Source organism: Streptomyces sp. AC550_RSS872 (assembly GCF_019049285.1).
Lineage (GTDB): Bacteria > Actinomycetota > Actinomycetes > Streptomycetales > Streptomycetaceae > Streptomyces.
In genome coordinates, this window is the sequence record NZ_JAGMUL010000120.1 from 1 (window position 1) to 46,972 (window position 46,972).

The following is a 46,972-nucleotide window of genomic DNA, read 5'->3' on the forward strand; positions in this document are numbered from 1 at the left end:
AGCTCCAGTACCGTCCCGACGTCCTCGACGGCTGCCTCACCGGCACCGGCCTCCGACGCCAGCCACCATGACGACATCACGCATTCAAGGTCAGTAAGTCCGTTTCTGGTAGAGAGCCCCGTCCGGCCCGCATCGCCGCTTCGTCGATGCGGGCCGCAGTGCCGATCAGGTTGGTCTGAGCAGCACCTGGCAGCGCGGGAGCCTGCGCTCGTCCTCAGGCCGCCACCAGTTCCGCCGTAAGGAACCCTTCCACAGCCTTCCGGGTGCGGCGGTCGAACTCGGCATACTGCGCCTCGCGCTCGGCTCCCGCAACTGCGTCGCCGACCAGCAGATTGCCCTCGGCATCGATGCGCTGCGGGCGCTCCTCGGCGTCGGGGAGCAGGGCGACGGAGGAGTAGGAGAATCCGCAGTAATAGGCGATGCCCTCGCTCAGGTTGGTCTCCAGCACGGCCTGCATTCCCTCTGTGATGGGGTCGTCGGAGGTGGCGCCGGCCAGGCCCAGCCACAGTATGCGCTTGCCCGCCAGGCGGGGCTTGCTGCGGCCGTAGGCGAATCCGTAGTTCCACACGCGATCGATCCAGCCCTTGAGGAGGGCGGGCACGCTTTGCCAGTACACGGGGAACACAGCGACGACGACATCGGCGTCGAGAACACGCTGCATATGGGCCTGGACTTCGTCCGAGTACGGCTTCTCCCGGTTGCCCCAGTCCGGCTGGTCCGCCACGTTCATCCGCGGGTCGAACCCTTCGGCGTGCAAGTCGAGCAGGTCGACGCTGTATCCGGCGGTCTCGAGTCGCGCGGCGGTACGGCGGGCGGTGTGCGCGGTGAGGGAATCGGCCCGATGGTGTGCGATGACCACAAGGGCGGTCCTGGCAGCGCTGCTGCGGTGCGACACGGTTTCTCCTGGCTGGTCTCGGTCAGTTCGACCAGTCCAGTACACCCGTGATCAATTAGATGATCCATGGGAGAAACGCTCCGCTGCATAGGAGTTCGTCTACGATGGCATCCGTGGATCCTTTGAGTACGCTGCTCAGTGGCATCCGGGCCGAGGGCTCGGTCGTCAGCCACGCCGTGCTGGAAGCGCCCTGGACCATCCGCTTCGCCGACGGCGCCCCGCTCACGATGGTCAGCGTGTTGCGGGGCGGTGGCACCCTGCTGCTGCCCGACGGCGCCGAACAAGCGGTCGGCGTCGGCGACACGGCCATCGTGCGCAGCCCCGACACATTTCACCTCGTGGACCAGCCGGCCACCCTCGACCGCCCCCACATCGAGTACGAAATCGCGTGCTTCGCAGCGGATGCCGAATGCACTGCCCAAGACCTCGGCGGCATCCGCTGGGGCAACGAACCGGACGGGGCAACCGCACTGATCGTGGGCGCCTACCGCGCCTCGGGCCATCGCCATGAACGACTGCTCCGCGCGTTGCCGCCCGTACTCGTGATCAACGAGGGCACAGAGGTCTGCGCCTGGCTGGAGACGGCCGCCGCCGACGCCGCCCTGCGCTCTGCCGGCTCCCAGGCTCTGATGGACCGACTGCTGGACTGGGCCCTGGTGTGTACGCTGCGTACCTGGTTCGACCGGGCGGGCTCGGAAGCCCCAGAGTGGTACCGCGGCTTGGCCGACCCAGTCCTCGCCCCCGCCCTCGAAGCCTTCCACGCCCGGCCCTCCAAGGGATGGACGGTAGAGGCGCTCGCCACCAAATCCGGTGTCTCCCGAGCGCTGTTCGCCAAACGCTTCACCGAGGTGATGGGTCGCCCGCCGCTGACCTACCTCACCGAATGCCGTATGGACGAGGCCGAGGCACTCCTGTCCGACACCGACTCCTCCATCGCTCTGATCGCCAAGTCTGTCGGCTACGCCGATGCCTTCGGCTTCAGCGCCGCCTTCAAACGCCATCGGGGCGTGAGCCCCAGCGCCTTCCGCGCCGCAACAGCCCCTGAAAGGGCGTTGCGTCCCTTCCCACTCGGTTCATGATCGCTCGGTCTTGGTACTGCTGTTGTTCGGCCCAACTGATCGGCATATTCAGCTGAGATGCGAGGCATGGAGCGAAGCCCCTACCCAAGCGACTTATCTGACGAGCAGTGGGCGTTCATCGAACCAATGATCACGGCCTGGAAGCAGGACCGGGTGAGGCGGTCGGCGACCGGAGACCCCGGGGACCTGCGATCTCCGGGAGGTTCGTGAACGCGATCTTCTACCAGAACGCGGCACAGGAGTACTAGGCGAGCCGGATCACGTTCCATGACAGCGGTTCGAGGACGGCGCTGAGAGTGCCGTCGCTCAGGGTGGTCCCGGAGACCTGGTGCGGGGTCACGCGTTGTGGACCGGTGAGGGTGTTGCGTGCGTCGGGGTCGGCGTCCGCGAGGGCGCTGTGCTCGACGACCGACGTCAACGCGAGGCCGTTCAGGGTGACTTGCAGTGGCAGGGATTGCGTGCGGCTGCGGTTGACGGCGAAGACGGTGACCGAGCCGTCCTCGGCGCGCACGGCGGTGGCGTGCAGCAGGTCGGCCTCGCCGTACTTCTCCGTCTCGTACGTCGGCGAGTCCACCCGCACGTCGAGGACCTGGCCGCGGCCGTACTTCGATGCCTGCGCGAAGGGGAAGAACGTCGTCTGCCGCCAGGCCGGGCCGCCCGGCTCGGTCATGATCGGGGCGATCACGTTGACGAGCTGGGCGAGACAGGCGACGGCCACCCGGTCCGCGTGGCGCAGCAGCGCGATCAGCAGCGAACCGACGACGACGGCGTCCAGGACGCTGTAGCTGTTCTCCAGCAGACGGGGTGCCTGCGCCCAGTCCCGCGAGTCGGAGTCCTCTGCCCCGTTCAACTCCAAGCCGTAGCAGACGTTCCACTCGTCGAAGGACAGATTGATCTTCTTCTTCGACTTCAGCCTCGCACCCACGTGGTCGCAGGTCGCGACGACGTTCTCGATGAAGGACTCCATGTCGACGGCGGAGGCCAGGAAGGAGTCGATGTCGCCGTCCCGGGGCTCGTAGTAGGCGTGCAGGGAGATGTAGTCCACCAGGTCGTACGTCTCCTGCAGCACCGTCGCCTCCCACTCGGCGAAGGTGGTCAGCCACTGGGCGGAGGAGCCGCAGGCGACCAGTTCCACGGACGGGTCGATCTGGCGCATGGCGCGCGCCGTCTCGGCGGCGATGCGACCGTATTCCGCGGCGGTCTTGTGGCCGGTCTGCCAGTGGCCGTCCATCTCGTTGCCCAGGCACCACAGCCGGATACCGAAGGGATCCTTGTCGCCGTGCGCTCTGCGCAGGTCCGACAGGGCCGTGCCCTGCGGATGGTTGGCGTACTCCTGGAGTTCCAGGGCCTCGGCGACGCCGCGCGTGCCGAGGTTGATCGCCATCATGGGCTCGGCCTGGGGGCCGATCTTCTTCAGGAAGGCGATGTACTCGGACAGGCCGAAGCGGTTGGTCTCGGTCGACCGCCAGGCGAGGTCGAGGCGGCGCGGGCGGTCCTCGACCGGGCCGACCGAGTCCTCCCACTTGTAGCCGGAGACGAAGTTGCCGCCGGGATAGCGGATCGTGGTGACGCCGAGCTCGCGGATCAGCTCCAGTACGTCCGTGCGGATGCCCGCCTCATCGGCCGAGGGATGGTCCGGCTCGAAGATTCCGGTGTAGACGCAGCGGCCGAGGTGTTCGACGAAGGAACCGAAGAGGCGGGGGTCGACCTCGCCGACAGTGAAGGAGGGGTCGAGGGTGAACCGGGCCGGGCGGGTGGGAACAGCAGCGGCGGTGCGGGGGCTCATGGGGTCCTTTCCACAGGTCTGCTTGAGCGCGTGGGCCAACCGTTGCGCATCGGTGTGCCCGTCACGGACGTGGACCTGCCGACTCTGAATTTTGCAGGTCGAGTTCACGCAGCGCAGGGATGTCGTAGGAGGCGAACAGGCAGGGGTAGAGGCTTGCTTGACCACGTACGCGCCCTCGGCGTACCAGGCCTTCCGGTGGAGGAACGCGAGTTGGCTGGTACCTGAGGTGGGGCTGCCGGTGATGAAGCCGCGCGGCGGTACGCGCCGCGCCCGGTGCGGAAGCCGGCCCCCGGCCCACCGCTGCGGCAACGCCGGCGGCCGCCGTCACCGCCCGCGCCTACGCCCTCAACCACCAGAGCAAGCAGGCCCGCGCCGCGCTTGAGGCCGCCGACGCCCTCATGAACCGGCTCCCCGTATCCGAGCGGTCGGACACGTGGCTGACGTACGGCGAGCAGAAACACCACGTCCACCTCAGTCACGCCTACACCACGAGGGGACACCCGACGCGCCCGGGAGCGCCGGCAGCGCGCCTTGGAGCTGTCCGCGCCGACCGGCACCATGACGCGCACTCCGCTGCACATCGACGCCTGCGGCACCACCAAGCCCGGATGAGATCCTCGGTGCACGGCCGGCACGAGACCTCGAACCAGCCCAGGGAGAACGACGGCCGGCGAATGTGCGTCCTGCGGTCGTCTTCATCGGCGCACGCATCAGTACACCTGCGTTCCGGTGAGAGCGGACCCCGAACGGACGAAAACGGGTATGCGTTCCAGGGGCGCAGCGACGGTCAGCGTCCTGCCGCCCTCGTGTTCCGTCCCGGTCGCGGTGTCGATCCAACGGGCCCCGTGCGGCAGGTGGACGGCACGCTCGCGTGCGCCCGCCTCGACAACCGGTGCGACGAGCAGGTCGGGGCCGAGCATGTACTGGTCGTCGACGTCCCAGGCGGTCGCGTCGTCGGGGAAGTCGAAGAACAGCGGGCGCATGGGCGGGGCGCCGGTGCGGTGCGCGGTCTCGGCGAGTCCGTGAAGGTAGGGGCGCAGGCGTTCACGCAGGAGGAGATGGTGGCGCAGGATCGGATAGGCCTGCTCGCCGTAGGACCAGACCTCGTTGGGGCCGCCGCTCATCCGCGCGCTGAAGGGCTGGTTCGGCTCGCGGTCACCGTGCAGTCGCATGACGGGGCTGAAGGTGCCGTACTGGAACCAGCGGATGAGCAGTTCCCGGTAGGCCGGGTCGTCCGGGTTGCCGCCCAGGAAGCCGCCGATGTCGGTGTGCCACCAGGGGATGCCGCTCAGGGCGACGTTCAGGCCCGCGCGGACCTGGGCGGCCAGAGAGTCGAAGGTGGGGAGGATGTCCCCGGACCACAGCGCGATTCCGTGGCGCTGGCTGCCGGCCCAGGCCGAGCGGATCAGGCTCAGCGGCCGGTCGTCGCCGGTTGCGCGGAGTCCTTCGGCGACGGCGCGGGCGTGTTCGTCAGCGTATGCGTTGCCGACCTGTGGGCCCGGGCCGGCGTGGTAGACGGCTCGCGGCGCGAGGCTCGGCGGGAGATCGGGTTCGCAGGCGTCGAGCCAGAAGGCGGTGACGCCTGACCGCAGGTAGTTGGCGCGGAGTTGCTCCCACAGTAGTTGCCGGGCACGGGGGTGCGTCGCGTCGTAGTACGCCATCGGCAGGTAGCGCTGGTCCCCGCCGCGCGCCGGCCAGTGGTGGCGCAGCAGGCCGCCGTGGCTGTCCCGGACCAGGCCGCCGCAGGCGCGCAGGGCATCGTGGTGGGCGCTGTCGTCCTCCAAGGTGGGCCAGACGGACACCACGAGCCGTACGCCGAGGGAGTCCAGCTCCTTGGTCATGGCGGCGGGGTCGGGCCAGTCCTCCGGGTCGAACGACCAGTCACCCATGCGGGTCCAGTGGAAGAAGTCGCAGACGATGACCGACAGCGGCAGGCCGCGGCGGTGGTGCTCACGGGCGACGGCGAGGAGTTCGTCCTGGGTACGGTAGCGCAGCTTGGACTGCCAGAAGCCGCTCGCCCAGTCGGGCAGCAGGGGCGGGTGGCCGGTGGCGTCGGCATAGGCGGACATGATCTCGGCGGGGGTGTCGCCCGCGACGATCCAGTAGTCGATCTGGCGGGTCTGATCGGCGACCCAGCGGGTGGCGTCCGCGGCGAGTTCGACGCGGCCCGTGGCGGGGTTGTTCCACAGCAGTCCGTAGCCGCGGGAGGAGTGCAGGAAGGGGATCGTGACGACGGTGTTGCGCTGGACGAGGTCGATGACGCGGCCCTTGTGGTCCAGGCCGCCGTGCGGCTGCTGGCCCAGACCGTGGATGCGCTCGCCGTCGTAGCCCTCGAAGGACTGCTCGGCGGTGTAGGTGCCGTCGCCGCGCGGGGTGTGGACGCGGGGGCCTGGGTAGCCGTGGTGAGGCCGCTTCTCTGCCAGCAGCTCGCGGGCCTCGTGCGCCTCCCCGGTACGCAGGAAGCGCAGTCGCCCGTCCGCGTCGGCCTCCACGGTGATGCGTCCGTTGACGAGGCGGGCCGTACCGTCCTCGCGGACGTGCACGTCGGCCTCGCCCGCGTCCCACACCGGCAGGTCGAGCGCCCAGCTGCGTTCGTCGTCGATGGTGTCGGCCGCCGCGCGTACCCGGACCGCGTGCGGGCCCCAGGGCTCGACGCGCAGCACCTCCCCCTGGGTGCGGCGCTCGATCCCTGCCTCGACGTGCTGGTACATGGGCATACCGTTCCTTCCGATGCGGGTGGCGATGGCGAGGTGGTGGGGTCTGTGTGCGGCCGATGCCGCGGGAGAGGTCGGGGTTCACCGTCGAGTTCGACGGTGAGAACCGTGGCGTGCCAGTTGAGTGCGGACGCGGGCGCTGCGATGGTCCACGGACTGAACCACGGCTGGAGGGGCAGGACGTCAGTCCTCGAAGGGGAAGTCGGATACTCGTCGTCGCCCCGATACCAGGTCTGCGGCAGCCCGCCCGTGGGGTCGGCCTCGCCGAGCAGTACGGCGGCCGGCGACCAGCCTGTCTCCTGCCCGCCGTAGGACGTCCACACCACGGCGGGCAGGTGCTCGTCGGCCCAGTCGTGGGCGTAGGGGGTGTTGCGAAAGTCCCGTGCGGTGCCCGCGGTGTCCGGTGCGTGCCCTCGGCGTGCCGGACGAAGGCCCTCGTACTGGATGCACTTGGGCCTTTGGCGGGTGCGGCGAGGGTGCGTGCCGGGCGGCGTGGGTGCTGTGCGGGACTTTCGCAACACCCCCCAGGGGTAGCTCCAGGTTGGACGGCGCCTCGGCGTCGCTGACGGCGAACCAGTCATGTCCGGTCGGCGGGGACCAGCTGCGCAGTTCGGTCTCGATGAGTGGGCTGACGTGACAGGGGCGGCCGTTGACCAGGTGGTACGCGGCCATCGCGCCGGTCGCCGCGCCCGAGGCGACGACGGGCCGGAAGGCGGCCAGGTCGTACTCCCGCAGGACGCGCGGGCGCAGGCCGGAGGAGGTGACGCAGCGGTCGTCCTCGTTGTTGTAGGCGAGGAAGTGTTTGAGCACCGCGGCCGCGCGCAGGCAGGTGGGGTGGCCGCCGGCCAGGCCCGCGCAGTAGGCGGTGCCCAGCCGTGCCGTGTGTACCGGGTCCTCGGAGCAGCCCTCCGCGTTGCGGCACCCGCGCGGGTCGCGCAGCGGGTTCACCACGGGGCCCACGCCTGGAGGGTGTTGCTGCCGATGCCGTTCGCCGTCGGACGGTGGCAGTTCAAGGCGCGCAGCTCGACGGAGACGGCCTCGGCGACCTGGTGGACCAGGTCCTCGTCCCAGGTCGCGCCGAGTCCTACGGCCTGGGGGAAGACCCTCGCCTCGCCGAGCCGGGAAACGCCGTGCAGCGCCTCCGTGCCGGTGCGGAACGAGGCAATGGCGAGGCGCTCGACGGCCGGTGCGTACTGGTGCAGCAGCGCGATCCGCTCGTCGAGCGTGAGCCGCCCGAGCAGGTCGTCGACGTGCTTGTCGATCGGCAGTACCGGGTCGAGGAACGGAAGCCGGGCGGCGGGCAGGGACGAAGAACCCACGAGGAAAACCCCTAAGCAGGCTGGTTGCGAGCTGTCGAAGCGCTTCGACGCTCGCACTGCTGCGACAGGCTGTCAACGATCTGAGCCAATGAGATTTTCTTGACGCCTGCCCTCTTGTCTCGCAAGAGACGTGTCATTAACGTTCCCGGCCAGGTGAAGCGCTTCGACGATCGGGAGGGAAGGGCCGCCGCCTTGAGCAACGAGCTGAACCGCGGAAGCTTCGTCGGCACAGCAGGGTCGACTCCGGCCTCGGCTCCGGGCACGCACAGACGGCCCCGCTGCCCCTGCAAAGGGCGGTGGTCGTTCTGACGCTCGTACCGCTGCTGATCATCTGCCCGTGCGGGCAGAAGCACTTTCCCACCGGCGTGCTCTCGGGCGCGCTCAGGGGGTGAACCGGCCGCCCGTATGCGCCCCCGCCCTGTGACCGGGAGCGGCTCCACCCGCCCATTCCCCGCTGCTGGAGCGGAGCCGCTCCCTCACCACTGTCGGCAGGGCCGGAGCAGTCGCCCAGCAGTTGCCGAGTCCCTTCTTCCCGAGGACCAGTCATGACCATCCGCAGCCTGACCGACCGCCTGGGCGGCCTCGCCTACGGCGGTGACTACAACCCCGAGCAGTGGGACGAACCGGTGTGGAAGGAGGACGACGCGCTGATGCGCCGGGCCAGGGTCAACCTGGCCACCGTAGGTGTCTTCTCCTGGGCCCTGCTGGAACCGGACGAGGGCCGCTACGACTTCGCCTGGCTCGACGCCCACATCGACCGCCTCCACGCGAACGGCGTGGCCGTCGACCTCGCCACCCCGACTGCCTCCCCGCCGCCCTGGTTCACCCTGGCCCACCCCGACGCGCTGCCGGTCACCCCGGACGGCACCCGCCTCACCCACGGCAGCCGCGACACTTACTGCCTCACCGCGCCCGCCTACCGCACCGCGGCCCGCCGGATCGCCTCCGCCCTGGCCGAACGCTACGGAGAGCACCCCGCCCTCGCCCTGTGGCACGTGCACAACGAGTACGGCACGCTCTGCTACTGCGACCACACGGCCGCGGCCTTCAGGGTGTGGCTGCGCGCACGCCACGGCTCGTTGGACGCCCTCAACGAGGCCTGGGGAACGGCTTTCTGGAGCCAGCGCTATACCTCCTGGGAGCAGGTGCTGCCGCCGCGCGTAACGCAGTGGCACAAGAACCCCGGCCGGGCACTGGACTTCCACCGCTTCTGGTCGGACGAGATCGTTGCCGCCTACTGCGAGCAGCGCGACGCGATCCGTGCCCACAGCGACCGGCCGGTGACGACCAACCTGATGCTCCCCGCCTACCAGAACGTCGACCTGTGGGCCCTGGCCCGCGAACTCGACGTCGTCACGTCCGACCAGTACCCCGGCTCACCCGGTCTGGACGCCGCCGCCGACGCCGCCTTCCACGCCGACCGCACCCGCTCCCTGGCCGGCGGCCACCCCTGGCTGCTGATGGAACAGGGCACCAGTACCGTCTACGACCGCGACCGGGTCCTGGCCAAGGAGCCCGGGGACATCCTGCGCCACACCCTCGGCCACATCGCCCGCGGTTCGGAGGGCGCCCTCTTCTTCCAGTGGCGCCAGTCCCGCGCCGGCGCCGAGACGTGGCACTCGGCGATGGTCCCGCACGCGGGCCCCGACAGCCGCATCTTCCGTGAGGTCGCGCAGGTCGGCGAGGCGGTCGCCCGGCTCGGCGAGCTGGCGGGATCGACGGTCACCGCTTCGGTGGCGGTCCTGCACGAAGCGGACGCCTGGTGGGCGCTCGGCGTGGACGGCCTGCCCTCGGCGGACCTCGACTACCACGCGGCACTCGGCCGGGCGCACCGGGCACTGTGGGACGCCGGCGTCACCGTCGACTTCGCGCACCCCGAGCACGACTTGAGCCGCTTCCCGCTCGTCATCGCACCGGCCCTGTTCCTCCTGTCCGACGGGGCGGCCGAGAACCTGCGCCGTTACGTCGCCGACGGCGGAACCCTCCTCGTCCAGCACGCGAGCGGATACGTCGACGACCGCATGCACGCCCGCCTCGGCGGCTACCCCGCCGAGCCGCTGCGCGAGGCGCTGGGCATCCGCGTCGAGGAGTACCGGCCGCTGCGGCGGGACGAGCGGATCGCCCTGTCGGACGGATCGCACGGCACCGTCTGGAGCGAGTCGCTTCGCGCCGAAGGTGCGGACACGCTCGCCGCCTACGCCGAGGGCATGCTCGCCGGCAGCCCGGCGCTGACCCGTCACCGCTTCGGCACCGGACAGGGCTGGTACCTCTCGACCCGCCTGGACGACGCCGGCTACGCCGCCCTGGTCGCCCGGCTGCTCGACGAGGCGGGGGTGGGTCCCGAGGTGCCGGGCCTGCCCGCTCAGGTCGAGGCCGTCATCCGACGCGCCCCGGACGGCCGTCGCTGGCGCGTCCTGATCAGCCACCGACCCGAGCCCGTGCCCCTGCCCGAGCCCGCCCACGACCTGCTCACGGGCAGCACATTGTCCGAACTGCCGCCCGGCGGCTGCGCGGTGCTCCGTACCGCCTGACTGCCCCCCGCGTCCCTCCCTTACCGTCAGGGCCCGCCCCCGCGCGTCCTGCCCCCTACCAGAAAGACCATCATGACCGGCGCACCGCAGACTCTCCGCTGGGGCCACGCGGCCCTGGAGGTCGAGATCGACGTCGGCGAGGACTGCACCGCCCGCCTCACCCGCATCGGCCTCCCCGGCGGGACACCCCCCGAGCGGCGTAACTGGCCTCCGCTGCCCCTGCTGGAGGTGACGGCCACGGGGCACGGCCGCGCCTGGTCGAGCGGGCGTCTCATCGACTCGCAGCACAACGGCGGCGGCTGGCACTGGGAGTGCGGTGAACGCGACCAGCTCGCCTACCTGGCCCTGTTCGGCCCCACCGACACCCACCACGGATGGCGCCATCCCCTGGGGCCCGGCGGCGAGTTCCACACCGTACCCGTCGCCCTCGCCTTCAGCGCCGACGGCGGCCCGGACGACGCGTTCGCCGCGCTGACCCGTTACCGCCGCACGGCCCGCCGCCCGCACTCCGACCACCGGCGCCTCCCCGTCATCTTCAACGACTACATGAAACTGCCTGATGGGCGACCCCACAACGGAGAAACTGCTGCCGCTGATCGACGCGGCGGCCGAGGCGGGCGCGGAGTACTTCGTCATCGACGCCGGCTGGTACGACGACGAGAACGGCGGCTGGTTGGGACAGCGTCGGCGCCTGGGAGCCGGCCGCCTCCCGATTCCCCGGGGACCGCGGGATCCACGAGGTGCTGGACCGCATCCGGGTGCGCGGCATGGTGCCCGGCCTGTGGTTGGAGCCGGAGGTGATCGGCGTACGCAGCCCCATGGCGAAGGCCCTGCCGGACGAGGCCTTCTTCCGCCGCGACGGCGTTCGCGTCACCGAAACCGGCCGCCACCACCTGGACCTGCGTCATCCAGCCGCCCGCGCCCACCTCGACCAGGTCGTGGACCGTCTGGTCGGCGAGTGGGGCGTCGGCTACCTCAAGCTCGACCACAACATCGACCCCGGCTCCGGCACCAGCGCCCACCCCGGCGAGACCCCGGGCGCCGGTCTGCTCGGCCACAACCGGGCGCAGCTGGACTGGCTCGACGGCATCCTGGACCGCTACCCGCACCTGGTGGTGGAGAACTGCGCCTCCGGCGGCATGCGCTGGGACCACGCCCTTCTGTCGCGGCTGCAACTGCAACCAGCAGAACCTCCAGCTGTACGCACCGATCGCCGCCTCCGCGCCCACCGCCGTCACCCCCGAGCAGGGCGCCGTCTGGGCCTACCCGCTGCCGGAGGACTCCCTCGACGAGGTCGCCTTCACCATGGCGAGCGCACTCCTCGGCCGCATCCACCTGTCCGGCCTGCTCTCGGATCTGCGGCCCGAGGCCCGGGCCCTGGTTCACGAGGCCGTCACCGTGTACAAGGCCATCCGTGCCGACCTGCCTCAGGCCGTCCCCGCATGGCCGTTCGGCCTGCCGGCCCGGGACGACCCGTGGCTCGCCCTGGCCCTGCGCACCCCGGCCACCACCTACCTCACCGTGTGGCGCCGCCCCGGCGCAGAGTCCACCATGAGCCTTCTCCTGCCTCACCTCCGCGGCTCCGCCGCTCGCGTCGACGGCCTCTACCCCACCGCGAGCCAGGCCGTCGCCGCCTGGAACCCCGATGCCGCCGACCTCACGCTGACGCTGCCCACAGCTCCGTCCGCCGTGCTGCTCCGCCTCACCCACACGGTGCCGGACGCACCCTGAACCGCCGGTGTCACCTGACAACGACCCGCTGAAGGAAAGGGACTTGGCCCAATGTCAGAAATACAGCGGGCGGACGCCACCATGACCAACCCCGTGATCCCCGGCTTCCACCCGGACCCCAGCGTCTGCCGCGTGGGCGACGACTACTATCTCGTCTGCTCCAGCTTCGAGTACTTCCCCGGCATCCCCGTCTTCCACAGCCGGGACCTGGTGCACTGGACGCAGATCGGCAACGCCCTGGACCGGCCGGCCCAACTGCGCCTGCCGGCCTCCATGCCATCCTCCGGCGGGATCTACGCTCCCACCCTGCGCCACCACGACGGACGTTTCTGGCTGATCGTCACCAACGTGGCCAAGGGCGAGGGCAACATGCTGTTCACCGCCACCGACCCGGCCGGGCCCTGGTCCGACCCGGTCCGACTGCCAGAGGTGAAGGGCATCGACCCGGATCTCGCCTGGGACGAGGACGGCACCTGCTGGTGCACGGTCGCCGGAGGCGCGCAGGTCCGTATCGACCCGTACACCGGCGAGACGTTCGGATCTGCGCACCAGGTGTGGGCCGGTACCCCTGGCGCCCAGGCGCCGGAGGCGCCGCATCTGTACCACATCGGCGCGTACTGGTACCTGCTCATCGCCGAGGGCGGCACCGAGCGCGGCCACGCCGTCTCGATCGCCCGCGGGCGTACGCCCACCGGCCCGTTCGAGCCGTGCCCGGCCAATCCGGTCCTCACCCACCGCGGCACTCACCGCCCGATCCAGAACACCGGGCACGCCGACCTGGTCCAAGGACCCGACGGCTCCTGGTGGTTGGTGCTGCTGGGGGTCCGCCCGCGCGGTGGCACCCCCGGCTGGCACGTGCTGGGACGCGAGACGTTCCTCGCACCGGTGACGTGGGTGGGGGACTGGCCCGTCGTCGGCGAGGTGCCGTCCGTTCTGCCCGCGCCGGCATGGCCGCTCGTGCCCGGCCCGGCCGAGGAGGTCCGGGACGACTTCGACCTCAGCGAGCTGCGGCCGCAGTGGATCTCCGTGCGCGACCGTCCCGCCAAGCACTGCACCACCAAGGAACGGTCCGGCTGGCTGACCCTGCGGGCCGGCGGCGCCTCGCTGGACGAGCCGGACGTCGTCTTCGCCGGCCGCCGTCAGCAGCACCTGTCCTGCCGGGTACGCACCCGGATCGACCCCGCCGAAGGGCGCGGTGGCCTCGCCGTCCGCCTGGACGAGGAGCACCACTACGAGATCGAGGCGGCCGAGGGGCAAGTACGCGTCCTGAGCCGCGTCGGACCGTTCCGCACCGTCGTGGCATCCCGTCCCGTGCCCGCCGGGCCCGTGGTTCTGCGCCTCGACGTCTCCGACGCCCCTCCGAACGGCCCCCGCACCGGTCCCGACGTCCTCACGTTCGGCGTCGAGGAGCCGGACGGCACCTTCATCCCACTCGGCGCACTCGACGGCCGCTACCTGTCGACCGAGGTGGCAGGCGGCTTCACCGGACGGGTCATCGGCCTGTACGCCGCGGCCGGCACAGTCCACTTCGACTGGTTCGACTACGAGCCGCTCGGCCTCTGAACCGGCGCGGCGAGCCGAGACACCACGTCGGCTTCCGAAGACGCCCCGCCCCCCTTGCTGCCTGCCGCTCCATCCCCAAACGGGCGGAACCCGCTCGGCCAACAGAGAGAGGTCAGAGATGAAGGGAACGCACCACCCCACCGACCGACGCAGAGGCGGCCCACGCCGGGTGCTCGGTCTGCTGCTGGCGCTGGTCGCCGCGATCGGGCTGACCAGCACCACCGCGTTCGCCGAACCGTCCCACAAGGACGCGTCCGCGGCGACGAAGAACATCGCGCTCAGCCCGATGGGCACGGTGGCCGCGATGCAGCCCAGCTGGAACCTCGGCAACACCCTGGACGCCATCCCCGACGAGACGTCCTGGGGCAACCCGCTGGTCACCAAGTCCCTGTTCGACACCATCAAGGCCCAGGGCTTCCGCAGTGTCCGTATCCCCGTGACGTGGACCGACCACCAGTCCTCCACCGCCCCCTACACGATCGACGCGACGTGGATGAACCGCGTCAAGCAGGTCGTCGACTGGGCTCTGGCCAATGACCTCTACGTCGTGATCAACATCCACCACGACTCGTGGCAGTGGATCGCGAAGATGCACACCGACCACGACAACGTCCTGGCCCGTTTCAAGGCCTCCTGGACCCAGATCGCCGCCACGTTCAAGGACTACCCGCAGAGCCTGCTCTTCGAGAGCAACAACGAGCCGCAGTTCGACAACACCACCGACGCCCAGGGCATCCAGTACAACGACGAACTGAACACCGCGTTCCACACGGTGGTGCGCCAGTCCGGCGGCAACAACGCGACCCGGCTGCTCGTCCTGCCGACCCTGCACACGAATTCCGGCCAGGTCTTCCTGGACGCGCTGGTCAGCAACATGAAGTCGCTGAACGACCCCAACCTCGTGGCCACCACGCACTACTACAGCTGGTACCCGTTCAGCGTGAACGTCGCCGGCGGCACGCACTTCGACGCCACCGCGCAGAAGGACCTGACCGACAACTTCGCCCGGCTCCGCGACACCCTCGTCTCCAAGGGAATCCCCGTCTACCTGGGCGAGTACGGCCTGTTGAGTTACCCCGACCACTTCCAACGCGCGCCGCGTGTCGAACGTGGCGAGGCACTGAAGTACTTCGAGATGTTCGGATACGAGGCCCGCATCTCCGGGGTGACCACGGCCCTGTGGGACGCCTACAACTTCCTGAACCGCTCCACGATGGAGTGGCGAGAGCCCGAGCTGGTCAACCAGATCAAGTCGGGCTGGACCACCCGCTCCGGCACCGCCTCCTCGGACCGTGTCTTCCTGGCGAAGTCGAGTGCGATCACCGCAAGAACGCTCACCCTGAACCCGAACGGCACCACCTTCCGGGGCGTGTGGCAGGGCAGCACAAAGCTCGTCCGGGGCAAGGACTACACCGTCTCCGGCAACCAGCTCACGCTCACCGCCGCCGCGCTGACCCGGCTCGCCGGGGACCGCGCCTACGGGATCAACGCGACGATCGAGGCCCGTTTCTCCCGGGGTCTGCCCTGGAAGATCCACGTGACCACGTATGACAGGCCCGTGCTCTCCGACGCGACCGGCGACGCCGGCGGTCTCACCATCCCCACCCAATACCGCGGTGACCAGCTGGCCACCATGGAGGCCACGTACGCCGACGGCACCAACGCCGGCCCGACCGACTGGACTCCCTACCAGGAATTCAACGAGGCCTTCTCTCCCGACTACCCGGGCAACGGTCTTCTCCTCACCTCCAAGTTCGTCAACTCACTGCGTGACAACACCCAGGCGACGCTCGTCTTCCACTTCTGGAGCGGAGCCACCGTGACGTACAAGGTGACGAAGAGCTCAGGCTCGGTGACCGGAACCGTCGCCTGACCCTTCCCCGCCCCGGGTGTCCCCTGGCGCCCGGGGCTCTCTTCCTGCCCGGTCACGGCCCAGTTCACCATCCCCGTCCAGTTGGCCTCACCCTGCACTGGCTGGGCGTGGCCGCCCCCGAGACCCCGGCCCGGGGGCCCCGCCCAAGCGGCCCTGGACCTGGCGCTGGGCTGCCTCGCCGTCGCCCAGGGCAGCTGGCCCGCCGTCGTCCTCCTCGGCGCGGACGCCCGTATCACCCTGGACCCCGGCGTTTACGCCACACCGTCTAGAGGTTGTCCCGCAAGCCTCCTGCGCGGCGTCAGGCTTCGGTGCGGTCCTGTGCGGCGGCCGATTCACGCAGCTGTGTGCCGGAAGCCTCACGCCACTCGTTCGCGACGTCGCGGGTTTCATCCAGGGCTGGATCGCGACGACCCCCAGGTGCATAGGCCGGGGATCGATCTGCACGTAGCGGCACGTGGGCGCAGTACCACGCCCGCTTGGCGCCTGCTCGCTCCGCTTCCGTGGCTCGACGAGCACGGCGGTGGCCAGTCGGTTCACGGAGTGATTAATCCACGGTTCAGTCAGTGCGATCTTGTCGCGGACCCGGCTGGGTACGGGTACGGCCATCGCGTGATCATCGGGGGTTGTGTGGACTCCTGAAGATCGTGCGGTGACCGCAGGCCAAAGCGTAGACACTGTCCGCTGGTGGGCGATGTTCGAGCAGGTCATGGCCCGGCATCGTCGCCCAGGAAGCCCAGTTGCAAGCTTCCGACGATAACGGATGCGATCGCCACCGCGAAGAAGCCGACCGGCATCGGGGAGGCGATGGGGTGGAGGTTGATGCGGGTCATCGCCCGCAGGTCCGGTTCGAAATGCCTGCCTATCGGCTCGGCCCGCTGCCCAGACGATTCGGGACTGCTCCTCATGGTGAACTCTCCTGTAAGTCGCGTTTGTGGTTGCAAGGGAGGGGGGGTGACCCTTGCGACAGTCGGCATGTGTCGCTCGGGGCATCGCCAGTGCCTGCCCCACCGAGGGCACTCCGTTCCGGTAGGTAGTTGAGCCCGCTCCGTGTGAAGTGGCGATTGCTGATCGTCCGTGCACGGCACCTGCACTACACGCGCACCTCGCGAGATGTGCTTCGCTCAGCAGCCCCGCACCTGGTGCGGGGCGCGGGCGCGGGAGGCCGGTGTCCGGTTCCCGCCCCAGAGCCCGCGCCAGGCCGACCACGATGCACGCCGCGTAACGGCACGACGTGGCGATGCTCGCACCGAGCCACGGCCGTGAGCACTGGCGGTTGAGGCCCGTTCAGGCACCGACAAGGGGTGTGTCGACCAAATGCTCGGCCAGGAACCATGCCTGGAGTTCGCCGGTCCGGATCACCTGTGAGACCAGAAGGTCGCTGGTGCCGTCATCGCCCAACTCCGCGATACGGGCCGCCGCGTCGTGGGCCTGGGTCAGGATGGTCTCGTGTGCCTCCAGCAACCGCGACAGCATGGCCGGCACCTCCTCCACACCGTCCGGAGGACGCGGGATCGAGGTGATCGCGGCGACGTGCCGGGGATCCCCCACCGCGACACCGCCCAGGGTCTGGACCCGTTCGGCGAGGGCGTCGATGAGTTCGAGCTGTTCTCCCGCGTGCTTGTCCAGTACCAGATGCAGCTGGTAGAAGGTCGCCCCGCGCATCAGCCAGTGATGCTTCTTGTAAAGGCCGTAGAGGATCGGAGTGTCGGCCAGGACTTTATTGAGCCGCTGGCAGGAGTACACACGGGTTTCGTAGGACAGGCCGAGGGGGAACAGCTTGACGGTCGCGAACTCCTGGATGATCTGGCCCTTCTGATGCAGCCGCGGCTGGCTGCTCACGTGCTGCGAGCTGATGGTAGCGATCTGCGCGTACGTCCGGAGCGTGAACCCTGGGTCCGAGTGACCGAGCCACCGGGCCAGGGAGGCGACCGACTCGCCGACCTCCAGCTGCTCGGCGGCATAGAAGTGGCGGCTGGCCTTGCGATTAGGCCCGGTCACGAGGAGTGGTACGTCCTCGGCCGGCGGTGCTTGGCCTCCACCGGCGTCTCGGCCGGGCGCGGGTCGTCCCACGCCATGGTGACCGGCACAGGAGCGAAGAGCTCCATGTGCTGCCGCACAGCCTTGGCCACATCGAGGGCACAGGCACGTCACGGACATTGCGGCCATTGGGCCATGCGAAGCACAGCTTCGTCCGCACCATCTTGAACTGACGCCGGACGTGGACGACTTCTTCGTCCAAGTCAAAGTCCTCCACAGCCAGGCCGAACGCCTCTCCCTGCCGAAAGCCGAGACCCGCGCCCGACGAACCCGCTGCGCGATGCGCTCAAGGGGGACGGGACACCGCTCCGGGTGGGCCACCAATGGGTTGCGCTGTAGTCCTTGAGGGATGGCTCCGTCGCGTGGATCGGCGAACTCGCCTCGGCGCGCGTCGGTCCCGGTAGCGGGTGCGCGTGCCGTACAGCGTGGTGCGTTCGCACTTGCCGGTCTTCGGTCGCCGACACGCGGCTGGTCGTCACCACCGGCCGACTTGTGCGAGGCAACCGCAACAACTGCAAGGCGTAAGCATGTCCGGCGCCAAGGATGCCGTCGGCGACCAAGACGAACTCCCGGCCCGGGAGGGGGAACACAACGCCTCCATCGCAAGGTTCGCGCCTGCGTGGAGCACACCTTCGCCCGGATGAAGGTCTCAAAGATACTCCGCAACTGCCGCCTGAAAGACGACGGTTACTTCGGCCGGGTCGTGACGTTGTCTGATCACCAGGAAGTGACCACGTTCGCCCCCCGATGAGAGCTCTCCATGAACACGCCTCTCGAACTCGCCCATGCCTACGAGACCGACAACAACCCGCTCTTCGCCGTGCTGCACGGTCTTGGCTGGGGAAGCCTCCTCAACCTCGGCTACTTCACTCCGCTGACACTGCTCCGCCTCACCGGCGGCCTGTCGTCCTTCCAGGAGGACCTCGTCAGCCGTTCCCTCGCCCTGCTGCGGATCCAGCCGGGCGAACAGGTTCTCGACGTCGCCTGCGGCACCGGCCACACCACCCGCCGTATCGCCGAGCAAGGCGCCTTCGCCACCGGCATCGACCTCTATCCGCCCCACGTGGCGCAGGCCGTCCAGCGGCACGGTGACCGTCCCCGTATCCGTTTCCTCCAAGCCGACGCCACCGACCTGCGCTCGGCTCCCGCCTCTTTCGGCAACGCCGCGTTCGACAAGGTGCACTGTCTGGAGGCCGCGTTCCACTTCGGCCCCGATGGCCGCCGCGCATTCCTGGAGGAGACCTACCGTCTCCTCAAGCCCGGCGGCCGGCTCGTCCTCGTCGACTTCGCCTGGGCCACCGGTGACCCCGCCGAGATCAACGCGGCGGACCCCGGCCGTGTCGTTCGCGACACGTGGGCGTTCGAGGAGTTCGAACCGCTCGTCCGCTATATCCGTCATGCGATCGACGTCGGATACCGTCCATGCCGTGTCCATGACTGGACCCGCCCCGTCACCCGACGCTTCATGGCCCTCGGCGCTCTCGGCGCCAGGCTGGCCCTCACGCCCGCCGGGCGCCTGCTCCTGAGCCGACTGCTGCCCCCTCTGAAGGATCTGACCCATGCTCAGTGGCTCTCCTTCTCCGGCATCGTTCTGGCCCACGTCCCCGTTCAGCGCGCCAGCCGTTACGTCGCGCTCGTTCTGGACAAGCCGATCCATGGGACATGACAGGCGCACGCGTCACAGGGCGGCCGGTCGGTGGTCGACGAGCCTGGCGATTACCCGAAAGGAGGACTAACCCGGGACGACGGTGCGCCGTTGAACGGGCCAGGCACCGAAACCCGGGAGGAACACCTTGGAGCTGACCGGCGCACGTGACGACGTTGCCCCCGGGCATCGGGGGGTCGCTGGGCGGGGGCGGACGAGTTGGCGGCGGTTCGCTCTGGCGGCGGCCGGCTCGTTCGCGCTGGCCGTCGGCACGATCGCGACCACGACGGCGGCGGCCGTCCCCGTCTCGTTCGCCATGGCGGACAGCCCCTTCTCAGTCACCGCCCAGCGACTTCAGGCGCAGGGCGCGGTGCAGTTCGCCACGTTCCGCCAGGACGCTTCGGGCAGGCAGCGCCCCGTCGCGGCCGTCGGCCTGCGCGAGGCCACACTGTACGGCTTGTGTCAGTCGGCGGTGGCCCGTACACCGCTCGGCACCGCGACGCTGCTGATCCGTGCCGATGAGCACAAGCCGGTACGGGCCTCGTCGATGGCCCTTGATCTTGCCTTGCTGCAAGGGGACATGGCGTTCGGGCAGGTGGAGATGGGCCGGGACGCCGCGACGCTCACAGGTGGCGGTGTCACCGGGCCGTCGGGGACGTACGGCCAGCAGGCGGCCACGTTGACGATCAAGCGCATGCGCCTGGAAGCCTGGTCCGTCACAGCCGGGATGTTCTCGCTGGACGGCGCCACCATGCAGGTCCGTGCCGGGGAGCACCCATGCCGGTGAGGCGGGGCCGCCGTCCTGTCGCGGCGTCGGTGTGCACCGCCGCTTCCGGCGCGGAACTCGGCTACTTACCGCTGGCCGACCCGGGGATGCTGCCCGTGCTGGGCACCAGTGGGGCGACCGCGGTGATGCTTGCGTTCACGCTGGCCGGCTGCGCGGTCCACATGTGGACCCGCCCCACGCGGGCGGCATACAGCGGTGGCGCCGCTGTCGCACTCGGGCTTCTGTCCTACCCCCTGGCCAACCTCGGCGGTTTCCTCCTCGGTATGGTCCTCGCCCTGCTGGGAGGCTCGCTGGCACTGGCCTGGCAGCCACCGCTCGCCCACGCGCCGGCCCACGGGGGTGCGCTGGAAGGGCGGGCACCGCGCACCGCCGACGACGCCAGGAACGACAGATGAGGCGCAGGGTCAGGCTCCAACGGTCGTTGCTCGTCGCACCGTTCGCCCTGATCCTCTGCCTGGCTTCAGCGGGGGCACATGTCACCCCCGCTGCGCGGCCGGGCGGCCGGGTGGCAGGTGCGGTGGCTGTTGGCGCCGATGGGGCCGATGGGGCCGACCAGCCTGATCGGAGCTGCAACCCGAGCGGGTTGCCCTCCGCCGCTCCCGACCGAGGGCAACGCGACCGGGCGGCCCGTGCCATGGCGGCATGCCTGTCCGTGACCGTCGAGCACAGGGGTGTCGCCGGTGACGGGGTCATCCTGCGGGCGGCCACGCTCACTGTCACCGGTCTGTACTGCCCACCCGCCACGGACACCTGCCGGGCGTCCTCGATCGACCTGCGCAGACCTCGTATCCGATACCCAGGTGGCGAAGGTGCATCATGCGTGACCGCCGAGCGGATCACACTGGCGGGCAGCGTCCGGTTCCGCGCCTCCGGCGTGCGCGGAAGGGTCTTCGGGGTGCTGCCTCTGACCCTGTCCAGCCGCACCGTGCCGCCTGTGCCCGTGCCGTATCTGGTGCTCGACGGCGTCGTGGCGCACGGCCTGTGGACGCGGGCCGGCCACGGTGAGGCCACGGCGACGAGCGTCGGCCCCGACAGCGTCTGCGAGAGCGCTGCGCGGCATCACCCTGACGTGGCTTCGACCGGTTCGGCCGCCCGCGCAAGGTAGTTCACGTCGATCGACTTCGGGTCGGGGAGGTCGCCGACCGCGGCCAGCAACCACGTCCGGTCGTAGGTGCGGCGTTGAGCGCTGTAGCCGAGGATGCGGGCCCATGGCGCGATGAGCTCTTCGGCGGGAGTCGGGTCGGGGAGTTCCGGCACCGCTGTCAGCGTCAGGCCGGGAAAATGCCGCTCACAGGCGTCCAGCAGCGTGGCGACCGGGGTGTTCGTCGGGTGGGTGACGTGGAGCGTCCGTACCGGTGCCTCATGAGGGGCTTCTACGGCCCGGAGCATGGCCTGGGCGGCGTAGTCGGCCTGGAGCAGGTTCAGGGCGCCTTCGGGGTTGACGACGACACGCAGACGCAGCGTGTCGCCGCCGCGTCGGGGTCGCCTGAGGATCCCGGCAAGTCCCTTGCTGCGCGCTGCCCATGAGCGCAGCCCGTCGCGCGCGAGCCGAGTCGCGGTGTCCAGCGGCTGGCCGGGCAGCCCCGGGGGCACGGGCCGGTCGGTGACGAGGAGGCTGGGCCGCATGATGGTCGCCGTCCGTCCCCTGCTCCGTGTCCAGGCGTGCACCATGGTCTCGGCGGTGTACTTGCTCTGCTCGTACGGGGTCTGGAAGCCGCTGTCCTCCCGGAGGTCGTCCTCGAGTACATGGCCGGTGAGCCGCCGGCCCGCCACATAGGCGGTGCTGACGTGCACGACTCCGGCTTCCGGCGCTTCGTCGGCGAGGTCGAGGACATGGCGGGTGCCGAGCACGTTGGAGCGGTGCAGGGGCACCGGGTCGCCGTCCAGGGTGAGCAGTGCCGCACTGTGCCAGAGCTGGGTGAGGCCGTCGGTCACCCGTGCCCGGTCGTCCGCCGGCAGTCCCAGGCCGGGTTGGGTGATGTCACCGCTGACGAACCGCAGACGTCGCAGGGCCCCCGTCGGCAGCGGCGGGCCGCCCAGCCAGGTGACGGCGGCTTCGGTGCGAGTGCGGAGGTCGTCCTCGCCTCCGCGTCCGAGGACGGTCACCAGTTCGTCGGAGGGACGAGCCAGCAGTTCGCGCAGGAGGCGGCAGCCGAGGAATCCGGTGGCGCCTGTGAGCAGGATCGACAAGTTGTCTCCACAGCAGGAGTCGCGAGCAGGGCCGATGCGTGACGCTACGGACGTGACGGGCTGTACGGCCCTCGCACGAGCGATTTCGTCACCCGAAAGAGTTGCTGGTCAGGGCAGGTTTCCTCGACCCCGACCGGTTCGGGTGACAGTGCCCCGACCACGTCGGCAGTCCGTCACCGAACCCCTACGGTGCGTGGTGATCATCGAATTGCCAACCCTCTCAGGAAGGTCGCGCCCGTGCACCAGGAACCGGACGGCCACGACGAGCGTGCCATCGCTGTCGTCGGCGTCTCCTGCCGCCTGCCCGGCGGCATCAACGCCATGGACGACCTGTGGAAGGCCCTGAGGGAAGGGCGTGACCTGGTCACCGAGATGCCTGCCCACCGGTTCGCCGTGGACAGGTTCGTGAACACCGAGATGCCGCGCCCGGGCAAGAGCTACACGGCGGCAGGCGGCTTCCTGGACGACATCGCCGGCTTCGACGCCGCCTACTTCGGCATCTCCCCCAAGGAAGCCGCCCACATGGACCCGCAGCACCGGCTGCTGCTGGAGCTCTCGACAGAGGCGCTGGACGACGCCGGCATCGATCCGGACCGGCTGGCCGGCAGCGACACCGCCGTCTACGTCGGTATCTCCGACGCCAGCTACGCCGGTCTCCAGGTCGCAGACCCGCGGAGCATGAACGCCTACACGATGTCGGGCACAGCCTCCTCCATCGCGGCCAACAGGCTGTCGTACGCCTTCGACCTGCACGGTCCGAGCATGGCCGTGGACACCGCCTGCTCGTCCTCCCTCGTGGCCCTGGACCGGGCCTGCCACACCCTGTGGGAGGGCACCAGCCGCACCGCCTTGTGCGGGGGCGCCAACATCCTGCTCAGCCCGTTCCACTACGTCGGCTTCTGCCAGGCGTCGATGCTCTCCGTACGCGGCCGGTCCTCCCCTTTCTCCGCCGACGCCGACGGGTTCGTACGGTCCGAGGGCGGCGGCATGGTGGTGCTCAAGCGGCTGCCCGACGCGCTGGCCGACGGCGACCGGATCCACGGGGTCATCCTGGGCAGTGCCAGCAACTGCGACGGGCGGACGATGGGCCTGGCGCTGCCCAGCGCCGAGGCCCAGGAGGACCTGCTGCGCAGGGTGTACGCGCAGGCCGGCGTGCATCCCGACGAGTTGGTGTACTTCGAGGCCCATGGCACGGGCACCCCGGTGGGCGATCCTCTGGAGGCGCGGGCCATCGGCCAGGCGCTGGGCATGCGCCGGATCACGGGGCCGCTGCCGATCGGTTCGGTGAAGTCGAACGTGGGGCACCTGGAGCCCGCCTCGGGCATGGCGGGACTGTGCAAGGCGCTGCTCGTCCTGCGGCACCGGACGATCCCGGCCTCCCTGAACGCCGAAGAGCCCAACCCGGTCATCGACTTCACCGGACTCGGCATCGACCTCGTCACCGGCAACCGCGCTCTGACCGAAGCACCGCGCCCGGTCGTCGGCGTCAACTCCTTCGGCTTCGGAGGCGCGAACGCGCACGTCGTCCTCACCGGAGCGGCCGTCGAACCGCGGCCCAAGGCATGCCCCATGCCGCGGGAGGGGCTGCCGGTCCTGGTCAGCGCCCGCACGAAGACGGCGTTGGCGGAGTCCTCCGCCCGCATGGCCGAACGCCTGACCGCTGCCGACGCGGACGAGTTCTACGACATCGCCTACACCTCGTGCCTGCGCCGGGGCCGGCACGAGTACCGGGCCTGCGTCCTGGCACCGACGGCAGACGAGGCCGCACAGCGGCTCACCTCACTCGCCGAGTCCGGTGAGGGCGCGGCCGTGGAAGGGGTGCGCGGCGGGCGGGTGGCCCTCGTATTCTCCGGCAACGGATCGCAGTGGGCCGGAATGGGCGCGGACCTGATGGTCGACGACGCCGTCTTCCGGCAAGCGGTCGAGGACGTGGACTCCGAACTGGCCCCGCTGCTGGGCTGGTCGGTCGCCGAGTACCTGACGTCGCCGACCGAGGACTGGCGGCTTACGGCCACCGAGGTGGCTCAACCGCTGTTGTTCGCAGTGCAGTTGGCGCTGACCGAGACACTGCGCGACCAAGGCGTCGAACCGGCCATGGTACTCGGGCACAGCGTCGGGGAAGTGGCCGCGGCCTGCACCGCCGGTGCGTTGACCCTGACTCAGGCGGCCCAGGTGATCGCCGTGCGCAGCCAGGCGCAGGCGGCCACCGCGGGCACCGGGCGGATGGCCGCGATCGGACTGGGCCCCGACCGGGCGGCCGGCGTCCTCCAGGCGTACGAGGGACGCCTGGAGATCGCGGGCGTCAACAGTGCCAAGGACGTCACCGTGGCCGGAGACGCCGACGCGCTCAGCGCCCTCGGCGGGCAACTGGAGCGGGACGGCGTCTTCTTCCGCGAGCTGGACCTCGACTACGCCTTCCACAGCCGCACCATGGACCCGCAGCAGGCGACGGTCACGACCGCTCTGAAGGCCCTGCGGCCGGGCCCGGCCGAGGTCCCGTTCTACTCGACGGTCACCGGTTGCCGGATCGCCGGGACCGACCTGGACGGCGGGTACTGGTGGCGCAACGTGCGCGAACCGGTGGCGTTCGCCTCGGCCGTGGACGAGGCCCTGACCGACGGCGCGGACATCTTCCTGGAGATCGGCCCGCACCCGGTGCTGCGCACCTACCTGCGCCGCATCACTCAGGCACGCCCGCAGACAGCAAGCGCTGTCCTGCCGACACTGCGCCGTGACACGGGCGGCCCCGGCGCCCTGGCCACCGCCCGGGCAGCCGTCCTGGCCGCCGGGGCGCGCACCGACTGGACCCGCTACTTCTCCCACCCGGGCCGGGTGACCGAGCTGCCCGCCTACCCCTGGCAGCGGGACCGGCACTGGGCCGTGCCCGAGGAGCGGGTCGGCGGGCCGGTGGCGGAACACCCGCTGCTGGGCAGCCGGGTGCCCGCCCCCACCCCGCTGTGGTCGGGGCCCGTCGAGCCGGCCCGGGTGCCCTGGCTGGCCGATCACCGGGTCGCCGGCAGCGTCGTCATGCCCGCGACCGGCTACGCGGAGATGGCGCTCGCCGCCGGACACCTGCTGCGGGACGCGCCCGCCGAGGTCGAGCACCTCGACATCAGCAGCGCCCTGGTCGTGCCCTGGGCCGACGCCTCCGCCGTACAGGTGCAGGTGGCGCTGAACCCGGACGACGGCGTCCTGCTGATCTCCAGCACCGACGAGCACGGCGGCGAGCCCCGTCCGCACGCCCGCGCACGGGTACGCACCCTGCTGGCGTCGCGGCCCGGCCCGCTCGACCCGGACCGCTTGCGCGAGCGCTGCCCGCGGCGGATGACCGGCGAGGAGCACTACACGAAGTGCGAGGAGGCCGGACTCGGCTACGGCCCCGCCTTCCGCGTGCTGACGGAACTGCACGTGGGCGACAAGGACGTCCTGGCCCACTACACCCACGAGGCGCCCGGAGCCCCGTACACCGCGCACCCGGCCCTGCTCGACGGCGCCCTCCAGGCGGGCTCCCCGCTCCTCGCAGGCCTGATCGCGCAGGGCCACGCCTACCTGCCCGCGGCCATCGGCGCGGTGCGGGTGTGGGCCACGCCCGCACCGTCCGGCGTCATCGCCGTACGGGAACGCTCCCGCACCGACCACGAGGTCTGCTGGGACATCACTGTCGCCGACCCGGACGGCACCGTCACCGCCCAGCTCGACGGCTGCCGCCTGCGGCGCTTCGCCGGCTCCCGCGCCACCCCGCTGACCGTCCAGCACACGGTCCTGCGCGCCGCCCCGCACGACGACGAACCTTGCTCCGCGCCCTCGCCGGTGCGCCTTCCCGAGCAGGTGATCAACGCCTGCGGGCCGGCGATCACCGAGGCGCGTACCGCTTGGCGGGAGCTGCGCTACGGCAGCTCGGTCGCTCATGCCGTCGACCTGTACGCCGGTGAACTCGCCACGGCACTGGCCTCCCTGCTGCCCGATCCGTCGGCCACCTTCACCTGGGGCGAACTCGTCGAGCACGGCATGCAGAAGCGGCACCTGCGCCTGCTGAAACTGATGCAGCCGGCCATGGCGCGCCGTGGGCGGTTGCGCACCGGACCCGATGGGCGGCACCACCTGACAGTCGAGCCCGCGTGCCCGGAGATCGATCACGCCACATTCGCGGAGAACCATCCGCAGTACGCCGCCGAACTGGCCCTCGCCACCCACCATGCCGCCCACCTCACCGACGTCCTGCGCGGACTGCGCGACCCGATGGAACTGCTGACGGACGAGGCATCGGCGAAGCTGCTCGAACAGTTCTACGACATCGCACCGTTCTCCCACTTCCACAACCGCCTGGCCCAGGCGCTGCTGAGGGAGATCGTCCGCACCTGGCCGGCGGACCGGCCGCTCAGGATCCTCGAAGTCGGCGCCGGCACGGGCGGCCTCACCGCCGCCCTGCTGCCGTTGCTGCCCGCGGACCGGACCCGGTACTGCTTCACCGACGCCTCCCCGTTCTTCTTCTCCCGGGCCCGCAGCCGGTTCGCCGCCCACGACTTCGTCGAGTACCGCGCGTTCAACCTGGACACCGATCCCGCCGAACAGGGCCTGGTCCCCCGGTCGTTCGACCTCGTGGTCGCGGGAAACGCGCTGCACACCGGCAAGGATCTCGCCCTTGCCGTGCGGCACGTCGCGGGCCTGCTGGCACCGGGAGGCGCACTGCTGGCCATCGAGACACACCGGCCGGAGATCCTCGCCCCGTTCTTCGGCACGCTCGACAGCTTCTACAGCAACAACGACACCACCCTTCGCCCCCGCTCCCTGCTCCTGCCCCGCGAGGAATGGCCCGGCCTGCTTCAGGAGTGCGGCTTCGCACACGTCTCCCAGACCGGGGACGACGAGTCTCCGGCGCGCGAGGACGCGTCCGTGCTGCTGGCCACGGTTCCCACCGATCTCACCGATGAAGCGGACGACGACACCACACCGGCCGCTCCCGCCGCCCGCACGGACACCGTCTTCCTCGTGGCCTCGGAGACTCCGGACGAATTGCCGCTCGCAGCCGAGCTGACCGGCACCCTCACCGCGTGGGACGGGAAGGCGGCAGAGGCCACCCTCATGCCCGGTGCGACCGAGGAGTGGGACGCCCTCCTCGCGCGTGCCGACGAGGTCGCCCAGGGTGCCGCACCGGCCGTGGTGATGCTTCTCGGCGAACCGCAGGCGGACGATCCGGATGCGGTGGTGGCACGGGCCGCGGAGCGCGCGGAAGCCCTCCGGACCTGCGCGGCCGCGCTCGAACAGCGGCACGACGGCAGCAGCCGTACCGAGCTGTGGGTGGTGACTCGCCCCAGCGGCGCCGTCGAAACCGGCCTGGACGCCGAGCAGCCCGCCGACGCCGCGGTGTGGGCCATGGCGCGCTGCCTGGCCAACGAACAGCCCGACACACAAGCCCGGCGGCTGTCCCTGCACCGCTCCACCGACGTCGGGCACGACGCCCGTCGCCTGGCCCGGGAGCTGTGCGCACCCGAGGACGAGGACGAGATCGTGCTGGCCGCACAGGGCCGGTTCGTCCCCCGCGAGCAGCATCGTCCCGCAACCCGGCCGGCCACCCGCGGCCTGCCGTACACCGTGCAGGTCCGCAATCCCGGCCTGTCGTACGAACTGGCCTGGCAGGAGATGCCACGGCCCGAGCCCGGCCCCGGCGAGGTGCTCGTCGAGGTCAGGGCGACCGCCCTGAACTACCGCGACATCATGCAGAGTGTCGGCCTGCTGCCTGCGGAAGCCGTGGAGGGCACAGCGTGGGCGCCCGGGATCGAGTGCGCGGGCGTCGTCGTCGCCTGCGGCGACGGTGTGCCGCAGTTCAAGCCGGGCGACCGGGTCGCCGGCATGGCGCCCGCGTCCCTGGGCTCCTACACGGTGACCGTGCCCGAGGGCCTGTTCCCGCTGCCGGACGACATCACCTTCACCGAGGCGGCCACCATGCCCGTGGCCTACTCCACAGTCCTGTACAGCCTGGGCACCCTCGCCCGCCTCCAGCCCGGCGAGACCGTCCTCGTCCACGGCGCGGCGGGCGGGGTCGGCCTCGCCGCTTGGCGGTACGCGAACGCCCGCGGCGCCGAAGTCATCGCCACCGCGGGCAGTGACCTGAAGCGGAACTGCCTCAGGGCCCTGGGCCTGCGGCACGTCCTGGACTCGCGCTCCCTGGACTTCGCCGAACAGGTCCGCGCGATCACCGAGGACAGGGGCGTCGACGTCGTCCTCAACTCGCTGGCCGGCGAGGCCATCACACGCAGCCTGGAACTGCTGCGGCCCGGCGGCCGGTTCCTGGAACTCGGCAAACGGGACTTCTACGAGAACAAGCCGTTGCTGCTGAGGCCGTTCATCAACAACATCGCCTTCTTCGGAGTCGACCTCACCAAGGTCACCGCGGACCGGCACCGGCTCGCCGAACTCGTGGCACAGTTCGACGACCCGGCTCTGCGCGACGCCTGCCGGCCCCTGCCCCACACCGTCTTTCCCGCCGCACGCATCCAGGAGGCGTTCACCCTCCTCCAGCACTCCCGCCACATCGGCAAGGTCGTTGTCACCTTCGACCCGCTGGACGAACCGCCCCTGGTCGAACCCCTCACCCGCTCCCCGCGGCTCGACCCCTCCGGCACCTACCTCGTCACCGGCGGCACCGGCGGGTTCGGCGCGGCGACCGCCGAGTGGCTCGCCGACCTCGGTGCCCGGCGCATCGTCCTGGTCAGCCGGCGCGGCCCCGACGCACCGGAGGCCGACGCGGTCCTCACCGCCCTGCGCGACAGGGACGTCCAGGCCACCGCGTACGCGGCCGACGCCGCCGACCTCGCCGCCATGACCGAGCTCGTCGCCCGGATCGACGCCCAGGGCCATCCGCTGCGCGGGGTCGTGCACGCGGCCATGCACCTCGACGACGACGCGCTGGTGGACCTGGACAGGGACCGCCTGGCCGCCGTACTGCGTCCGAAGATCGGCGGCGCGGCCGTCCTGGACCGGCTCACGAGGGACCGGGACATCGACCTGTTCCTGATGTACTCCTCCGGCACCGCAATGATCGGCAACATCAAGCAGGCGCCCTACGCAGCCGGGAACCTCTACCTGGAGGCGCTGGTCCGCCGCCGTCGCCGAACGGGCCGGCCGGGGCTGGCGATCGCCTGGGGCGCGCTCGCCGACGCCGGATACGTGGCCCGCAACCAGCTGGCCGCCGCCCTGGCGAGCCTCGGCCTGGAGACGGTGGGCGTGCGCGAGGCATTCGACAAGGCCGAGTCGCTCCTTCAGTACGACGCCGAAGTGGCGGGCGTGATGCGCTGCGACTGGGCCCGCATGCGCAGTCTGCTGCCTCTGACTGCCGGCCCGCGCCTGGCCGGGCTGATCCCCGCCGGTGGTGCCACGCAGGACGGCAGGGAGGACCTGTTCCGCCGGCTCCGTCAGCTGCCGCCCGACGAGGCCCTGACCTTGCTCACCGAGAGCATCGCCGCGCTGATCGCCGAGGTACTGGAGATGGCCGTCACGGACATCGACGTGCACCGGCCGGTGGACTCTCTCGGCCTGGACTCGCTCATGGCGGCCGAACTGCTCGTCAAACTCCAGCAGGGCTTCGACATCGAGATCCCGCCCATGGAGTTGATGCGCAGCGCGCGCGGCACCATCGCGGAGCTGGCCCAGGCGGTCCACCTGCGCCTCGGCCTGGCCCACAGCGTGGAGCCCGCGGCGGCCCACCCGGCCCCACGAGCCGAACAGGCCGAGGAGGCCGAGGAAGCCGAAGAGGCAGTCGTGCTGCCCCGTCAGACGAGCCCCTCCTCGGGCAGGCCGACGGTGCCTCCCTCCGAGCTCCGGCTCCCCGTTGCCGCCCAGCGGAGCGACGAGGCCAGTCGGCCCTCTGCGCCCTGACGGACCCCATTGAGGCCGGTGGTATCAGGGGCGCTACAGCGCAGCCCCTGGTACCACGCGCGTGCCAATCTCATACAGGAGGGCAGGTTCGTCGTCGCTGAGATCCTTGCGCGTGTGAGGTCACCACGCACGCAGTCGGCCGCTGTCCGTCGTCGAGGGGCGCGGTAGCCAGTAGTACGACCGGCCTCACCACACCTCGTGCCCGCGCCGAACCGCCTCGGCAGCGAACACCTTCAGAATCAGTAGTGACCGGCGATGGAGCACTGGAGCAATCACCAGCCGCTCCTTCGTCCCTGAGCGCAGCCACGACAGGATGGAGGAAACCACGTGAGCCGAAGCGGGCCTTCTCGATGCGATTGCCCTGTGGTTCCAGGCCGTGTCGCTTCGCGTGGTCGACAACACGCCGCCATGGCGCGATCTCATCGTGCTCGGCGGCACGTTCACTGTAGGGCGTCGGACTACGCGATCAGCTTGTGTATCCTCGCCGCCCAACGCCTGTTGCTGTCGAAGGCCCGGCGGGCAGCGCCCGGGCATCGGCGCCTGTGAACGACGGGGCGTCGGGATGATGACCGTGCCGAAGGTGGAACCGGCCGGCATCGGTGACCTCTGCCTGCCCCGCTCTACCACCGGACCCGGCTGTCAGAAGTCCACGGTCGCGCAGAGCGTAAGCCGACCGCCAGTCACCCGGCGCCCAGGGAGCGGGATCTTCACCGGCGGCGACCTGTTCGAGAAGCGCGCGTTGCCGTTCATTCGGGGCATGCCACGGATGCACGGCCACCGGCCCATACCTCTCCGTCGCACCCGGTGCAGAGCCGAAAGAGTGGCTGCGGGTACCGGGAGTCCCCTGGGACTTTCTTGGGACTTCCGGCTGCATCAACGGACACGAGCGTGAAACAGCCGAAAGTCCATTCGCGCAGGTCAGAGACCCGCAGTCACCCATCCCGGCAGGTCACGGCGCCCACTGGTCTCGTCCGGGACATCTGACCAGCAGGAACCAGCAGCTCGGCACTGAGCGTCGTCTGCCCTCGGCGTCACATCGCTGTCGTGTAGGCGTGGGCGGTGCCGACGGAGATACCGAACCCGGCAGCAAGCCGGGCGAGGGTGTTGTGCTGGCGCAGGTACACCAGGCCGACCAGGGCACGCTGGCGCAGTGGGAGCCTGCAACGGCGCTCACCCTCACGGGTGACGATGAGCATGGTGACCCACTCGACCAGGGCGTGAGGCAGGTCAAGTGCGGCAGAATACGGAACCAACGCGGCTCCTGTGCCTGTGGGTTGAGACTTCGAACACCTCCCTCAACGGCACGGGAGCCTCCTGCGTTGCGCGAGGGCTCACTGACACCAAGTCGCTCCGACAATCAGCCGCCGACGCGGGCATGACGATCACCACACAAGTGGTGAAGACTGGATAGATGCGACCTCACGCCCCCGGCGGACTCCTGTTCGTAGCGCTCGGCCTCATCCTTGTCGCCGCCGGCTACGTCTGGAGGGGACGTGTCCTGCGCCCCCTCTCGGCGAAACGCGCCCAGGCGGCCGTGATCCGGGATCGTTCCAGAAACCTGCTGCGCTCTGCGGACATGGCAATCGCCGGAGCGCGTCGACGGGCCGCACACGGCGAACCGGTCATCGTCACGGTCGGAGACGTGACCAGGGTGGCGCGCCAGCACTACGGGTACCTCTTTGTGGAGCGCGAAGAAGCAGCTGCCGCCCTCCGCCAGCGCTATGAGGCTGCCGACTGCTGGGTGGACAGCATGACCGACGCTTTCAACTGACTGCCTCCCCGGCAAGTGCTTGACGCCAGAGGCGCCGGATCTGTCACCTGATAGGTGGTCACTCTGAAAATGATCACTGAGAGTCCGGTGTTTATACCTTGCTCGCGACCGCCATGTAGTTCTCGGCCTCCAGATCGAATGTGCTCAGTTCCATCTGGAGTCCGACCCGGCGCAACTCGACTTCGAGTTCCTCGTACCGGTAGGGCCAGCAGGACAGCACTTCCGAGCGGACAAGAACCAACCCGGTCGCATCAACTTGCGCGATCGCAATCTCGATGTGGTGCTCCTCCTCCCACTGCGGCGCAATCTCCCAGCGGTAGACCACAACAGCATCGCGACCGTTCCGGCGGACGAGTCGGTCACTGATCTCCAGCCGGGAACCTCTGGCCCTCACGATTTCCCACGTCCGGGAGGTGAGTACCAAGCGCCCGCCGGGGCGCAGAAGCCGTGACATCGACTCCAGAGCAGCACCCCTGCCTGTCGCGCCCGCGGCATGGTGAAGCGAGTTGCCAACACAGAACACCATGTCGAACGTGTTGTCCTGGAAATGGTCGGGCAACTCTTCCCAGTTCGCCCGTAGGGTACGGACGGATGCCCCGAACTCCTCAGACAACTCTGCAGTCCGACGAACCATCGCCTCGCTGGCGTCAGTTGCGACAACCTGCATGCCACGACCGGCGAGGCCAACCGCCAACTGTCCGGTTCCGCACGAACAGTCCAGGACGTGAGCGCTCGACGGCAGGAGATTGAGGACGTCGTCGAACGACGCAGCGAACTCGGCTGGAGGCAACTTTGCATCCGAGATGAGCCATTCGTACACCTCGGCAAGCACGTCATAACCCGTCACAACCACTACCTCCGTCGCGCGGCATACTCACGGCAGGACGTCAGTCCATCAGCGGAGCAAACCGAGCACCAATGATTTTCGCAAGGATGACTCTGACGGTGTTTGTGGATTTTCAGCTGTCCGTCTGAGTGGATGTCACCGGCTGGTTGGCTGGAAAATTGTTCGTGAGAAGTAGTGTCACTCGCGGCGTTGCGGCGGCAAGGGGAATGTGCTCAGTGCAGGAGCACCGCCGATGCCGCCTGGTCAGTCGAAGGTCGAGTTGTACGCCGCGCTACGGCGTGACGCTCGCGAGGGCATGTCGAACCGAGCGCTGGAGCGCAAGTACCGGGTGTTTGCTCACCCGGTTCGCGATGACCTCGTTGGCGTTCACGCTGGTGGAGGTACCGGCGCCGCCGCCCTGGATCACGTCGACCACGAACTGGTCGTGCAGCTTCCCGCCCCGGATCTCCCGGCAGGCCTCGACGACGGCGGCCTTCCTGGGCTCCAGCAGCCCCAGCTCCTCGTTGGCGAGGGCGGCAGCAAGGGGCGAGCGAGCCGACCCGCGAGGGCGGTGGGGACTTCCCACGATCACGTGGCGGAAGTCTGCGCGGTGTCACCGCCGTGGGTATCGGCTCAGAACGACTTCTCCTTCGCCTTGCGGTAGGCGCGGCCGAACGGCAGGAACCTGGCGGGCGGCAGGACCTCGGTCCCGCGGTCCCGATGCCGTCACCGGGGATGAACGAACGGAAGGCCATCGGCGTCGGTGGCTCCGGCGCACCCCTGGCCTCCGGGCCCGTCAAGTGGGTGCTCCCTGACGGGGCGACGCCGTTCATGTCCTGGGGACAGCGAGCCGCGATCCTGAAGCAGGCCAAGAACTCCACTGCTGCCGAGCTAACGTATTGCCTGAGCTGGGGTGTTACGACGCCACTGGACGCCGTCATACGGTCGCGGTACTCAGCCAAGCGCGATGGCGGTCCACGACACCGGTGGCAGTTCGACGGTGAGCACGCCGTCGGCGAGTTTCGCGGTCGTGTTCGCCGCCGGGGTCACGCGGTTCTGCTCCGTGAGTGTGTTCTTCGCGTACACGTCGGGGTCGGCGAGTGTGACCGCCTCGGTGACCTGCGACGAGCCGAGGTCTCGGACGTCGATCGTGATCTGCGCCGTCTCCGCCAGGTCGCGGTTGACGAGGAAGACCGCGGCCCGGTCCTCGTCCACGGTGGCGACGGCGTCGATCACGGATGCCTCGCCGTGGCGCGCCGCCTCGTACACCGGCGCCTCGATCACGGGCCGGATCACCGCACCGGAGGCGAGCCGGCTGGTGATCGAGAACGGGTAGAAGGTCGTCTGCCGCCAGGCCGGGCCGCCGGGCTCGGTCATGATCGGCGCGATCACGTTGACGAGTTGCGCGAGCGAGGCCGAGGTGACGCGGTCGCTGTGCTTGAGCAGCGTCATCAGCAGGTTGCCGACGACGACGGCGTCCGCCACCGAGTAGACGTCTTCCAGCTGCCGGGGGGCGTGCCGCCACTCGTCGTTGACCTCGTCGGACTCGTGGAACTCCTTCTGGTACCAGACGTTCCACTCGTCGAACGAGAGGTTGATCTTCTTCTTGGAGCGTTTCTTGTAGCCCACGTGGTCGGCGGTCGCGACGACGGTGTCGATGAAGTAGTCCATGTCGGTCGCCGAGGCGAGGAAGGAGCCGAGGTCGCCGTCGAGCTCCTGGTAGTAGGCGTGGCAGGAGACGTAGTCGACGTGGTCGTAGGTGTGCTCGAGCACCGTGCGCTCCCAGTCGCCGAAGGTCGGCATCCAGGAGCCGGAGGAGCCGCAGACCACGAGTTCGAGGTCCTTGTCGGCCATCTTCATCGCGCCGGCGGTACGGGCGGCGAGCTTGCCGTAGTCGTCGGCCGACAGGAAGCCGGTCTGCCACGGCCCGTCCATCTCGTTGCCGAGGCACCACATACGCACGTTGTGCGGCTCCGGCGTGCCGTTGGCGATACGCAGATCCGACAGCGCCGTACCGGAGGGATGGTTGGCGTACTCGAGCAGGTCCAGGGCGGGCTGGATGCCCCGCGTGCCGAGGTTCACCGCGAGCATCAGCTCGGAGTCGGTGAGCTTGAGCCAGCCGGCGAACTCGTCCAGGCCGACCTGGTTCGACTCCAGCGAGTGCCAGGCGAGGTCGCGGCGCACCGGGCGCTTGTCCCGCGGGCCGACCGAGTCCTCCCAGCGGAACCCGGAGACGAAGTTGCCACCCGGGTAGCGGATGGTCGTGCTGCCGAGCTCCCTGACGAGCGCGACGACGTCCATACGGAACCCTTCGTCGTTCGCGCTCGGGTGTTCCGGCTCGTAGAGCCCGGTGTACACGCAGCGGCCGAGGTGTTCGACGAACGAGCCGAAGGTGCGGCGTCGGACAGGAGCGATGACGGCCTGCTTGTCGAGAATGATGTTGGCCCGGGGCAATTCAGGGGTCCTTTGCAGTTCAGGGCGGAAGTGGGGCAGCGAACGCGTTACTTGACGGCGCCTGCGGTCAGGCCCTTGCGCCAGTACCGCTGGAGGCTGACGAAGGCGACGAGCAGGGGGATCAGTGACAGGAACGCACCGGTGATCGGCAGCAACGGCGGCACTCCGCTGGCGAACTGCGCGCGCCACTGCACCAGGCCCACCGTGACGGGCTGCAGTGAGGGGGTGTTGAGCATGAGCGAGGGCAGCAGGTAGTTGTTCCAGATGCCGACGAACTGGAACAGGAAGACGGTCACCAGTGCCGGGGACATCAGCGGCAGGGCGATCCGGAAGAAGGTGCGCTGTTCGCCTGCTCCGTCGATCCGTGCGGCCTCAAGGAGTTCGTCCGGGACGGACGCCGCGGCGAAGATCCGGCACAGGTAGACGCCGAACGGGCTGACACAGCTGGGCAGCAGCACCGACCAGTAGGAGTTGGTGATGTCGAGCTTGGCCATGAGCAGGAACAACGGCAGGGCGAACATCGGCGCCGGGATGAGAACCGAGGCGAGGACGACGTTGAACACGCTTTCCCGGCCGCGGAAGCTGAACTTGGACAGCGCGTAGCCGGCCATCGCGGACAGCAGGGTGCCGACGGTGGCGCCGACGAAACTGTACAGCGCGCTGTTGGCGAGCCAGGTGGAGAAGATGCCGCCCTCGAAGCTGAACACGTCTCTGATGTTGGTGACCAGGTCGAAGTGGGAGAACCACAGCGGCGTACCGGTATAGAGGTAGCCCGAGGCTTTGGTCGCGGAGACGAACAGCCACCAGAGCGGGATCAGCGTGTACAGGGCCATCAGGCCCAGCATGCCGTTGACGACGACCTTGCTCGCGATGTCGGTGCCGCGGCGGGCCGGTCGGGTCGGGCGGTCGGCCGAAATCACGCTCATGCCATCGCTCCCTTGCGCTGGTTGTACTTGAGAAAGCCGAACGAGAGCACGAGGGTGATCAGCGCGAGCACGACGGACTGGGCGGCGGCCAGGTTCTGGCCGCCCACGTCCATGCCCAGGGTCGCGTTCATGATCGGGGAGAACTTCGGGTCGATGCCCGGGATGCGCGCGCTGACCAGCACCGCCGGCTCGGTGTACAGCTGCGCCGTCCCGATGATGGAGAAGATCGTGGTCAGCACCAGCGCGGGACGTACCAGCGGGATCTTCACCGCCCACGCCAGGCGCCATCCGGTGCAGCCGTCGAGCGCGGCGGCCTCCATCACCTCCGCCGGGATCGTCTGCAGCGCGGAGTAGATGATCAGCATGTTGTAGCCGGTCCAGCCCCACGTGATCATGTTCCCGATCGAGAACGGGACCCACGACGGCGACAGGAAGTCGACGTCGATCCCGAGGTGGGACAGCGGTCCGGTGAACGGCGAGAGGTCTTTTGCCAGGAGGAAGGACCACATCAACGCGGCGATCGCACCCGGCAGCGCGTAGGGCAGGAAGAACGTGAGCCGGTAGGCCTTCCGCAGCCGGGCCGAGCGGGAGTCCAGCAGGAGCGCGAGCAGGAGGGCCAGGCCGAGCATGACCGGGACCTGGACGCAGCCCAGCAGCACGACCCGGACGATCGACGCGGTGAAGTCGTGGTCGCTGAAGGCGGCGGCGTAGTTGGACAGTCCCGCGAACTCGGTGGACTGCGCACCGCCGAACAGCCCGGCGCGGCGGACGGTGAAGAAGCTCTGGTAGATCGCGTAACAGATCGGCGCGACCATCATGGTCAGGAAGAGCACCGCGAACGGCGCCAGGAAAGCCGACGCGGTCAACGCGGTACGGCGGCCGGTGCGCCGAGGCCGGCCGGAGGCGGAGACCCGGGGGGTGCCCGCGGGCACCGGCCGCGGCGGTGACGCGGCCCGGGTGCTGCTGGGACTGCTCATGGAAACCTCGCTGGGCGGTTCGTCGTCAGGGAGCGGGTCCCCGCGGCGCCGGGTACGGGCGGCCGCGGGAACCCTTCGGGGCGGCTGGAGTTCCACGGCCTCAGCCGTTGGTCACCGACAGTCCGAGCTTCTTGATCGCGGCGACCGTCGAGGCCTGGACCTTGGTGACCGCGTCCGGCAGGGTGCCCTTGCCCATGGCGCCGGTGAGCTCCGTCTGGACCTGCTGATAGGTCGGGCCGTTGGTCCAGGTGCTGGGCACCTGCGCGGCGGAGGCCTTGTAGACGTCGCCGACCTTCTGGCCGCCGAAGTACGGGTCGCCTGCCTTCAGCGCCGGGTCGTCCTGTCCGGCCTTCGACGCCGGGTACAGCCCGCTTTCGATGCCCGTCTTCACGGCCTGCGGGTCGCTGGACAGGAACGCGGCGAACTGCGCGGCTTCGCGGGGCGACTTGCACCCGGTCATCACCGAAGTGGCCGAGCCGCCGTTGCTGGAGCTCTTGCCGTCGCCGGCCTCCCAGGTCGGCATCGGGGCGACCGCCCACTTGCCGGACAGGTCCTTCAGGTCGGACTTCAGGCCGCCCGCGGCCCAGGACGCATTGACGAACGTCAGCACCTTGCCGGCTGTGGCGGCCTTGTTGAACTTCGGGTCCCAGGCGTTGCCGGTCTTCGACACCAGACCCTTGTCCGTCAGGTCCTGCCAGAATTCGGCGACCTTGCGGGTGCCGGGGTTGTCGACGCTGACGGTCCAGCTGTCTCCCTGGACCGAGTACCAGGACTGGCCGGTCTGCAGGCTGTAGGCCGCCAGATCGTTGCCCTCGCTGGGCGCGTTGCCGAACTTCACGCTCGGATCGGCGGCGGCGACCTTCTCGGCGTCGGCCTTGTACTCGGCCCAGGTGGCCGGCGGCTTGGTGATGCCGTACTTGGCGAACAGGTCCTTGCGGTAGAAGAGGACCATCGGGCCGACGTCCACCGGGACTCCGTAGGTCTTGCCGCCGATGCTGGAGGCGGAGACCGCCGACGGGACGTACTTGGCCATGTCGGCGCTCGCGTACTTCGTGATGTCCATGACCGTGTTCTTCACGAGCATGGACGGGATGGCCTGGTACTCGATCTGGGCCAGGCACGGGCCCTCGCCGGCGGTGATCGCGTTGCTGATCTGGGTGTAGCCGCCCGTGCCGCCCGACGGGATCTTCTTGTAGGTGACCTTGGCGTTCGGGTGGGAGGCGTTCCACTGGTCGACGATCTTCTCGTAGCCGGCCCAGCCCCAGAACTCCATCTTCACCGGCCCGGCCTGGCTCGTCTCGGAGTCGTCGGAGGTGCTCTCGGTGCTGCTGCACGCGCCGAGGCCGGCCACGAGGAGCGCCGCGGTGGTGATCGTCAGGAGTCTGCGGGTGCGTATGGTGGTGCTGTTCATGTGAGGAACCTTCTGTGACAGAGGCGGACTTGCTGGATGGCCGGTGGGCGGGCGGGCAAGGCCCGTCTACCGGCTGGTGCTGAACTCCACGCCGAACGCCGTGGTGACCGCGGCCAGGACGTGCGGTGCCGACGGGCCCGGGCCGCAGGCCGTGCTGCCCAAGCCGTGGTGGGCGTGATCAAGGTGCAGGTGGAGTCTGCCGTCGCGGACCAGGTCGTGCTGGTGGGCCGCGGCGGCCAGGGCTTCGGTGCTCCAGGGACGAACGGTCAGGTCGATGACCGGGGCGCCGGTGATGAGCAGGGTGCCGTCCGGGGTGGTGATCCCGGCGCGGCGGACTTGGTGGCGGTTGCCGTTCTCCTGCGGGCGCACCTGAGGGATCTGCATCGCGGAGACGGTCGACCGGTGGCGGCCGACGCGAGCCGCGGTGCGGGAGTCGCGGTACGCCTCACCGGGACCGGGACCGAACCACTCGACGTCGGCGTCGGTGCCGGGCAGCGACATCGCGACGCCCAGTCGGGGCAGCGGCATCGGCCACGGGCCGTCGGGGGTGACGACGGTTTCCAGCCGGAGCCGGGCCTGGTCCACATGCGGTGTGTCGCAGGCCGTCCAGTGGTAGACCACGCCGAGGCCGGACGAAGACCCCGCGGCGGCGAGGCGGGCGATGACCGTGAGTCCCGACGCGTCGGGCTCGACACTCAGGACGTCGTGGCGCATCCGGTGCAGTCCGGCGGCGAACCAGGCGTCGGCCTGCGGCTCGCCGAAGGCGCTGAGCAGGTCGTTGTCGACCGGAGCCCGCCAGATGTCCAGTCGCGGACCGTCGAGCTCCAGGTCGCCGAGCCGAATCAGCGCCCCGCTGCGGGCGTCGAACCGCGCGGGACCCAGTGCGATGTACCCGTCGTGGGCGATCGCCGGGGCCGGCGTGAACGGGACGGGCGCGGCGGCCGGAGCCACGACCAGCCCCTGGGCCCAGGCGATCTCGTGGCCGGCCTCGGCCCAGGTCTCGTCGGCGGCGAGCACCGCGGTCACGGTCAGCCACACCTCGTGGCCGGAGTCGTTCTTGCGCGCCGCATCGAGCGCGGCGGTGACGTCGGCCGGCCAGGCGACGGTGGTCGTCGTACCCGGAGCGGTCGCGAGCACGGTGAGGCCGCCGGAGCCCGTCGGCTCGCCGCCGTCCTCGACGGTCCACCGGAAGTCCAGGTAGCCGCTGTCGCGGACGTGGTGCAGGTTGTGCACGTCGATCTGCCGAGTCGCCGGGTCGATGCGGATCCGGACCGGTTCGACGACCTTCTTGTACTCGACCAGGCCCGGCGACGGCGTGCGGTCGGGGAAGAGCAGCCCGTCGGCGACGAAATTGCCGTCGTGGACCTCCTCGCCGAAGTCGCCGCCGTAGGCGTAGAACGAGTGGGGGGCGTCCTGTTCGGTGCGCCGGAGGATCCCGTGGTCGATCCACTCCCAGATGAATCCACCGGCCAGGCGCGGATGTGCCTCGATGACCTGCTGGTACTCGGACAGCCCGCCGGGGCCGGTGCCCATGGCGTGTCCGTACTCGCACAGCACGGCCGGCAGGGCGCGGCGGTGCGCGTCGTCGGCCGGATCAGCCGCCGGTGCCTCCTGGCCGCGTCCCACGGCGGCCAGCTCGTCCACACCGATGTACATGCGCGAGTACAGGTCGACGTACGCGCAGCTCGCCCAGTCGCCCTCGTAGTGGATCAGGCGGCTGTCGTCGCGCTGCCGGATCCATGCGGCCGCGGCGGCCAGGTTGGCTCCGGTGCCGGATTCGTTCCCCAGCGACCAGACGATGACGGAGGGGTGGTTCTTGTCGCGTTCCACCAGCCGCGCGGCCCGCTCCAGGTACGCCTCGCGCCACGCGGGGTCGTCGCTGGGGTTGCGCCGCCAGCCGCCGGGTTCGAAGCCGTGCGTCTCGAGGTCGCCCTCGCAGAACACCCACAGGCCGTGCTCGTCGCACAGGTCCAGGAAACGGTGGTCGGGTGGGTAGTGGCTGGTGCGCACCGCGTTGATGTTGTGCTGCTTCATGAGCAGCACGTCGGCCAGCATGGTGTCCTCGGTCAGGGTCCGCCCCGTCAGCGGATGCCATTCGTGGCGGTTGACGCCCCGCAGGGAGATCGGCCTGCCGTTCGCGGTCAGGACGCCGTCCACGACGGCCACGGTGCGGAAGCCGATGCGCAGCGGTATCCGCTCCCCGGCTTCGGAGATGAGTTCCCCCGCATAGAGGCGCGGCTGCTCGTCCGACCAGGGCTCGACGCCGTCGATCACGTGCGGGCCGGCCGGATCGGCGGCGGATATGCCGAGCTCGGGCACCGACAGGGACACCCGGGTGGGGGCGGTGACGTCGACGGCCAGGGTGCCCTGCCCGGTGGTGTGGTCGTAGGCGGCGTGGACGAAGAAGTCTTCGACAACGCGGGCGGACACGGACACCGACCGGAAGATCCCGGACAGCCACCACATGTCCTGGTCTTCCAGGTAGCTGCCGGACGACCACTGGTGCACGCGCACCGCGAGTACGTTCCGGCCGGGCCGCAGAGCAGCGGAGACGTCGAACTCGGTGGTCAGCCGGCTGCCCTTGCCGTCGCCGAGCCGGATCCCGTTGAGCCACACCGCGAACGCGGAGTCGACGCCCTCGAACCGGAGCACCGCGGCCGATGCCGTGAACCCGTCCGGTACGTCGAACTCGCGGCGGTACTCGCCGGTCGGGTTCTCCCGGGGCACCCGCGGCGGGTCGACCGGGAACGGGTACAGGATGTTGGTGTAGGCGGGGGCACCGTAGCGCGGCTCGCCGGGCAGGCCGGTCATCTGCCAGCAGGACGGTACGGCGAGCAGGTCCCAGGCGGTGTCGTCGAAGTCCGGCGCGGCGAAGTCCCCGGTGAGGTCGTCCAGCCCTGACGCCAGCCGGAATCTCCAGTCGCCGTCGAGCGCGATCGTGGGCAGGTCGGAAGCGAACGCGGCGCGCGGCCGCAGCCGTCCGGTGCCCGGCGACCGGTCTTCGACGTAGGCGTTGGGGTCGAGGTCTCTCATCAGTGGAGGTGCTTTCTGTCGCAACTCGTGGCAGTGGCGGGAAGCCGGTCCGGCAGGACCGTCCCGGCCACTCATGGGGGTGACGTGCAGGTCGAGCGGTGCCCGGTGCTATCCGATCGCCCGGGGCGGGGCGCTGCTGTCCCTGATGGTCAGGGTCGGGCGCAGTAGCGTGAAGACGTTGGTCGGCGGCCGGCCGGAGTCGACGGCGCGCAGCAGCAGCTCGACAGCCTGCTGGGCCATCTCCCGCTTCGGGACGGTGACCGTGGTCAGCGCCGGCTGGATCTGTCCGACCTGGGCGATGTCGTCGAAGCCGACGATGCTGACGTCGCCGGGGACCTGCCGCCCGGACCGGACCACCGCCTCGACGGCACCGACGGCCAGGATGTCGTGGGTGGCGAAGATCGCCGTCACATCCGGATCGGCCTCCAGCGCCGCACGGCCCGCGTCGAACCCGCCGACGACGTCGTCCCTGGTACAGGCGAACACCTTGTGGTCGTCGATGGCCAGACCGTCGTCGGCGAACGCCCGGCGCAACCCGGCCACGCGCGGCGTGTGCGCGGGGAGATCGGCGATCACCGCGACGTTCCGGTGGCCGAGATCCCTCAGGTAGCGCCCGGCCAGGTACCCGGCGTGTTCGTAGTCGATGGACACCACCGGCAGCGTGGTCGGCGGGTCTCCCTCCCAGGCGAACAGCGCGACCGGGAAGGCGGCCTCGACGAGCATCGGGATCTGCTGTGCGACGCCGTTGTCGCAGGCGACCAGCAGTGCGTCCACCGAGCGCGCGGCGAGGTTCTCCAGGTGGGCCCGGGTGTAGTCGGGATCGTCGCGCGTCGTGGCGAGCAGCAGGTTGTATCCGCGGCCGACCAGGAGGTTCTCCACCTCCTCGACCACCTCCGAATAGAACGGGTTGGCCACCGACGGCACGAACAGCCCCACCGTCGACGTGCTGCCGGTGCGCAGCGAGCGCGCCACCAGGTTCGGCTTGTAGCCGAGGTCGGCGATCGCCTTGTTCACCTTCGCCAGCGTCTCCGGCCGTACCTTCTTGCCCGAAACCACGTTGGAGACGGTCTGCTTGGTGACTCCCGCTCTCGCGGCCACATCCGCCATTGTCACCACGTAGGCACCCCGAAACTTTTATCGATCCACGAAAGTGGCGTCAGCGTAGGGCGGCTGTCGCAGGAGGGCAAGACTTCGCCCCGTGGCCGTGATGCAGCCGTTACGGAGCACGGTGACGGCGTCATGAGCAGCTCATGACTGTTTCCGCGACTTGGCGTGCACGGAGCATTGACGGTTCCGGAAATGCGGCAGTAACGTCCCCGCCACGTCGATCTCATGGATCGGTCAATGTGGTGGGTGTCCCCCTGGCCCGCCGCGCGCAGCAACACTCGATGTCACCTCACGCTCCCGCGCCAGGTGCGTCGGGCTGGTCCTCTCGGCCGCGACGGCCCCCCAACGGCTGCGGTCCGGCCGCGGCATCGCGAATGCTCCGTGCCGTCTCCAGCAGGCGGCGAGCGCCTGAACAGACCTGCAAAGGTCTCGTCCTGAGGAGAGACAGGCATGATCAGACCGGCCGGCGGCGACGCCGACCCGAACCCCGTCCAGGCGCGACGCAGAACGCGCGTGAAGCGCTTCATCGCGGCCGCTGCCGGCGCCACCATCGCGGTGGCAAGCCTCATGCTCACCGGCACCGGTCCCGCACACGCCGCCACCACCGTCCACACGTACGCACCGACGGGAGTGGGCGGCGGTACGACCACGTCCCCGGACCAGGTGTCCACCAAGTACCAGGTGCAGGTCGCCGGAACGCCTGTCCAGGCTGTGCGGTACACCGCGAACCGCAACAACTTCGACGTCGCGCGCTTCGCGTCGGACTCCCGGACACCGACGATCACGGTCACGCTGCCCAGCACCACGATTGACACGGTGCACGTCTACCCTGAGCGCTACTACCCGCCCGGCAGCGTCTCGGTGAGCGCGGACAAGCACACCCTGACGTTCCAGATGTCGGCCGACGCCGGGTTGAACCAGGCGATCGTAATGGTCAACGGCGACTCGACCAGCGTGACGGGACAGCCCTACCTGGCAGTCATCAACGACCCTCTGGAAGACCCGGCGCAGCGTCCGAACACCACGAGCGCACCGGACGGTTCCGGCGTCAACCTGCAGACCGGTGTCCTCAACTTCCAGGAGTTCGCCGCGAAGTACCTCGCGGCGCACCCGAACAGCACGGCTCAGAAGGCTCCCGCCGCGACGACGAGCTCCATGGCCGGCAAGACCGTCAACGGCACCGCCATCCCCGCCGGTCAGAAGACCTCGGCCGGGACCCTGGTGAGCGCGAGCACCGTCAACGTGCGGTACCCGAATGTGCGGACGATGGCCGCGGGCGACGTCACGTACGCCCTGAAGGCCGCCATCGACACCATCAAGGCCAACCCCACGGCGCTCAACACGCTCTACTTCCCGAACGGCACGTACATGTCGTCCGGTCTCCTGGTCAACGGTGTGGACGGCAGCAAGCTCAAGGGCGGCAAGCTGAAGATCTACACCAGCGAAGGGGCCCTGCTGAAGAACCGCATCCAGGGGTACATGGAGGCGTTCGAGCCGGCGGTCGGGATCATCAACTCGAGCAACATCGAGATCGACGGTCGCGGAGTCTTCGACGGCAACGGCGTGGCGAACTACAACGCCCGCAGCGTCGGTGACTCGCACGACGCCTACCGCAGCCAGCACCAGGGCGGCGTCATGGTCATGCACTCGTCGGACATCACGTTCGACGACACCTACGTGCGCGACTCGAAGCAGTGGAACTACGAGACCCACAGCGCCAAGAGGGTGACGTTCAACAACATCAAGGCCCTCACCCCGTACCCCCAGCCGTGGATCGACGGGATCGACTTCGCGAGCGGCCAGGACATCACCGCCAACGGCGTCTTCACCCTCGGCAACGACGACGCGTTCGCCTCCGGCCACTACAACCCCAGCGACGGGTTCACCCCGATGGCCGCCGGCGTGTGGGGCAACTTCCAGCTCGGCACCTCCACCCCCGACGTCCAGGGCTATGCCAACGCGGTGGGCGCCCACGACGCCGTCGCCGACGAGCTCGGGTTCGACAACTACCACTGGGACAACGCGGAGTCGAAGAACATCTCGGTCAGCAACACGCTGAGCTGGTCCGCCGGTGCCGGTAACTCGATCCGCATCGGATGGAGTTCGTGGGGATACAAGCTCAACAACTACACGTTCGACAACTTCAACTCCATCTCGCAGGGGGCCGGCGGCATCTTCACGCAGAACAGCCCCAAGCCGTACCCGCGTATCTCGAGCATCGTGATCAAGAACAGCTCGTTCGACACCTCCCGGTACGGGTCGGGACCGATCAGGCTCAACGGCGGCAACGGTTCCATCCAGACCATCACCGCCGAGGACCAGGCGACCTACGGGTTCGCCCCCAACCCCGACGGGTCGGGCACCACGTACACGTACACCAAGACCCCGATCAGCACCTTCAAACTCGACAACGTGTGGTTCTCGCAGCAGAAGGCGAACAGCAGCCCGTTGAACGGCGCCACGAACGTGACGCTGAACAACCTCCGCGTCGGCGGCGAGCTCGTCCGGTACACCAGCCAGTTCCCGCTGGCGACGAGCGGGATCAACACGCTGACCACCACCTACACGGACGCGAACGGCCAGACCCAGAACGTCAAGGCCGGCGCGCTCGCCGACGGCGACACCTGGGTGGGTGCGTGGTCGGGCGACCAGACCAGGAACAACTCCTCGATCCCGACCCTCATCACCCGCAACAGCGGCGTCGGCCTGATGGGCGAGCAGTACACCACAGGATCCGGCGACGGAAAGCTCACCTACATCCAGTTCCCCCTCAACAGCCTCACCAAGTCACCGACTCAGGCGACCCTCCGGCTCACCTACGTCGGCCACCGCTATTCGTCGGTCCCCTCGACCGACACCGACCAACTGCTCGTACAACCCGTCAGCGCCACCACATGCACCGGCGGCGGCACCTCCTGCCCGGTCGACACCATGACCTGGCAGAACCGGCCGAGCTTCACCGCCACCAACTCCTCCGTCGCGAAGTCGGCCGCCTTCAGCCTCGGTTCGACCATCGTCCCCGAGGGCGGCGGGACCCATCAGGGCAACGCCATCGACGGCCGCGGCATAACCGTCGACATCACGTCCTTCGTCCAGAACGCCTATGCGGCCAAGCAGCCCACGCTTCTGCTCGCCGTGGGCAACGCGGGGGGCACCAACCACGAGCTGCGCTTCGTCAGCTCGGAAGGCGCCACCGGCTCCGGGAAGCTCACCAACGCGACCGCCGAGATGGCGCCCGCGATCACCGTGACTCCGTAGACGCCGGAGACCGGCCCGCCCCTTGAGGGGCGGGCCGGTCTCGACCGTCCGTCTCCCCCGTCTACCGCTGACAGGACCGGATCGGCTCCGACGGAGGACAGCGTCCGGGGACGACGGAGGACTCCGAGCAGATCAAGGCGATGGTAGTTCATCGACGAGCACCGGGGCCGCTTCGGCGATCGGTGCTGGTCGATGAACTCAAGGAGCTGCTCCAGGAGGTAGACCGGTCCATCTGCCTTGTATACGCGGCGAGAAAGATCTGGAGGGAGCTCAACCGCCGGGCCACCGAGTGGTCCGCTGCACCGTCGAACGCCTGGTGCACGAGATCGACACCGTCGGCGCCGGCGCGAAGTCGATCGCCACCATCCTGGAGACGACCGCACCCGGGTAGACGCGGCCGCCTTCATTCACGTCGCCGCCTGGGTGGGCGACGTCTTTGTCGTTCGTCTTGGACACCTGGGGCGGCTACCGCGGTGACCGGCTCGGCCTGTACACCTACAACCCCAACGGCACCGGCCACGTCAACGTCGACTCGGTGCAGTACACCATCGCACCCACCAGGGCCACACATGCGTCAGCGTGCGCAGCGGCAAGGTCGTTGACGTCTTCCGCGCGTCGAACGCGGACGGTGCTGCCGTGGTCCAGTGGCCCGACAACGGCAAACCGAACCAGCAGTGGGCCTTCCAGTCCACCGGGGACGGCTACCACACCGTCACCTGCGTCGGCAGCGGCAAGGTGCTCGACGTGGAGGGGTCCTCGACGGCGGACGGCGCGGCGGTCGTGCAGGCGACCGCAGACGGCCGGACGAGCCAGCAGTGGCAGCTGCGCCCGCAGACCGGGGACGAGTTCATCCTGGTCAACCGCAACAGCGGCAAGGTGCTCGATGTCAAGGCAGGCAGCACCGCCGAGGGCGCCGCGCTGATCCAGTACCGCGACGTCGGCAACTCCAACCATGGCGGCCGCCGCCGGACCGGGATTCCGTGGGAGTACCTGCCGCACGACTTCCCGCCCTTCAAGACTGTCTACGACTACTACGCGAAGTCGGAAGCCGACGGCACGACCCAGCAGGTCCACGACCTGTTACGCGACAAGACCCGTCGCGCGCAGGGCCGCAGTGCGGAGCCCACCGCGGCCGTGATCGACGCGCAAAGTGTCAAGACCTCGGCGAACGTGGCCGAGAGCAG

The 46,972-nt window shown here is 69.6% G+C and carries 26 protein-coding genes and 7 pseudogenes; 15 read left to right on the forward strand and 18 right to left on the reverse strand.

The window, feature by feature from the left end; all coding sequences use genetic code 11:
- Positions 1-214 precede the first annotated feature (214 nt).
- Complete coding sequence (locus KUM44_RS33035; protein ID WP_217213440.1) at positions 215-895, reverse strand: NAD(P)H oxidoreductase; 681 nt, start codon at positions 893-895, stop codon at positions 215-217.
- A 104-nt stretch (positions 896-999) separates the two neighbouring features.
- Between KUM44_RS33035 and KUM44_RS33040 the strand changes: the two genes are divergently transcribed.
- Both KUM44_RS33040 and KUM44_RS47345 read left to right on the forward strand, forming a co-directional pair.
- A complete protein-coding gene (locus KUM44_RS33040; RefSeq protein WP_217213441.1) occupies positions 1,000-1,974 on the forward strand; it encodes an AraC family transcriptional regulator in 975 nt (324 codons plus the stop codon).
- Between the two features lie 66 nt (positions 1,975-2,040).
- Positions 2,041-2,204 (forward strand): annotated as a pseudogene (locus tag KUM44_RS47345) (transposase); the annotation flags it as partial.
- A gap of 14 nt (positions 2,205-2,218) precedes the next feature.
- On the opposite strand, the gene KUM44_RS33045 reads toward KUM44_RS47345, so the two are convergent.
- The 4 genes and pseudogenes from KUM44_RS33045 to KUM44_RS33060 all read right to left on the reverse strand — a co-directional run.
- Positions 2,219-3,760: an alpha-N-arabinofuranosidase gene (locus tag KUM44_RS33045; RefSeq protein ID WP_217213442.1), complete on the reverse strand. Its 1,542-nt coding sequence runs from the start codon at positions 3,758-3,760 to the stop codon at positions 2,219-2,221.
- 710 nt (positions 3,761-4,470) lie between these two features.
- Entirely contained in the window at positions 4,471-6,471 is a 2,001-nt protein-coding gene (locus tag KUM44_RS33050; protein ID WP_308402781.1) for a TIM-barrel domain-containing protein, read from the reverse strand.
- Between the two features lie 263 nt (positions 6,472-6,734).
- Positions 6,735-7,055, reverse strand: a pseudogene (locus KUM44_RS46065) (hypothetical protein); the annotation flags it as partial.
- Positions 7,012-7,793: pseudogene (locus KUM44_RS33060) on the reverse strand (glycoside hydrolase family 3 N-terminal domain-containing protein); the annotation flags it as partial. The pseudogenes KUM44_RS33060 and KUM44_RS46065, both read right to left, overlap by 44 nt.
- 545 nt (positions 7,794-8,338) lie before the next feature.
- Here KUM44_RS33060 and KUM44_RS33065 point away from each other — a divergent pair.
- The 4 genes and pseudogenes from KUM44_RS33065 (at position 8,339) to KUM44_RS33080 (ending at position 15,491) form a co-directional block, all read left to right on the forward strand.
- Positions 8,339-10,324, forward strand: coding sequence for a beta-galactosidase (locus KUM44_RS33065; protein ID WP_217213444.1), 1,986 nt, complete (start codon positions 8,339-8,341; stop codon positions 10,322-10,324).
- A gap of 72 nt (positions 10,325-10,396) precedes the next feature.
- Positions 10,397-12,055 (forward strand): annotated as a pseudogene (locus KUM44_RS33070) (glycoside hydrolase family 36 protein).
- A gap of 51 nt (positions 12,056-12,106) precedes the next feature.
- Positions 12,107-13,618, forward strand: a complete 1,512-nt coding sequence (locus tag KUM44_RS33075; RefSeq protein ID WP_217213445.1) for a glycoside hydrolase family 43 protein — start codon at positions 12,107-12,109, stop codon at positions 13,616-13,618.
- 118 nt (positions 13,619-13,736) lie between these two features.
- Positions 13,737-15,491 carry a cellulase family glycosylhydrolase gene (locus tag KUM44_RS33080; RefSeq protein WP_217213446.1) on the forward strand — a complete coding sequence of 585 codons (1,755 nt, stop codon included), beginning with the start codon at positions 13,737-13,739 and terminating at the stop codon, positions 15,489-15,491.
- Positions 15,492-16,195: 704 nt separating this feature from the next.
- On the opposite strand, the gene KUM44_RS33085 is transcribed toward KUM44_RS33080, so the two are convergent.
- From KUM44_RS33085 to KUM44_RS46980, 3 genes are all read right to left on the reverse strand, one after another.
- Positions 16,196-16,396: a hypothetical protein gene (locus KUM44_RS33085; RefSeq protein WP_254390479.1), complete on the reverse strand. Its 201-nt coding sequence runs from the start codon at positions 16,394-16,396 to the stop codon at positions 16,196-16,198.
- 379 nt (positions 16,397-16,775) lie between these two features.
- Positions 16,776-17,354 (reverse strand): Dps family protein, encoded by a 579-nt coding sequence (locus KUM44_RS33090; protein ID WP_217213648.1) that lies wholly within the window; start codon positions 17,352-17,354, stop codon positions 16,776-16,778.
- Positions 17,355-17,485: 131 nt separating this feature from the next.
- The gene (locus KUM44_RS46980) at positions 17,486-17,620 is read right to left on the reverse strand and encodes a hypothetical protein (protein WP_302186088.1); all 135 of its coding nucleotides are present in this window, start codon (positions 17,618-17,620) and stop codon (positions 17,486-17,488) included.
- 364 nt (positions 17,621-17,984) lie between these two features.
- Here KUM44_RS46980 and KUM44_RS46070 point away from each other — a divergent pair.
- The 5 genes and pseudogenes from KUM44_RS46070 to KUM44_RS33115 all read left to right on the forward strand — a co-directional run.
- A pseudogene (locus KUM44_RS46070) lies at positions 17,985-18,279 on the forward strand (hypothetical protein); the annotation flags it as partial.
- 9 nt (positions 18,280-18,288) lie between these two features.
- Positions 18,289-19,194: a class I SAM-dependent methyltransferase gene (locus KUM44_RS33100; protein WP_217213447.1), complete on the forward strand. Its 906-nt coding sequence runs from the start codon at positions 18,289-18,291 to the stop codon at positions 19,192-19,194.
- Between the two features lie 127 nt (positions 19,195-19,321).
- Positions 19,322-19,960 (forward strand): DUF6230 family protein, encoded by a 639-nt coding sequence (locus KUM44_RS33105; RefSeq protein WP_217213448.1) that lies wholly within the window; start codon positions 19,322-19,324, stop codon positions 19,958-19,960.
- Positions 19,951-20,355 carry a DUF6114 domain-containing protein gene (locus KUM44_RS33110; protein ID WP_217213449.1) on the forward strand — a complete coding sequence of 135 codons (405 nt, stop codon included), beginning with the start codon at positions 19,951-19,953 and terminating at the stop codon, positions 20,353-20,355. Before KUM44_RS33105 ends, KUM44_RS33110 begins: the two co-directional genes overlap by 10 nt.
- Positions 20,356-20,780: 425 nt before the next feature.
- Complete coding sequence (locus KUM44_RS33115; protein WP_217213450.1) at positions 20,781-21,065, forward strand: hypothetical protein; 285 nt, start codon at positions 20,781-20,783, stop codon at positions 21,063-21,065.
- Here the strand turns inward: KUM44_RS33115 and KUM44_RS33120 are convergent.
- On the reverse strand, positions 21,020-22,150 hold the full coding sequence (locus tag KUM44_RS33120; RefSeq protein ID WP_217213451.1) for an SDR family oxidoreductase: 1,131 nt from the start codon (positions 22,148-22,150) through the stop codon (positions 21,020-21,022). The two genes, KUM44_RS33115 and KUM44_RS33120, sit on opposite strands and share 46 nt — an antisense overlap.
- A gap of 237 nt (positions 22,151-22,387) precedes the next feature.
- Between KUM44_RS33120 and KUM44_RS33125 the strand changes: the two genes are divergently transcribed.
- Positions 22,388-30,025 carry an SDR family NAD(P)-dependent oxidoreductase gene (locus KUM44_RS33125; RefSeq protein WP_308402782.1) on the forward strand — a complete coding sequence of 2,546 codons (7,638 nt, stop codon included), beginning with the start codon at positions 22,388-22,390 and terminating at the stop codon, positions 30,023-30,025.
- A gap of 1,034 nt (positions 30,026-31,059) precedes the next feature.
- On the opposite strand, the pseudogene KUM44_RS33130 reads toward KUM44_RS33125, so the two are convergent.
- A pseudogene (locus tag KUM44_RS33130) lies at positions 31,060-31,278 on the reverse strand (transposase family protein); the annotation flags it as partial.
- 158 nt (positions 31,279-31,436) lie between these two features.
- On the opposite strand from KUM44_RS33130, the gene KUM44_RS33135 reads away from it, so the two are divergent.
- Complete coding sequence (locus KUM44_RS33135; RefSeq protein ID WP_254390480.1) at positions 31,437-31,796, forward strand: hypothetical protein; 360 nt, start codon at positions 31,437-31,439, stop codon at positions 31,794-31,796.
- 91 nt (positions 31,797-31,887) lie between these two features.
- On the opposite strand, the gene KUM44_RS33140 is transcribed toward KUM44_RS33135, so the two are convergent.
- The 8 genes and pseudogenes from KUM44_RS33140 to KUM44_RS33175 form a co-directional block, all read right to left on the reverse strand.
- On the reverse strand, positions 31,888-32,643 hold the full coding sequence (locus KUM44_RS33140; RefSeq protein WP_217213452.1) for a class I SAM-dependent methyltransferase: 756 nt from the start codon (positions 32,641-32,643) through the stop codon (positions 31,888-31,890).
- A 340-nt stretch (positions 32,644-32,983) separates the two neighbouring features.
- Positions 32,984-33,169 (reverse strand): annotated as a pseudogene (locus tag KUM44_RS33145) (lyase family protein); the annotation flags it as partial.
- A 407-nt stretch (positions 33,170-33,576) separates the two neighbouring features.
- Positions 33,577-35,076, reverse strand: coding sequence for an alpha-N-arabinofuranosidase (locus KUM44_RS33150; RefSeq protein WP_217213453.1), 1,500 nt, complete (start codon positions 35,074-35,076; stop codon positions 33,577-33,579).
- A gap of 47 nt (positions 35,077-35,123) precedes the next feature.
- Positions 35,124-36,002, reverse strand: coding sequence for a carbohydrate ABC transporter permease (locus KUM44_RS33155; RefSeq protein WP_217213454.1), 879 nt, complete (start codon positions 36,000-36,002; stop codon positions 35,124-35,126).
- On the reverse strand, positions 35,999-36,979 hold the full coding sequence (locus KUM44_RS33160) for a carbohydrate ABC transporter permease (RefSeq protein WP_217213455.1): 981 nt from the start codon (positions 36,977-36,979) through the stop codon (positions 35,999-36,001). The genes KUM44_RS33155 and KUM44_RS33160 overlap by 4 nt, the downstream gene beginning before the upstream one ends.
- A gap of 100 nt (positions 36,980-37,079) precedes the next feature.
- Positions 37,080-38,390 carry an ABC transporter substrate-binding protein gene (locus KUM44_RS33165; RefSeq protein ID WP_217213456.1) on the reverse strand — a complete coding sequence of 437 codons (1,311 nt, stop codon included), beginning with the start codon at positions 38,388-38,390 and terminating at the stop codon, positions 37,080-37,082.
- 66 nt (positions 38,391-38,456) lie between these two features.
- A complete protein-coding gene (locus KUM44_RS33170) occupies positions 38,457-41,423 on the reverse strand; it encodes a glycoside hydrolase family 2 TIM barrel-domain containing protein (RefSeq protein ID WP_217213457.1) in 2,967 nt (988 codons plus the stop codon).
- Positions 41,424-41,531: 108 nt separating this feature from the next.
- Entirely contained in the window at positions 41,532-42,530 is a 999-nt protein-coding gene (locus tag KUM44_RS33175) for a LacI family DNA-binding transcriptional regulator (protein WP_254390481.1), read from the reverse strand.
- Between the two features lie 450 nt (positions 42,531-42,980).
- On the opposite strand from KUM44_RS33175, the gene KUM44_RS33180 reads away from it, so the two are divergent.
- Positions 42,981-45,788 (forward strand): DNRLRE domain-containing protein, encoded by a 2,808-nt coding sequence (locus tag KUM44_RS33180; protein WP_217213459.1) that lies wholly within the window; start codon positions 42,981-42,983, stop codon positions 45,786-45,788.
- Between the two features lie 579 nt (positions 45,789-46,367).
- Positions 46,368-46,972: RICIN domain-containing protein (locus tag KUM44_RS47350; RefSeq protein ID WP_308402783.1), on the forward strand; the 605-nt coding region annotated here is incomplete at its 3' end.

Coding starts and splice junctions, on each gene's coding strand:
- KUM44_RS33075 (WP_217213445.1), top strand. CDS start 12,107: ATGTCAGAAATACAGCGGGCGGACGCCACCATGACCAACCCCGTGATC.
- KUM44_RS33100 (WP_217213447.1), top strand. CDS start 18,289: ATGAACACGCCTCTCGAACTCGCCCATGCCTACGAGACCGACAACAAC.
- KUM44_RS33160 (WP_217213455.1), bottom strand. CDS start 36,979: ATGAGCAGTCCCAGCAGCACCCGGGCCGCGTCACCGCCGCGGCCGGTG.
- KUM44_RS33050 (WP_308402781.1), bottom strand. CDS start 6,471: ATGTACCAGCACGTCGAGGCAGGGATCGAGCGCCGCACCCAGGGGGAG.
- KUM44_RS33065 (WP_217213444.1), top strand. CDS start 8,339: ATGACCATCCGCAGCCTGACCGACCGCCTGGGCGGCCTCGCCTACGGC.
- KUM44_RS33040 (WP_217213441.1), top strand. CDS start 1,000: ATGGCATCCGTGGATCCTTTGAGTACGCTGCTCAGTGGCATCCGGGCC.
- KUM44_RS33110 (WP_217213449.1), top strand. CDS start 19,951: ATGCCGGTGAGGCGGGGCCGCCGTCCTGTCGCGGCGTCGGTGTGCACC.
- KUM44_RS33080 (WP_217213446.1), top strand. CDS start 13,737: ATGAAGGGAACGCACCACCCCACCGACCGACGCAGAGGCGGCCCACGC.
- KUM44_RS33165 (WP_217213456.1), bottom strand. CDS start 38,390: ATGAACAGCACCACCATACGCACCCGCAGACTCCTGACGATCACCACC.
- KUM44_RS33170 (WP_217213457.1), bottom strand. CDS start 41,423: ATGAGAGACCTCGACCCCAACGCCTACGTCGAAGACCGGTCGCCGGGC.
- KUM44_RS33135 (WP_254390480.1), top strand. CDS start 31,437: ATGCGACCTCACGCCCCCGGCGGACTCCTGTTCGTAGCGCTCGGCCTC.
- KUM44_RS33045 (WP_217213442.1), bottom strand. CDS start 3,760: ATGAGCCCCCGCACCGCCGCTGCTGTTCCCACCCGCCCGGCCCGGTTC.
- KUM44_RS33175 (WP_254390481.1), bottom strand. CDS start 42,530: ATGGCGGATGTGGCCGCGAGAGCGGGAGTCACCAAGCAGACCGTCTCC.
- KUM44_RS33155 (WP_217213454.1), bottom strand. CDS start 36,002: ATGAGCGTGATTTCGGCCGACCGCCCGACCCGACCGGCCCGCCGCGGC.
- KUM44_RS33085 (WP_254390479.1), bottom strand. CDS start 16,396: ATGAGGAGCAGTCCCGAATCGTCTGGGCAGCGGGCCGAGCCGATAGGC.
- KUM44_RS33180 (WP_217213459.1), top strand. CDS start 42,981: ATGATCAGACCGGCCGGCGGCGACGCCGACCCGAACCCCGTCCAGGCG.